This is a genomic window from Nonomuraea sp. LPB2021202275-12-8 (assembly GCF_037044575.1).
Taxonomy (GTDB): domain Bacteria; phylum Actinomycetota; class Actinomycetes; order Streptosporangiales; family Streptosporangiaceae; genus Nonomuraea.
Genome location: NZ_JBAHWD010000007.1, coordinates 115,344 through 171,216, shown reverse-complemented (window position 1 = coordinate 171,216; position 55,873 = coordinate 115,344). Strand labels below are relative to the sequence as shown.

Sequence of the window (55,873 nt, the reverse complement as noted above, 5' to 3'; positions counted from 1 at the left end):
CAGGCAGGCACGGCACTGACCGCACACCGCCCGCCAGTTGAGGATGACGAAGTCACCCGGCTCCAGCCCGGTGACGCCCTCGCCGACCGCCTCGACCACGCCCGCGGCCTCGTGCCCCAGCAGGAACGGGAACTCGTCGTTGATGCCGCCCTCCCGGTAGTGCAGGTCGGTGTGGCAGACCCCGCAGGCCTGCACGTTCACCACCGCCTCGCCGGGACCCGGATCAGGCACGATCACCGTCTCGATGGAAACTTCCTGGCCCTTGCCCCGGGCGATCACGCCCTGCACTTCGTACGGCATGGCAGCCATCTTGTGTCAGAGGGATGATCTCCGCAAGACATAGGGCTGCACCACGCCGAGGCCTCTGGCCGGCCTGCGCCTGAGCTTGTGGGTGACGAAACCGCGCTCGCCGGCCAGCCCCTCGGCCAGCGCGGCGTCGACGACGATCGTGCCGGGCTTGGCGATGGCGGTGAGCCTGGCGGCCAGATTGACGGTGGGGCCGAAGACGTCGCCCATCACGGGCAGCACCGGACCGTAGGCCAGGCCGATGCGCAGCTCCTCCGCCTCGACCAGGTCGAGCGCGATCGCCGCCGCCCGGGCCGGGGTGGGCGCGGTGAACAGCACCTCGTCGCCGAGGGTCTTGACCAGCCGGGCGCCGTGGACGGCGACCACGTCGGAGGCGCGCGCCTCGAACCCCTCCACCAGCGCGGCCAGCTCCCGCTCGTCGAGCTCGCGGGAGCGCCGGGTGAACGACACCAGATCAGCGAAGCCCACCGCCAGCGACACGCGGCTCGGCACGAGCTCGTCGTTCAGGTCCGCGATCGCCAGCAACCGGGTGCCGGCGGCGCCGAGCTGGGCCCGCCAGACGTGGATGAGCAACCGCTCGAAGTCGGGCAGCAGCTTCTGGGCGGTGCGCAGCACCCTGCCGAGGTCCTCGGCCGTCGGCTCGTCGCCCTGCGGGAGCATCCTGCCGATCACGATCTCGGCCTGCCACTGGGCCAGCCTGGACGTGGTCTGGCCGAGCGCGCGGGCCATCCGGATGACGGTCTCCTCGTCGAGCAGCTCGCTGTCGAGCATCTTGCGCACCCGGACCAGCGCGTCCACGTCGGCGTCGGAGAAGGCCACGGCGTCGTCGGCCAGCGTGGCGAAGCCGAGCGCCCGCCAGATCCGCTCGGCCAGCTCGCGGGAGACCCCGGCCCGGGCCGAGACCTCGTGCCTGGCGTAGCGGGCGGGCATGCCGGACAGCAGCTGCTCGATCTCCTCGGCCGTCGGCCTGCGCTCCGCCACGCCCAGCAGGTTACCGACCGTCGAGCTCGCCGTCGGAGGCGTCCTCGACCAGACGGAACAGGTCCATGCGGACGTCCTGGATCTTCGGGATGTCACGCAGCACGATCCGGCCCCTGTCGCCGGCCGACTCCACGACCAGCGTGCCGCAGCCGAGCATGCGCTCGGCGAACGTCTGGTCGGAACTCACCGTGTTGACCTTGGTCATCGGGATCTCGTCCGTCGACTTGTTGAGCACGCCGGTGCTGATCGTGAAGCGGTGGGTGGTGAGCACGTAACCCGTGTTCTTCCACTGCAGGTAGGGGACGAACGACCAGACCGTCAACAGGAGCACCCCGATGACGCCGACCGCGATCCTGGCATAGGAGGAGTATTCCCACTCGCCCGGTATGAAGTAGATCGCCGCGCCGGTGCCCGCGGCGATGAGGACGAGTGCGAGGAACGGGACGATGAGCCGCTTCCAGTGGGGGTGGAAGGACCGCACCCGCCGCTCGCCCTGCGTCAGATGGTGGTCGGGAATGGTCATGCGCAAATGGTGCCACCCTCGCCCCTTCCGGGGCTACGCCGTTGGCCGAACGTGCACGACGTCGCCCGCGCTCAGCGCCAAGGTCTCGCCGCCCGCCGCCACCTGGAGGTGGCCGGCCCGGTCGATGCCGGTGGCCGTGCCGGCGAGCACGGCGCCGCCCGGCAGCTCCACCCTGACCTGGCGGCCGACCGTGGCGGAGGCGGCCAGGTAGGCGGCACGTAGCCCGCAGGCATCGGCGTCGCCGCCCGCGTCGGCCCACTCGCGGTAGTGCGTTTCGACCTCTCTGAGCACCGCCCTGAGCAGCGGATCGCGGTCCAGGCACGCCGCCTGCTCGATGGCCAGCGAGGTCGCCGTCTCGACGGGGAGCTCGCCCGGCTTCAGCAGCACGTTCAGGCCCATGCCGACGACCACGGCGCCCTCGGCCTGCTCAGCGAGGACGCCGGCCAGCTTGCGCTCGCCGACGAGCAGGTCGTTCGGCCACTTGAGGCGCACGTCCACCTCGGCCAGCCTGCGCACCGCCGAGGCCGCGGCCACGCCGAACAGCAGCGGCAGCCAGCCATACGCGGCCACCGGCACGGACGGCCTGAGCAGGACGGAGAACGTCAACCCTGCGCGCGGCGGGGCGGTCCAGGTGCGGCCCAGCCGACCGCGGCCGGCGAGCTGCTCCTCGGCCACCAGCACCGCGCCCTCCCCGGCGCCGCCGCGCGCGTCGAGGGCGAGGTCGGCGTTGGTCGAGCCGGTGCTGTCCACAACGGTGACGCCGGTCCACAGCGAGCCCGGCCGCACGAGGGCGCGGTTGAGGGCCGCCTCGGACAGGGGCGGACGGTCCAGGTCGGAGTATCGCGTCATCCCTCCATCTTCGCGCACGTCACCGGCCCCTTCCCGGCGCGGCAAGCAGTTCAACTGCATGGTCCGCGAGCGCCTCGACGGCTTCGACGGGGCGATGCGCGAAGCTGAGCTGATGAGCGAGTACGACGCGGACCGGCTCGGCCCGCCCGACGGCGTTCCGGTCGAGCTGCGCTCGGGCGAGCGCTCCTATGTCCGGCCACGTTCTCATGGTCAGCGGCAGGGCCAGCTACGAGATCATGCAGAAGGCGCTGACGGCCGGCGTCCCGGCGGTGTGCGCGGTCTCGGCTCCCTCCTCCCTGGCCGTGGAGCTGGCCAGGGAGTTCGGGATGGCCCTGGTGGGGTTCCTGCGCGACGAACGCTGCAACATCTATGCGGGCCAGTATCGCATTGGAGTGGAATGAAGCGTTCCGTTCTGCTACAGTTGGAACAGAACAAGTTGTTCCGCTCTACCTCCGGGAGCATCCATGAGCACCGCGATCCGCCCCTTCCGCGTCGAGATCTCCCAGGCCGACCTCGACGACCTTCAGGCCCGCCTGGCCCTGACCCGCTTCACCGACGAGATCCCCGGCGCCGACCAGGGCGTCTCCGTCGAGCGCGTCAAGCGCCTGATCACCCACTGGCGCGACGGCTTCGACTGGCGCGCGGTCGAAGCCCGGATCAACGGGTTTCCCCAGTTCACCACCGAGATCGACGGCCAGGACATCCACTTCCTGCACGTCCGCTCCGAGAACCCCGACGCGCTGCCCCTCATCCTGACCCACGGCTGGCCCGGCTCGATCGCCGAGTACTTCGACGCCGTCGAGCCCCTGTCGCGCCACTTCCACCTGGTCATCCCGTCGCTGCCCGGCTACGGCTTCTCCGGCCCGACCAAGGAGCTCGGCTGGAACAACCAGCGCATCGCCCGCGCATGGGCCGAGCTGATGTCCCGCCTCGGCTACGAGCGCTACGGCGCCGTCGGCAACGACGCCGGCTCGATGATCTCCCCCGAGATCGGCCGGATCGACCCCGACCACGTCGTCGGCGTGCACGTCACCCAGATCTTCTCCTTCCCGTCGGGCGACCCCGCCGAGTTCGCCGGTCTGACCGAGGAGGACCAGGCGGGCCTGGCCGTGCTCGACTGGTTCTGGAAGGAGAAGGGCGCCTTCAACGTGCTGCACTCGCAGCAGCCGCAGACCCTCGCCCACGCCATCGCCGACTCCCCCGCCGGGCTGGTCGGCTGGCTGGCCCAGCTCCTCGACGAGGACCTGGACGACGACTTCGTCCTGACCAACGCGGCCATCTACTGGTTCACCGGCACGGCCGGCTCCGCGCTGCGCCTCTACTGGGAGAACACGCGGGCCGAGCAGCCCACGGAGCCCACCACCGTGCCGATCGGCCTGGCGATGGGAGACGGCGACTTCAAGTCCATCCGGCCGTTCGCGAACCGCGACCACGCCAACATCGTCTCCTGGAAGACGCTGCCGGCTCCGGCCCGCGGCCACTACACGGCCCACACCGCGACGGACGCCCTCACCTCTGACGTCCGGGCCTTCTTCGACAGCCTCGGCTAGGGAGCGCGTGCCGAAGGTCCGGTCACCTCTCGTGGCCGGACCTTCCCGTCGGCCAGGTGAGCGAGGCTCACGTTAAGGTGATGGCGAACCCGGTGGCCCCGTGCCGGCACCGGCCGATCTGGCGGAGTGTCGGAAATGCTCATTCTGTTCGGCGTACTCGCCGTGGCCAACCTGATCTCCGTGACGCTGGGCGTCGAGGCACTGGAGTGGGCGACCAAGCCGCTGCTCTGCCCGGTGCTGGCCGCGTACGTGCTGCGGACAGTGCCCCGGCACCGGCTGCTGGCCGCCGGGCTGGTGTTCGCCGCGGCCGGGGATGTCGCACTGCTCGTGGAGGGTCAGGTCGCCTTCGTCATCGGGATGACGTCTTTCCTGGTCATGCAGATCTGCTACATCGTCGTCTTCGTCCGGGCAGGCGCCCGGCTGCGCTGGGGCGCGGCCGGGTACCTGCTGGTGTGGGTGGTCGCCGGGGTGATGCTGTGGGGGCCGCTGGGCGGGCTGGCGGTGCCGGTGCTCCTGTACGGCCTGGCCCTGGTGACGATGGCGGCCTTCGCGAGCGGGGTCAACCCGGTCGCCGGGATCGGCGGCGGGCTGTTCGCGTTCTCCGACCTCCTGGTGGGGCTCGGCGTGACGGGGACGGACTTCAGCGGCCGCGGCACCGTGCTGATGACGACCTACATCGCCGCCCAGTTCCTGATCGTCCGGGGCGTCCTGTCAGCCGGTGTTCTGCAGCCCGGCGGCCACCCCGTTGACCGACAGAAGTAGCAGCGTCGACAGCCTCTCGCGCTCCCGCTCCGACGGCTCTCCCGTGCGGAGCGCCGTCAGCGCCCGCAACTGCAGGTGGGACAGGGCGTCCACGTACGGGTCGCGGAGCTGGACGGCGCGGGAGAGGACCTTGCGGTTCTCCAGGAGGCGCCGGTGCCCCGTCACCCGCAGGACGAGCGTCCGGGTGCGGTCGTACTCGGCCAGGACCTGGTCGGCGAAGTCCTGCCTGCCGCCGAGTGCCAGGTAGCGCTCGGCGATCGAGCGGTCGGTCTTGGCCAGCGACATCTCGGCGTTGTCCAGCAGGGCGTTGAACAGCGGCCATTCGGCGTAGGCCGCCTGGAGCTCCTCCAGGGAGGCGGCCGAGGCGAGGCCGGTGCCCAGGCCGTACCAGCCGGGGAGGTTGACGCGGGTCTGGGCCCAGGCGAAGACCCAGGGGATGGCGCGCAGGTCGTCGAGGGAGCGCGGGGCGCCGAGGCCGCGGCGGGCGGGGCGGGAGCCGAGTCGCAGCGAGCCGATCTCCTCCAGGGGGCTGACCAGGGCGAACCATTCGGGGAAGCCGGGGGCCTCCGTCAGGGCGCGGTAGGCCTGCTCGGAGGCGCGGGCGACCTCCTCGGCGATGGGGCGGAAGCGGTCGGCGGCAGCGGCGGTGCGGGAGCCGACTGTGGGCGAGGAGGCTATGAGGACGGCGTTGGCGACCTGCTCCATGTGGCGGCGGGCGATCGCGATGTGGCCGTAGCGGGCGAAGATGACCTCGCCCTGCTCCGTGACCTTGAAGCGACCTGCCACCGAGCCGGGGGCCTGGGCCAGCACGGCGCGGTTGGCGGGGCCGCCGCCCCGGCCGAGCGCGCCGCCGCGGCCGTGGAACATGCGCAGCCTCACGTCGTGCTCGGCGGCCCAGGCGGTGAGCTGCTCCTGGGCCTCGTACAGGCGCAGGGTGGCGGCCGCCGGGCCGAGTTCCTTGGCCGAGTCGGAATAGCCGAGCATGATCTCCAGGCGCCTGCCGGTGGCCGCGAGGCGCTCCTGGACCTGCGGGATCTCCAGCATGCCCGCGAGCACGCGCGGGGAGTTGGCCAGGTCCTCGCCGGACTCGAAGAGCGGCACCACGTCCAGGACCGCGCTGCGGTTGCCGAGGGCGTGCCCGGCGAGCTCGTGGACGGCGGCGATGTCGTCGGCGGAGCGGGTGAAGGAGACGACGTAGCGGGAGCAGGCGGTGACGCCGAACCGCTCCTGGATCCAGGCGATGACCCGGATCGTGGCCAGGACCTCCTCGGTGCGCTCGGAGAGCGCGCCGCCGGCTCGCAGCTCCTCCAGGGCAGCCGCGTGCACCTGGGAGTGCTGACGCACCTCCAGCTCCGCCAGGTGGAAGCCGAACGTCTCCACCTGCCAGATGAGGTGCTGCAGCTCTCCGTACGCCTGCCGTACGGCGTGCTCGGCCAGGGAGTCCTGGGCCAGGCGCAGGTCGGCGAGCAACTCCGCGGGGGCGCGGTAGGCCAGGTCGAGGTCGCGGCGGTGGGTGGCGGCGATGCGGGTGGCCACGAACAGCATCCACTGCCGGTGCGGCTCGTTCGGCGAGCGGGTGGCGAGCTCGGAGACGATCTCGGGCTGGGCGTCGACGGCGGCGTCCAGCGCGGCGCGCAGCTCCGGCGAAGCCTGGGCGAACTGGGCGGAGGCGGTCAGCGTGCGGGCGATGCGCGAGCAGGCCGCCTCCAGGGCGGTGAGCACGTGCTCGGACTGGATCTGGATGGTGTCGCGGGTGACCTTGGAGGTGACGTTGGGGTTGCCGTCGCGGTCGCCGCCGATCCAGCTCCCGTAGCGGATGAACGGCTTGGCCAGCGGGGGCCGGGTGCCGGTGTCGTCGCCGAGCGCGGCGTCGAGCGAGCGGTAGACCTGCGGCACCATCCGGAACAGCGTCTCGTCGAAGGCGGCCATGGCGGTGCGCACCTCGTCGCGCGGGTCGAGCTTGGTGTTGCGGAGCTGCGCCGTGCGCCACAGGAGGTCGATCTCCTCCAGCAGGCGGCGTTCGTCCTCGGCGCGCTCGGAAGCGCCGCGGCCGGGCGTGTTGTAGTCGGTGAGCCGGCCGCTGATGCGCTGGATGGCGGTGACGACGGCGCGCCTGCGGGCCTCGGTCGGGTGCGCGGTCAGGACGGGCTGCAGCTCCAGGTCCTCGACCAGCTCGGCGACCCGCTCGCGGCCGAGGTCGTGGACCGCCTCGGCGAGCGACTCGCGCTGCACCTGGTCGCCGGTGTCGCGTTCGCGCAGGATGCGGATGCGGTAGTGCTCCTCCGCCAGGTTGGCCAGGTGGAAGTAGCAGGTGAAGGCACGGGCGATCTGGACGGCCCGGTCGATTTCCCATCCGGCCGCCATCGCGGCGATCTCGTCGCCCGACACCTCTCCTCTGCGGGCGGCGATGACCGCCTTGCGTAGGCGTTCGACGTCTGCGAGCAGGTCAGCGCCACCCTGCTCGGCGATGACCTGCCCGAGCAGCTTGCCGAGCAACCGCACGTCGCGGCGCAGCTCGTCCGGCATCTCGGTCACGGCAGTGCTGCGATGCTCAAGCCCCTGGTCAATCATGCTTCGAAGGGTACAGAGTCGGTCATGACAGCCGCAGACCGGTCTCAGTTATTGGACTAGACCAATGCTCAGGTGGGCTTCGAGACCGCCGCCAGCAGCTCAGGCATCCGGGCGTAGCCGATCTTCGAGCCGAGCCTGCGGCCGAGCACCTCGGCGAGCAGGCCGTAGAAGGGCGCGAGCGCGCACACCCACAGGGCGCCGAAGGCGATGGCGATCACGAACGGCACCGACAGCAGCGTGATGCCGGCCAGCGCCGCCATGGAGGAGGCGAGCGCCTGGCCGCCCTGGCCGGGGGCGGCGCCGGTGAAGGCGTTGAGCCGCTCCGGCACGGTGTACGGGATGACCACGCTGGTCACCGAGCCGACGCCGAAGCCGACGCCGAGCGCGCCGAGGCCGGCGAACAGGGCCCAGGCGATCGCCCCCGGGTTGCCGGTGAACAGCCCCGCGCCGATGGCGATCGCCAGCAGCAGCGGGGCGGCTACCAGCGCGTTGGCGAGGTGGCGGCCGGCCAGGTCGATGCTGAGGCCGCGTTCGGAGCCGATGGCCACGGCGTTCATCCACAGGGAGCGGCCGTCGATGCCGAACGCGTTGCCGAGCTGGATGGCGATCATCAGCCCGCCCGTCCCGGTGAGGACGATCGGCAGCCCGGGGCCCGCCGGGCCGTCGCTCTGGTTGCCGATCGAGAAGGCCAGCACCGCGGTGACGACGACCGCGCTGAACCAGACGACCCGGTAACGGGGCTCGCGCCGGATGTACTTGAGCTCCTTGGTCACCACGGCCGCCAGCGGTCCGTCAGGCAGGAAGCGGTCGACCAGGCCGCTCTCCTTGCGTACGGAGGCCGCCTGGTTGGAGACGTCGGGCGTGACCAGGGCCCGGCCCAGCGCCTTGATCCACAGCCAGGCGGCGGCGACCACGACGAGCGCCACGATGGCGAGCTCGGCCAGGCCGGTGATCCCGCCGTCGGCGATGGCGTGCGCGGCCAGGCCGGACGGGGTCCAGCGCAGCACGCTCGCGGCGCCGTGCAGCAGCGCCAGGGGGTCGCCGAGGTTGCTGTTCACCAGCAGGTTGGGGAGCTGGAAGACGAGCACGGCGCCGATCGCCGCGACGGCCAGCACGTCGCGGCCGCGCCTGGTGCGCAGCGCGCTGGACAGCGAGGTGGTGACGAGCCTGGAGGCGACCAGGCAGAGCGCGAACTGCAGGAGCACCGCGGGGATCCCGAGCAGGATGCCGCCCGCGCCGGAGGCGAGCCCGGTGAGCGCGCCGACGGTGACGATCAGGGTCACCAGCGGCCACACGCCGGTGGCGGAGGCGGTGAACATGCCGACCGCGAGCCGGCCGGTCGGCAGTGGGAACAGCGACAGCCGCGACGGGTCGAGCGTGTCGTCCAGGCCGAAGGCGAGCAGCGGCACGATCATCCAGCTCACGAGCAGGACGGTGAACACGACGATGACGATGTCGGCCGCGACCTCGGGGGGCGCCAGCCGGACCAGGCTCATGAGGAAGAAGCCGAGCAGGGCCGTCAGCACGGCCATGGCCAGCGTGAAGCCGAAGCCGAGCTTGCGGGCCAGGTCGCCGCGGAGGTTGCCGGCCAGCAGGCGGATCTTGAGTCCGGCGAAGAGCGCGACCGTGCTCATCGCTCGTCCCTGGATCCCAGCCAGGTCAGGCCGGCCTCCCCCTGGTCGGGTGAGCGGCCGACGAGCTCCAGGAAGGCCTGGTTGAGGCTGCGCCCGGCGCGGACCTCGGCCAGCGGCCCCTGGGCCACGATGTGCCCGCGGCTCATCACCGACACCCAGTCGCACAGCCGCTCGACGAGGTCCATGACATGGCTGGAGAAGATCACGGTGGAGCCGGAGGCGGTGAAGCGTCGCAGCACCTCGGTGAGCGTCTCGGCGCTGACGGGGTCGACGCCTTCGAACGGTTCGTCGAGGAAGAGCACCGACGGGTTGTGCAGCAGTGCCGCGGCCAGGCCGATCTTCTTGCGCATGCCGGTGGAGTAGTCGACGACGAGCTTGTCGGCGGCCTCGGCCAGGTCCATCACCTGCAGCAGGTCGGCGGCGCGCCGCTCGACCTCGGCCTTGGGGATGCCGCGCAGCCTGCCGTTGTAGAGCAGCAGCTCGCGGCCGGACAGCCGCTCGAACAGGCGCAGCCCTTCGGGCAGCACACCGATGCGCGCCTTCACTTCAAGGGTGTCGCGCCAAACGTGCAGGCCGTCGATCTCGGCCTGGCCGCCGTCGGGGCGGAGGAGGCCGGTGATCATGCTGAGCGTGGTCGTCTTGCCGGCTCCGTTGGGCCCGACGAGACCGGCGAAGCTTCCTGCCGGAACGACGAGGTCGACGCCCGCGACCGCGACCTGTGCTCCGTATCGTTTGAATAGGGCGGTGGTGCGAACCGCATCCGTCATGGAACCACTGTACGAGCAGGGTTTACCCTTGCGCGCATGAGTGCTGCTGACCCGATGCCGGACTTGCCGGACATTCATACCACCGCAGGAAAGATCGCCGATCTGGAGCGGCGGCTCGACGAGGCCGCCCACGCCGGGTCGGCGGCCGCGGTGGAGAAGCAGCACGCCAAGGGCAAGATGACGGCTCGCGAGCGGGTGCTCGCGCTGCTGGACGAGGGCTCGTTCGTGGAGTTCGACGAGTTCGCCAGGCACCGCTCGACCATGTTCGGCCTGGAGAACCGGCGGCCGTACGGCGACGGCGTGATCACCGGCCACGGCACCGTCGACGGGCGGCAGGTGTGCGTGTTCTCGCAGGACGTCACCGTGTTCGGCGGCTCGCTCGGCGAGGTGTACGGCGAGAAGATCGTCAAGGTGCTGGACCTGGCGCTCAAGACCGGCTGCCCGATCATCGGCATCAACGAGGGCGGCGGCGCGCGCATCCAGGAGGGTGTGGTCGCGCTCGGGCTGTACGCCGAGATCTTCAAGCGCAACGTGCACGCCTCCGGCGTCATCCCGCAGATCTCGCTCATCATGGGCGCGGCGGCCGGCGGGCACGTCTACTCCCCCGCGCTGACCGACTTCGTCGTCATGGTGGACCAGACGTCGCAGATGTTCATCACCGGCCCGGACGTGATCAAGACGGTCACCGGCGAGGAGGTGACGTTCGAGCAGCTCGGCGGCGCCCACACGCACAACACCAAGTCGGGCGTGGCCCACTACCAGGCCTCGGACGAGGACGACGCCCTCGAATACGTCAAGGCGCTGCTGTCCTACCTGCCTTCCAACAACCTGGACGACGCCCCGGAGTTCGGGGCGGCCGAGGACCTGGAGCCCGCCCCCGAGCTGGACGAGGTGATCCCGGACTCGGCCAACCAGCCGTACGACATGCACCGGGTCATCGAGCACGTGCTGGACGAGGGCGAGTTCCTGGAGGTCCACGCGCTGTTCGCGCCGAACATCGTGGTCGGGTACGGGCGCGTCGACGGGCGACCGGTGGGCGTGGTGGCCAACCAGCCCATGCATTTCGCCGGATGCCTGGATATCGACGCATCCGAGAAGGCCGCTCGTTTTATTCGAACATGTGATGCTTTCAATATCCCGATCCTGACTTTTGTTGATGTGCCAGGATTCCTCCCAGGAACGGATCAGGAATGGAACGGAATCATCCGCCGCGGCGCCAAGCTCCTCTACGCCTACGCGGAGGCCACCGTGCCGCTTGTCACGGTGATCACGCGTAAGGCGTACGGCGGGGCCTACGACGTCATGGGCTCCAAGCACCTGGGCGCGGACGTCAACCTGGCCTGGCCCACCGCGCAGATCGCGGTCATGGGCGCGCAGGGCGCCGTCAACATCCTCTACAGGCGCGAGCTTGCCGCCTCAGCCGAGCCCGACTCGGAGCGGGCCAGGCTGGTGACCGAGTACGAGGACACGCTGGCCAATCCGTACATCGCGGCCGAGCGCGGCTACGTGGACGCGGTGATCCGCCCGTCCGAGACCCGGGCCCAGGTCGTCAGAGCGCTGGGGGCTCTGCGCAACAAGCGCGCCTCCCTGCCGCCGAAGAAGCATGGGAACATCCCGCTATGAGCGATCACCTGCGCATCGTCCGCGGCGACGCGACCCCGGAAGAGATCGCCGCCCTGGTCGCCGTCCTCGCCGCCCGGCAGGCCGAGCCGCCGTCACCCGCTCCCCGCAGCCGAACATGGCGAAACCCGGCTAGAAGCATGCGTAAGACACTCGCTCCAGGGAAGTCGGCTTGGCGGATGAGCGCCCAACCCTAGATAGATCCCGGGAATCGGGTGTCAAGTTCCCCGGGAGTTGGGACTATCTAGAGAAAGTAGGCGTATATAGTCGGCCGATCAACTAACGCCGCGGCCTGGAGGACATCATGGCCATCCCAGACCTCATGCCGCATCCTGTGGCAGCGAAGTACGCCATCCTTGTGGATGTCGGTTATCTCTACGCTGCCGCAGGTGAAGTGCTACTCGGTGCCAAGGAACGCAAGGAATATCGTGTGGCCGCCGATGAGCTCATCCAGAGTCTACAGAAACATGCAGAGGAACGTATATCTGGAGAGCTGCTGCGGATCTATTGGTATGACGCAGCCCGTGACCGTGTGCCCACCGTCGATCAGCGGGTCATCGCCCAGCTTCCCTGGGTCAAGGTCCGGCTTGGCAACCTGAACGCCCGCGGCCAGCAGAAAGGCGTGGACGCGCAGATCAGGAGCGATCTGGAGGCGCTGGCGAGGCACCATGCCGTAACGGACACGATCCTGCTCGCCGGTGATGAGGACATGGTTCCGGCGGTGGAGGCGGCGCAGGCCTACGGGGTGCGCATCCACCTGTGGGGTGTCGAGCCGCCATACGGCACCAACCAGGCCGAACGACTGGTCTGGGAGTCCGACACCGTTGAAGTGATCAGCGCTGATTTCCTGAGGTCCTTTTTCAGCCGCGCTCCCCAGCCCGTCCCGGTGGCCCCGCCGGCCGTCGCGCCGTCCCCGGCGCAGGTGTTCGCCGGCCGCGCCCCGGTCAAGCCGCACGTCAAGCCCGGCCAGGTGGCCAAGCTCGGCCCGAGCCGGCCACGCGTGGAGGACGTGGGCGAGCACGTGGCGCAGAAGTGGATCCTGACGCGTGGCCGCGACAACATCCGCGACCTGCTGCCGGGGCCGATCCTGCCGACGGTGATCGACACCGAGCTGCTGATCGAGGCGGAGAAGGAGCTGGGACACTCGCTGCGCCCCTACCCGGAGGCACGGGTGTGGCTGCGCGACGGCTTCTGGGCCCGCGTCTACCGCGAGTTCGACCTGGGAGTCGGCGTCTCGTCCAAGTGACCCGCCGGGAGCGCCGTCCGGGCGTACAGAGGACATCTCGCCCGGAACGGCGCGCGCCGCGGAGGCCGGCCTGCATGGTGCCGTCAGGTCATGAGAAGCAGGGCCGCGTCGATGAGCACGACCACGGCCGTGGCGAAGTGGATGCCGAAGGCGACCGCCTTCGTGCCGCCGTGCCGCAGCACGATGACGGTGTCGCCGAGCGGCACCAGGGCGACGACCAGCATGAACCACCCCGCGGCGGTGCCGCCCGCGAAGGCGAGCAGGGCCAGGCCGAGAATGCCGTAGGCGAGGTCGCGCAGGCCCTTGATGGACAGGTAAGCGGCGTCGCCGCCGGCTTTTCGCGGGGACGCCGTAGCCGGCGGCCGAGGCATGCCACTCCAGGGCACCGGGAGCGCGACGCCGATCGAGCGCTTCTCCTCCCAAGGCCGCCGAAGAGGCCGGAACGCCTGGTCCGATTCCCGCCAGTCACCCCCTCCTGCCTGCTGACCTGCGATTTCACGGTGAGGTCCGATTCCCGCCAGCCGGGGCCCGCGGCCAGCGCCTAGTCTCGGAGGCATGTCACCAACAGAGCTCGACTTCGACTCCTGCTACCGGGCCGTCTCGGCCAGGGACGCCCGGTTCGACGGGCGGTTCTACACGGCGGTGACGACGACCCGGATCTACTGCCGTCCCATCTGCCCGGCGCGCACGCCCGCCTCGCGCAACGTGCGCTTCTACCGGCACGCCGCCTCGGCCGAGGCCGCGGGGTTCCGGCCGTGCAAGCGCTGCCGCCCCGAGCTCTCCCCCGGCGATCCGGGGTGGGATCTCCGCGGCGACCTCGTCGGCCGCGCGCTGCGCCTGATCGACGACGGCGCCGCCGACGAGGACGGCGTGGCGGGCCTGGCCAGGCGGCTGCACATCACCGAACGCCACCTGCACCGGCTGTTCGTCGCCGAGCTCGGCGCCGGGCCGCTGGCCGTCGCCAGGACCAAGCGGCTGCTGCTGGCCAAGCAACTGCTGACGGAGACGGCGCTGCCGGTGACCGACGTGGCGTTCGCGGCGGGCTTCGGCAGCGTCAGGCAGTTCAACGCGACCATGCGGGAGACGTACGGCTTCACGCCGAGCGAGCTGCGCGCCACGGCCGGGGGCCCCGCCTCCCGCGCCGTCGCCGGCCCCGCCAGGGAGGTCACCGGCGGCGACGGCTCCACGGCCGGCGAGCCGGTCCTCACCGCCGCGCCGGCCACGCTCCGGCTGCGCCTGCACGCGCGGGAGCCGTACGACGTCGAAGGCGTTTTCGGCTTCCTCGCCTCCCGCGCCATCCCCGGGCTGGAGGTGGCGGACGCGACCTCCTACAGCCGTGCCGTCCCCGGCGGGACGATCACCCTCACCCCGCAGCGCGGGCACCTGGCACTCGACGTGTCCGTGGACGACACCCGGCAGCTCGCCCGCATCGTCGCGCGCTGCCGCCGGCTGCTGGACCTCGACGCCGACCCGGCCGCCATCGCCGAGGCGCTGGCCCAGACCTCCCTCGCCCCGCTCGTCGCGGCCCGGCCCGGCCTGCGGGTGCCGGGGACGTTCGACGGGTTCGAGCTCGCGGTGCGGGCGGTGGTGGGGCAGCAGATCTCCGTCGCGGGCGCGCGCACCCTGCTCGGCCGGATGGTCGCGCGAGCCGGACGTCCCACGACCGCCGAAGGTCACCTCTTCCCCACCCCCGCCGAGCTGCTCGCGGCCGATCTCGCCGGGCTCGGGCTGACGAACCGGCGGATCGACACGCTCAAGGAGCTGGCCGTCCGCGTCGACGGCGGCCTGATCGACCTGGACGGCGCCCAGGAGCCCGCCGAGGCGGTCAAGGAGCTCCTCTCGATCCCCGGCATCGGGCCGTGGACCGCCAGCTACATCGCCCTGCGCGCGCTGCGCGACCCCGACGCCTGGCCCACCGGGGACCTGGTGCTCGACCGGCGCATGGCCGCCCTGGACATCCCGAAGGAACACCTCGAGCGGTGGCGCCCCTGGCGGGCCTACGCCGCCCTTCACCTCTGGAGTCACTCATGATCAACGCCCAGATCCTGCCCACCCCGATCGGCGTGCTGTCCGTGCTGGTGCGCGACGGGGTGCTCGTCGCCGCCGGCTTCACCGCCGACCCCAAGGAGATGTTCGCGCGGCTCACGCCCGCGCTGCAGGCCGAGGGCCTGGACGGCGTCGACGACCTCGGGCCGGTCGCCCAGGCGGTGCGCGACTACTTCGACGGCGACCTCGAAGCGCTGGACGCCATCCCCGTCGAGCAGCCGGGCTCGCCCACCCGCAGGCGCCTCCACGAGGTCCTGCGCGAGGTCAAGCCGGGCACCACGGTGTCGTACGCGGAGCTGGCCGTGCGGGCGGGCCTGCCGCGGACCGCGGCACGTGTGGCGGGGTCGGCCTGCGCCCAGAACCTGATCGCGCCGTTCGTGCCCTGCCACCGGGTGCTGCCGACCACGGGCGGCTTCGGCGGCTACTACTACGGCGTCCCGGTGAAGGAGTGGCTGCTCGCCCACGAGTCCAGTAAGCACTGATATTTCGTGACAAAGGGCTGGTACGGCTTCCGTACCGGCCCTTCCGTCATGCCGCGCCGGCGCGTTCCACCTGGACCGCCTGTGCGGCGGCGGCGACCGGCCTGCGCGCCTGGAGGCCCGCGAGGCCCGCCACCGCGAGCCCGATCAGCCCGAGGACCGCGGCCGTCCAGGCCGGGGCGGTGTAGCCGAGACCGGCGTCGATCGTGAGGCCGGCCGCGAAGGAGCCGATCGCGTTGCCCAGGTTGAAGGCGCCGATGTTGGCCGCGGAGGCGAGCGTGGGGGCGCCGGCGGCGGTGTCCAGGACGCGGGTCTGCAGCGGCGGCACGGTGGCGAAGGCCGCCACGCCGAACAGGGTGATCGCGATCACGAACCCGACCTGGTTCCCCGCCACCAGCGCGACCACCACGGCCAGCAGCGTGAGCAGCCCCACGGAGCCGTAGATGCTGGGCATGACGGCCCGGTCGGCGAGCCTGCCGCCGATCAGGTTGCCGGCGACCAGGCCGACGCCGAACACGGCCATGACGAGCGGCACCGCCCCCGGCGAGAATCCGCCCACCCCGGTCATGATCGGCGAGATGAAGGTGATCATCGCGAACACGGGAGCGAACCCGAACACGGTCATCGCGAGCGCCAGCCAGACACCGCCGCTGCGGAAGGTGGCGAGCTCGCGCAGCACGCCGCCCTGAGGCCGCGGCTGCCTCGGCACCAGCGCGAGCACGCCGACCAGGCCGGCGACGCCGATCACCACCACGACCCAGAACGTGGACCGCCAGCCGAAGGCCTGGCCGATCCAGGTGCCGGCCGGCACGCCGAGGACGTTCGCGAGCGTGAGGCCGGTGAACATCAGGGCGATCGCACTCGCCCGCTTCTGCGGCGCGACCAGGTCCGCGGCGACCACGGAGCCGACGCCGAAGTAGGCGCCGTGCGAGAAGGCGGCCAGGAACCGGCCCACCATGAGCACGCCGTAGGAGGGGGCGAGAGCGGAGAGCAGGTTGCCCGCGATGAACAGCAGCATCAGCGCGAGCAGCATGGTCTTGCGGGACAGGCGACCGCCGAGCATGGTCAGCGGCGGCCCGCCGACGGCCACGCCCAGGGCGTATCCGGACACCAGCAGCCCCGCGGCCGGGATCGTCACGCCGAAGTCTGTGGCCAGGTCGGGAAGCAGCCCGTTGATGATGAACTCGGTGGTGCCGATACCGAAGGCACTGATCGCGAGAGCGAACAGGGCGAGAGGCATAGAATACTCCTCAGACGACGTTAGTAAGCGTAGACATTATTTGCACACGCCGACTAAGGGACCATACAACGATGCCGAGGAGGTGTCACATGCCGATCGCCGACGACGCCGTCGAGGCGCGCGCCCAGGGCTGGCGCACCCTCGCCGCGCTGCACGGAAAGATCGAGGACCGGCTGGAGAAGGCGCTGCAGAAGGAGCACGGCCTGAGCGTGAGCGAATACACCGTGCTCGACGTGCTCGGCCGCCAGGACGGCTGGCACATGCGCATGCAGCAGCTCTCCCGCGCGGTCGTGCTCAGCCAGAGCGCCACCACGCGGCTGGTGACCCGGCTGGAGAGCCGCGGGCTGCTGTCGCGCTATCTGTGCGAGGACGACCGCAGGGGCATCTACACCGAGGTCACCCCGGCCGGCCGCGAGCTGCTGGCCGCGGCCCGGCCGACACACGACACGGTGCTCAAGGACGTGCTGGCCGAGGCGGCCGAGCTGCCGGAGCTTGCGCCGCTCGCCGCGGTGATCGCCTAGGGCCGGACGTTGCTCTGCACCTCGCCGACCGGCACGTCACGGGTGACCTCCACCTCGACGGGCGCGAACTGGAACGGCACCACCCGCTCGGTCACTTCCACCGGCCAGACGCTCGTCACGGTCAGCTCGTAGACCTGGCGGGGCCGGTCGATGGAGGCGCGCAGATAACGCACCCCGCAGGTGAACTCGGCGCCCTTCACGTACGGCTTGCCGGACGCCCCGCACCCCTGCTCGCGCACCTCGGCCCGGTCCGCGCCGGCGCCCGCGTCGATCTTGATGTCCTCCAGGGTGGCCACCACGGTGGCGCTCATGACGCCGGGCAGCGTGGCCGTGACCGAGCGCCGCGGCTGCCCGATCCCCTCCAGCCACACGAACGTGGGCAGGTTGACGTAGCTCTTGGCGTCGGGGTTGAGCTTGACCGCCCCCTCCGGCACGGTCAGCGCCGCCCTGGCGATCTCGGCGAGCTCCTCGAACGTGATCCCGCTGGGCGGGGTGGTGTTCGGCGGCACGAAGACGAACAGCTCGAGGCCCGCCCAGCAGGCCGCGCCCTTGGGATCGGCCGCGTTGTAGGCCGGAGTCCACCACAGCCCCGGCTGCCCCACCTTGTCCTTGAACCGCTTGACGAAGGCGGCGAAGCCCTCTTCGTCCGCCTGGATCCTGGAGGCGTTGGCCCGCGGGTCCGACATGAACGCGAACATCTTCTCCGCGTCCAGGCCCGGCTCGTACCAGCAGGGGCTCTTGAGCTCGTAGCCGTCGCTCTTTCCGCCCTTGACGCCGTCGCCGCTGATGCGGATCTTGGAGTTCCGCAGGACGACCCCGGCCGTGGTCTCGTCCTGGAAACCCTCCGCCTCCGGACCACGAGGAGGCTCGGCACTGCCCGCGAACAGGAGCGAGCCGGCGACGATCACGGGAAGCAGGCCTTTCATCAGCTGCACCCTTCCTTGCTGTTGCGGAACTGCCTGATGCGCCACACACCGTCGTCGCCACGGTGGGCGAGCACGATCTGGAGATAGGGGGCGCGGCTGGAGGCGGGCTGCGGCGTGACCGCCTCACCGGTGCCGGTGGAGATCACCCGCATCTTCGTCTCGTCCACGCACACGGTGAGCTCGGCGCCCTTGCCCACGACCGCCTTCACGCGCAGGCGGAAGAGCCGCGCGACGCCGCTGACCGACCGCTGCCGGCCGGTGAAGTCGCGCACCCACTCCGCCGCCTCGCCCACCAGCGTGGGCTCGACGTGGCGCAGGTAGCGGTCGCCGCCGGACACGACCGCCTGCCACGACTCGGCGTAGTAGTCAGGGAAGAGCCGCACCAGCGCGTCGTTCCTCGCGGGCCACTCGACCCGGACCTTCAGGTCCCCGCCCACGTCGATCGTGGCGGGCGGCCGGCTGGTGGCCGGCGCGGCCTTCACCTCGCTCGTCGCCGGGACCGGCGCCTCACCCGGCCTGTAGGGCCGCTCGGCCTGCCCGCATCCCGCCACGAGCAGGAGCCCGATCAGGGACACCGGACCGGCCGTCATCCGTCTCATGCTGTCGACTCCCTGACGACGTGGAGGCGCCACGACGGCAGCAGCTCGTCGATCAGCGCCTCGGTTTCCGGGGCCATCCCGCCGCCGTGCGGGTGGGACGTGGATCGCCTGGTCAGCCCCTCGACGACCGCGCGCAACCGGGCCAGGTCGCCGGTGGCGTGGGTGGCCCGCAGCAGGTCGCGCCAGAGGGTCTCGTCGTCGGTGGCGAGCAGCAGCGCGGCCCGCGCGGCTGCGATCGCGGCGTCGGGCTCGCCGTCGGCCAGCCGGATCTCGCAGAGCCGGTGCGCGGTGTCTGCGACCTCCGCCGACACGTCGTACTCGAGCTCGTCGCCCGCCAGCCACGCGTAGCGGCCTGCCGGCCGCCCGCTCAGCAGCGGCCCTCTGACCAGGCCGAGCGCCTTTTCGAGCAGGACGGCGCGAGCCGTCGCATCGCCGTGCGAGCGGCGTACCAGCTCACGGAAGAGCGCCCAGTCGGTGCGCACGTCCGGCCCGAGCGTGAGCCTGCCCGCCTCGTCGGTGCGCAGGTGGCGCGGGCCCAGCCAGTCGGCGACCCGGGCGATCGTGGCGTCCCTGACCATCGCCTGCACCCCGCGCGGCCACAGCACGCCGCCGAGCACCACCGGATGCACCCCTCCCGGATGCGTGGCCAGGTAGACCAGCAGCTCGGTGGCGAGCGCCATCCGGCCCTGCTCCAGCGGGTCCGGCCCGACGACCTCGATCGGGCCGAGCAGCCTGATCTCCACCGCGGGCGGGTGCAGGTCGGCCAGCGGCTCCGCCTCGGGCATCGCCTCGCCGTCGAGCCTGTCGGCCGTGCGGAACAGCTCGATCAACGCGCGGTAGTGGCGGCGCGGCAGGAGCTGCGCGGTCACCTCGAACCCGAGCTCCGGGATCCTGGCCCGGCCGTCCTCGGTGATCTCCCACGTCCAGGTGGCGTGCGGCACCTCGCCGGTCACCACGTAACCGGCCGTGTCGTTGCGGGCGAGCAGGGCCAGCCTGCGGGCCTCGTCGTGAGTGGGCGCCACCGCCGAGAGCAGGTAGTGCGCGTCACGGGGCCGGCCGGTGATCCTGCCGGTCAGCACCTCCTGGCGCGGGGCGGCCGTCGCCTCCAGCTCCGGCAGCACCTCGGCCAGCCCGCCGACGGCCCTGATCCGGTCGGGGGCGATCGCGGTCAGCTCCTCGCCGAAGCCGACGAGCGTGATCCGCATGCGGTCGGACCACCGGTTGGTGGCCAGCTCCACGGCGAGCGCGGCCAGCGCCGCCGTCGTCTGCGGGCCCCGGATGTTGATCAGGCCCTGCGCCGCCTCCAGGTCGATCAGCACCCGGCCGCTCGCGTCCGTCCCGATGGACACCAGCCCCGGGTACGGCGCCCCACCCGCCTGTTCGCCGAGCAGGCGCCCCTCGGCCGCAGCCAGCCGCCACACCTGCCCGCCGTCCTGGGCCGTCCAGGGGGCGGGCGGGTCACCGTCCGGCGGGTGGATCCACAGATCGAGGGTGCGCGGGGACAGGTGCGCGGCGTAGACGGTCGGCGGGGTCCGGCCGGCGGCGGCCAGCTCGGTGCCGAGCAGCCTGAGTCCGAGGTCGAGGATGCGGGCGCCGGGGGTGTCGGCGCCGAGCCTGAGCGCCACCTCCGCCTCGGCCGCGTCACCGCGGGGGCGTACGACGCGGTGACCGGTCAGGCGGTGCCAGAGCTGCTGGCGGCGTCTGCCGCCGAGCACCGCCAGCAGCCCCGCGGCGGCCAGCGACGCGCCGGCCAGGAAGTCGACGAACTCGAGGCCGGAGGCGGCAGGCTCGTCCGCCACGCTCTCCCGCGGTCCGGGGGCCTCCGCCTTCGGCTTGGCGACGCCTTGTCTCTCGGTGACCGTCTGCTCCACGTGCTCCCTGACCGTCTCCCGCTCGCCGCCGCCCGGCTTGGCCGGATGCTCCTTGAGCGTCTGGGCCCTGGCCTGGTTGACGGGGACGAGGTGGGTGTGCCGCGCGTCGTCCGGCATGTCCAGCACCCAGCCGGGCCTGATCAGGTCGGCCATCCGCAGGCGGGTGCCGTCGGGCTGCTCCTTGTGCTGGTTGAGCCGGAAGATCTCCGGATAGCGCCGCCCGTCGCCCAGACACTTCTCGGCGATCTCCCACAGGCTCTCGTGGTGGCGCCCGTGCGGGGGCTGCACGACGTACACCTTCTTGTTCCGCTGCGTCTCCCGCGCCTGCTCCACGACCGGCGCGGTGAACGCGACGGCGGTCATCGGGGGCGCGGCAGGCGGCGGCGTCGCCAGCCTCGCGATCGGCACCACCACGGCGCCCGCGGTGAAGAGCAGCAGCACGGCGGAGACGAGCCGGTTGGCCAGCGCCTGCGTCCCGCCGGACAGCGGCACCCTGGCCGGCATCCCGACCCGGCGCACCCCCGCGTACACCTCGACCACCACGCAGACGGCGAGTTGCAGCCAGGCCAGCCAGACGAACGCCACCAGCACGGCCATGATCGTGCTCGGCCCGACGCGGCTGGTGAGCAGGTCGAGGTCGAGCAGCTCGGGAGCGATCGGCGGCCCGGCGAACCTCAGCAGCGCGTACGGAACACCGCCGACCAGCGCCACCAGCAGCACCAGCGCCCCGAGCCCGGCCAGCACGTCACCCGGGCGGCGCCGGGGCGGGATGCGCGCGGGCGCCTGCCTGAGCGTGCGCGGTCGTCCCTGTGCGGCGGGGCGCGCGGGCTCTCGCGTCGGCATCGCCTCTCCCTTCTCGCTTCCAGCCTCCCGACTCACCGGTCCCCCATCCACCGACCGGCCCGATTCGGTCTGGCTCATCTCGCCTCGGGCGCGGCGCTCGCCTCGCCCTCCATCTCCGAACCGGGGAACCCGATGGCCGCCAGGAAGAAGGCGTCCCAGCGGACCCGCACGGCGACCGTCACCAGGGCCTGCCCCTGCTCGACGGCACAGCTCGCCGGGGTGACGTCGGCGCCGCCCGTCGCGGTGATCACCTCGTCCGCCCTGGCGCAGACCTCCGCCTCGGCCAGCATCCGGACCTCGCCGGTGGCCCGGAGGTGGTCGATGTCGATCTCGTCGGCGCCGGCCCGCGCGGCCTGCTCGGCGACGTCGGCGGCCCGCAGCCGCGCGTTGATCGCCGACCCGCCGTCCACGAGCAGCCCCGCGAGCAGGAAGACCACCACGGAGAACAGCACGGTGAACACCGACATGGATCCGCGCTCCCCCCGCCTCACTCGACCCTCCTGAACTGCTCCAGCGGCACCACGGAGGTGCCGGTCATCTGCTTGGTCGCGCCGAAGCCGAGGAAGGCGAGGTCCAGCTCGCACGTCACCTCCGCCTGCACCTGGCCGCCCTCCTCCCATTCGGAGCCGTCGAGGGAGACGGCCGGGTTCGCGCATCCGTCCTGGAGCGCGTCGGTGGCGACCTTCTCGGCGGCGGCTTCGGCGGTCTCGAACGTGCGCTGGACCGAGGCGGCGCGGGCGGCGTCCCGGGCGGCGCCGTTGACCTCCCCCTGCGCCTCGACGAGCCGTCCCGCGCCCACGAGGAACAGCAGGAACAGCAGGAACACCGGTGCCAGCATCACCGTCTCGACGGCCATGGAGCCCCGCTCGCGCGACTCGGCCGTCATTCGCAGTCCTCGCCGCCGTCGTCCGGGCGGAAGCACTCGATCGGGCCGCCCGAGGTGGCCGTGATCGTGAAGGTGAGCACCGGCAGCAGCGGGACGACCTGGACGGCGCTGCCGGTGACGATGACGTGGCGCTCGTCCGGGGGCTTCTCGGCGGTGGTCACGGACGCGCCGGAGAGCAGGCGCGGGCCGATCGCCGCCACCACGTCCTGCGCCTTGGCCTGCGCCTCCTGCTCCCAGCCGGTGGAATCGGCGGGCGCCGACCTGGCCACGCGGGCTCCCTCCCTGGCCGCCGCCTCCGCCACCTGGCGGCCGTGGAACCAGAGCGCGACCTGCACGACGAGCAGCACGGTGGCGAGGATGACCGGCATGAGCAGGGCCAGCTCGACCACCGTCACGCCGCGTTCGCCGCGCTTCCGGGGTGTCACGTGTCGCCGTCACCGCCCCCGCCGAACGTGCCTTCGATCTCGCTCTGCTTGTCCTCCACGAGCTGTCTGATCAGCGTGGCCAGGCCGAGGGCGACCCCGGCGATGATGGCCGTGATGATGACCCACTCGACGGCGGAGGCGCCGCGGCTCGGCGCGGTACGGGCACGGTGGATGCGCACGCTCAGGAGCGCCACCAGATAGATGATCCACGGATGGTTCATTAGGACCCCAACATCTTCATAGCGGCCGGAAAACTGAGAAAGATCACGAACCCCGCGCAGAGCAGGAGCTGGGCGACGAGCATCGACTGCGAGCGCTCGCCCGCTCGACCCTCGATCTCCGCCAGCTCACGACGGCGCAGCGTGGCGGCCCGCGCGGTCAGGGAGGCGCGCACCTTGGCGCCGTCGTCGGCGACCAGGCCGAGCGCTGCGGACAGGTCTCGCAGCTCGTCGATGTTGATCTCCTCGCCGAGCTGGCCGAGCGCCTGCCAGGGGGTGATGCCAACGATCCTGGCCCCGCTCAGCGCGTCGCGGATGCGGGCCATCGCCCAGTTGGGCTGCTCGCCGCTGACCGAGACCGCCATCATCAGCGCCTCGGGGACGCCGCGCCCGCCGGCCAGGTTCATCGAGACCAGGTCCAGGAAGGCGCCGACGACGTGCCGGAAGTCGCGCCGACGCGCGGCGGCGTCCCGCCTGACCTGTAGGTCGGGCAGGAAGAAGAAGACGAGCGACGCCAGCACGGCCACCCAGAACGGGATGGTCGCGGAGGCGCCCCACCCCATCAGCAGCAGCCAGCCGAACAGCACGGGGAAGGCCAGCAGCCCGCTGGCCGCGAGCAGCGCCTTGGTGGCCAGGAACCCCTCGAACGAGCGTCCCACCAGCGCGAGGTCCGCCTTGACCGAGCGGGCCTGCCAGCCGCGCGCCCCGTAGAGGCGCGCCAGCCGGGCGCCCAGCCCGCGCCGGAAGGCGCTGACCTCCTCATCCGGCAGGACGAGCTGGATACGCGGCGCATCCGTGCTCTCGCGCACCGCGTCCAGCGCGAGCAGCCGGGCCACCAGCCCTGGCCGGGCCGGGAACAGCGCCCGCAGCAGCAGGAACAGGCCGAGGCCCGCCACGCCGCCCGCCAGCACCCCCTCAACCATGGTCGCCTCCGACGAGCAGTCGCGTGGGCTTGTCGAACCTGGCCAGGCGCCGCATCCAGGCGAATCCGGCGCCGAAGAGGCCCGCCACGATGACGAGCACCGCCTGGCCGAGCAGGCTGTCGTACTCGCCCACGTACGAGGGGTTGAACACGACGAGCAGCGCGGCGAAGGCCAGTGCGGTGACCACCACGATCTGGACGCTGCGCCTGGTGGAGCGGCGTTCGGCCTCGACACGGCGACGCATGTCGAGCTCCTCGCGGGCCGACACCGCCAGCGCCCCCAGCACGTCGCGCAGGCCGGGGCCGCGCAGCTTGGAGTTGAGGATGAGCGCCGCCACGACCAGGTCCGCCGAGGGATCGTCGAGATCGTCGGCGAACCTGGCGAGCGCGTCCGGAAGCGCCATCCTGGTGTGCAGCCGGTCGACCAGCGCGCGCAGGTGAGGCCGGAGCCCGGGGGCCGCGGCCCTGATCGAGGACGGGATGGCCTGCTCCAGGCCGGCCGCGCCGGCGATCGTGTCACGCAGCGACTCGGTCCAGGCGGCCAGGCCTTCCAGGCGGTGCATCGCGCCCCGCTCCTCGGCCGCGCCGCCTGACAGGCCGCGCCAGGCGAACACCAGCAGCACCACCCCGACGGCCACGACGGGCCAGCCGGTCACGACCAGGACCAGGGCGGCCGCGACACCGGCGACGGCGGCGCGGGTGGTCAGCATCTGGACCATGTGCCGTTTCGGCTGCGAGGGGCGCGGACGCAGGCCGTACAGGGAGAGGAAGAGCAGGAAGAGGCCGGCGCCGGCGAGGGCGCCGGACAGCAGGGCCAGCGGGTCGAAAGTGAACATCTCACCAGCCCCCTGGGTTGTAGCCGTAGGCGGCCAGCTCTTCGAGGCAGGAGACGGGCGCGTGCGGCAGCCCGGAGCCGTCTGGGCCGGGCACGAACACCTCGCTCGACAGCACGCGGCCGTCGCAGCCGTTGACCTCGCGGATGCTGGAGACGTAGCGGCGCAGGGTGCCGCCGCGGTGATAGTCGTTGCGCTTCTCGATGAAGACCACGAAGTCGATCGCGCCCGCGATGAGCATGTGCGTCGCCTCGATCGGGAGCCGTTCGCGCGCCTGCAGGGCGTAGGTGGCGATGCGGTTGAACACCTCCATGCTGGAGTTCGCGTGGATGGTGGACAGGGAGCCGTCGTTGCCCTGGGTCATCGCGTTGAGCATGGTGACGATCTCGTCGCCGAGCACCTCGCCGACGATCACGCGGCTGGGGTTCATGCGCAGCGACCTGCGTACGAGCTCCGCCATGGTGATCTCGCCCTGGCCCTCGGAGTTGGGCAGGCGCTGCTCGAAGGCGACCACGTTCGGGTGGAGCTCGGGGAACTGGTCGAGGCCGAGCTCCAGGGCTCGTTCGACGGTGATGAGGCGCTCGACCGGCATGATCTCGTTGGCCAGGGCTCTCAGCAGCGTCGTCTTTCCCGCGTTCGTCGAGCCGGCGATCATTATGTTCTTGCGGGCGCCGACCGCCGCAGAGAGAAAACGGCCAATCTCCGGGCTTATCGTGTTATTTCCCACCAAGTCAGAAAGAAAGACTTTGCCGAGGCGGGCACGTCGAATCGAGATGGCGGGTTTCACCGTCACGTCCATGACCGCGCTCAACCGCGAACCGTCGGGCAGGCGCAAGTCGAGCTGCGGATTGGCGGTGTCGAACGGCCTGCTCGACAGCCCCGAGTACGCCGCCAGGATCTGGATGAGCTCGATCAGTTCCTCGTCGGACTCGGCCACCGGATCGTGCATGAGCTCCTGGCCGTCGGCATAGCTCACGAAGACCTTGTCGCAGCCGTTGATGTCGATGTTCTCGACCTCGGGGTCGTCCAGCAGCGGCTGCAGGCGGCCCACGCCGAACAGGGCCGCGTGGATGCCCGCCGCCAGCGCCTCCTCCTCCTCGACCGTCGGCGGGGTGCGGCCGAGTCCGATCTCGTTGCGCGCGTGCTCCTCCAGCACCTGCGAGATCAGCGCCCTGGCGAACTGGCGCTCGTCCTCGCCCGTCATCGCGGGCAGCCCGTTGGCCTGGTCGAGCCGGCGCTGGTGCGCGAGGCGGTCGCCGACCTCCTGCCGGAACCTCTTGACGAGGGAGTGATCGATCATCGGTGCCCCACCAGCCGTCCCGCGAGATCTCGCGCCGTACGCACCAGCAACGAGCGGTCGAGCCTGCCGCCCCACTGACCGCGCAGCAGTTCGGCGCCCTTCGCGTCATGGGCGAGCCCGTGTACGAATCCGACGTACGGCCCGACGATCCGGCGCACGTCGTCGATCGAGGAGCGGTAGTTGCGGGGGTCGGCGATCACGACCACGCCGTGCGCCTTGGTGATGCTCAGGCGCTCACGCAGGTGGGCGACGTGGTCCAGGGTGGGCCTGGTGAGCAGCACCACCTGGTCGGCCTCGGCCAGCAGGTCGCCGAGCTGCGGATGCGCGCCGAGGCGGCCGCAGTCGGCGATCACGTCGGCGTTCGGGATCGCGGCCAGCGATCTGCCCAGCGGGCCCCACAGCCAGGTGAGACCGGCCGCCTGCTCGCCATGGGTGATGCCGACCAGCACGTCCAGGCCGCCCACGATCTTCTGCGTGTGCTGGTGGATCTGCGCGGGCTCAAGGCCACGGCGGGCCGTCGCCCCCAGCGTGAGCAGGCCCTTGCCCGGATTGAGCACGCCGCCGTCGGCCGCGGGCAGGCGGTAGGCGAGGTCCCCGCCGGCGGGGTCGCACTCGGCGAGGAGCACGGGCCTGGGCCATACGGCCGCCAGGGCCGTGGCCGCGGTGGTGACCCCGGGCGCGCCCTTGTCGGCGGCCAGCACGATCAGCGCCACCTCAGCGCGCCCCGGGGAGCTCGGCCACGGCGACCTCGCCGCTGGAGGCGTACTGCAGGATCACCGGCGAGACCTGCGTCTCCACGATCACGGTGATCTGCCCGGTCCCGCCGGTCCTGCCCCGCTCGCCGACGCCGAAGACCAGCGCGCTCTGCGCCAGCACCCGGCTCTCGGTCTGGCTGCTGCGGCCCGGCACGTACACGACCTGCACCCGGTCGCCCGGTTTCAGACCCACGGGCATCTGGCCCGGTTTGAGCGCCAGCCCCACCTTGGCCTTGCCCGGACCGAGCTCGGCGCTGGCCTTGACGCCCATCTCGCTCGTGAGCAGCGTGCCGGGCAGGAGGGTGACGGCCGCGAAGCTGTCGAGCACCTGCTGCCGCTGCGACCAGCTCACGAAGGCGATGCCGGTGTCGGCTATCTGGACCTCTTCTATGGCGTCCGCGGTGAACTGCTGGCCCGCGCCGATCTGCTGGGTGATCCTGATCGCCGAGATCCGGTCACCGCTGCGCAGCACGAGCAGCGTCGTCGCGAGCGCTCCGCCCAGGATGAGCAGCACGGCGAGGGCGGCCAGGGCAGGCTTGCGCTCGCGCGGAGGCACGGGAAGCTTGCGCGAGGCCGGGCCCGACAACCCCGCCGTGTTGACGGCGGGCTTTTCACTGGTCCTCATGGGTGGGGGGCTCCCATTAGTGAATTGCGGAATTCACGCCATTATGTGCACTTGGTCGCTGGGGCGTGGCGCGAATGCGAGGAACCATGCTTGTTTCGCAGGAGGCGGGATGTCAACCAGAAATAATCGATGCCTATTGTTTCTAGCGAGTTGACGAGTATAGATTTTTCTGAGTATGAGTCACAGGAATAACACGCGGCACTTTATTAACGGTGATCAGCGGATTTATCCTGGGGGGTCGGGCTATATGGGCTCGCTGGGACGGTCTTCTCCACAGGCCCCGCCCTACCGTCCGGAGTTGTCCACAGGCCGCGGCTTCCATGCCATTGGCGTCATCCCGCGGGCCTAGCCTCGCTCCGGGCGCTACCTTGGCGCCGAGGTCCGACCGAGGAGACGGCACATGCGGATCATGCTCACCGTGCTCGGCGAGGCGGGCGACCGTCATGTTGTGATCGACGGTGACGACGACGCGACGGTCGCGGCGGTGGGCGAGGCGCTCAGCGGCCACGAGCCGCTCGCCGAGATCGTCCGGCTGCCCAGAGCCCGGGCGCCCTACGGCATGTCCTCCACCGGGTCGCCCGCGCAGGTCACGCGCATCCCCGGCCAGCGCCGCTCCACCCCCGGCGAGGACGGCGCCGCGCCACCGCCCGGGCCGCCCCGGGCACCCGGCCAGAGGCCGGACGTCCTCTGGCGCAACGGCCGCCCTCTCGACCCGCGCGCGCCCGCCAAGGCCGTGCTGCACGACGGGGACAAGGTCACCGTCGACGCCCGCCTCGCCCGCGCCACGATCACCGAAGAGCCCGGCGGCGTGGCCGAGGTGCGGGTCGTCGGCGGTCCGGCCGCCGGCGCGGTCCACCGGCTGGGGCTCGGCGTCCACGTCATCGGCTCCGACCCGATGTGCGCGATCACCGTGGCCGACCCCGCCCTCGCCCCCGAAGCGGTGACCATCCGGGTGACCCCCGACGCGATCACGGTGGAGCGCGCGCTGCGCGCGGCGCCCGAGCAGGCGCCCCGGCTCAAGCTGAAGGGCCGCTGGGCCGACGAGGTCGCCGAGATGACCGAGCGGGTGGCGGAGCGGCAGGCGGCGGAGTTCGCCTCCGAAGCCACGAGGCCCCCGCCCGAACTGGGCTCCCAGCCGCTCGCCGACACCGTCGACTGGCCGGAGGACACGCTGCTGGCGTGCGGTTCCTCACTGTTCACGCTGATGGCCATCGAGCCCCCCGACGCCCACCTGACTCCCACGATCGAGGGCGGCGTCGCCTACAACCGCCCGCCGCGGCTGCGCCGTCCGGAGGGCCGCCGCGCGTTCGTGCGGCCGAAGGAGCCGAGCCGCACCGAGGGACTGCGGCTGCAACTGCTGGCCGCCTTCCTGCCCGCGGTGCTCGGCCTCACGCTGGCCTACGTGCTCGATCAGTGGTATTTCCTGCTCATCGCGCTGATGACCCCGGTCATCATGGTCGGCCAGTGGTGGAGCGACCGCCGCCACGGCAAGAAGCAGCACAGGAAGGCGCTCAAGGATTACCGGGAGCGGCTCGACGCGTATGACGAGGCCGTCGAGCGCGCGCGGGCCGAGGACGAGCTGCTTCGCAGGTCGGACTCGCCCGACCCGGCCCAGGTGCTGCTGACCGCCATCGGCCCGCGCAGGCGGCTGTGGGAGCGCCGGATCCACGACGACGACGCGCTCCGCCTCAGGGTGGGGCTCGCCCCCCTGCCGGCCAACCTGGATCTCAGCGAGGAGCAGGGCGGCCCCATCGAGCCGCCGATCTGCCGCGCCGTGCCGGTGGCCCTGGCCATGCGCCGGCTCGGCGTCGCGGGCGTCACCGGCCCGCGAGACACCGCCACCGGCCTGGCCTGCTGGCTCGCCGGCCAGGCGGCGACCCTGCACAGCCCGCGCGACCTGGCCATCGTGGTCATCTCGGCGCACTCGGACAGCGAGCGCCGCTGGGGCTGGACGCGGTGGCTGCCGCATTGCGCGCCGCGTGGCGGCGAGGAATGCGTGGCACTGGTCGGCGCCGATCCGGAGGCCGCCGCCCGCCGGGTCGGCGAGCTCGCGGCCCTCATCGACGAGCGGCAGAACACCGCGATCCCCGAGCTCGGCAAGATCCCCACCGGCTGGGACGACCTCGGCGGCCCCGAGCCGCCGGCTTTCTCCAACTACGACGCGCGCCCCTATGACGTGCTGGTCGTCCTCGACGGCGCGCAGGCCCTGCGAGGTCTGCCCAGCATGCCCCAGGTCCTGCGCCAAGGCCCGAGAGCGGGCGTCTACACCCTGGCCATCGACGACGACCAGCGGCTGCTGCCGGAGGAGTGCGCGACGGTCGCCGCCTGCGGCCCCGACGGCCAGATCCACCTGCGAGGCGGGGGCCTCGACGTCATCGGCCCGGTCCTGGCGGACCTCGTGTCCCCCTCGTGGTGCGACCGCCTGGCCAGAGCACTCGCCCCCATCCGCGACGTGAGCAGGGAGGACACGGCCGGCCACCTGCCGGAGTCGGTGCGCCTGCTGGAGCTGCTCGGCCTGCGCTCCCTGTCAGGCCAGGAGCTCGCGGCCCGCTGGCGCGACGAGGGCTCCACGCGCGCGCTGATCGGCACCGGCCCCGACGGCCCCTTCTCGATCGACCTGAGCGCGGACGGCCCGCACGGCCTGGTCGCGGGCACCACGGGCGCGGGCAAGTCCGAGCTCCTGCAGACCCTCATCTGCTCGCTGGCGGTGGTCAACCGTCCGGACCAGCTCACCTTCGTGCTGATCGACTACAAGGGCGGCGCCGCGTTCAAGGAGTGCACCCGCCTGCCGCACACCGTCGGCATGGTCAGCGACCTCGACGGCCACCTGACGCAGCGTGCCCTGGACTCGCTCGCCGCCGAGATCCGCCGCCGCGAGCGCCTTCTGCTGGCCGCGGGGGCCAAGGACATCGAGGACTACACCGGCCATCCGCTGCCCAGGCTGGTCCTGATCATCGACGAGTTCGCGGCGCTGGTGGCGGAGCTGCCCGACTTCGTCAGCGGCCTGGTCGACATCGCCCGCCGGGGCCGCTCGCTCGGCATCCACCTCATCCTGGCCACGCAGCGTCCGGCCGGCGTGGTGACGGCCGACATCCAGGCCAACACCTCGCTGCGCATCGCCCTGCGCGTCACCGAGCCCGCCGAGTCCGCCGACGTGATCGACCTCCCGGACGCCGCCCACATCTCCAAGTCCACCCCCGGCCGCTGCTACGTGAAGTCCGGCGCGGGCGCGGCCACAGCCGTCCAGACGGCCAGAGTGGGCGGCCGCAGCCCCATCTCACAGCCCTCAGGCCGGAGCCCTGGGACGGGCGGCCGCCCCGGCCTGGGCGGTCAGACCGGACCGAGCGGCCATCCCGGGGCAGGCGGCCATCCCGGGCTGAACGGTCCCACCTGGTTGGGGGGCCGTGCCGGCGCGAGCGGCGGCGTACGAGTGGTGGACGTGAGCTGGCACTCGATCGGGAGAGCCCTCCCGGCGGCGCCCGAGCCCGCCGAGGAATCCGCCGTCACCGACCTGTCGATCGTCACGGACGCGCTGATCGAGGCCGCACGCCTGGCAGGGGTGCCGGAGCAGCCGCGCCCCTGGCTGGAGCCACTTCCCTCGCAGGTCGTCCTCCCCCTGCCCGCCACCGCCGTTCCGCCGGGGCGCGAAGAGGCGTTCGGCGAAGTGGAGCCGCTGCCGTTCGGGATGACGGACCGGCCGTGGGCGCAGGATCGGCGCCCGCTGGCGCTCGACCTGGTTCACGGCGGCCACCTGCTCGTCGCGGGCGCGCCCCGCACCGGCAGATCCACCGCCCTGCGCACGATCGCGGGCGCCATCGCGGCCCACACCCTGCCTTCCGACGTGCACGTCCACGCGATCGACTGCGGCTCCGGCGCCCTGCTGCCCCTCATGGCGCTGCCACACTGCGGCGCGGTCGTCACCCGAGACCAGCTCGACCGGGTCGAACGCCTCCTCACCCGCCTGCGGGCCGAAGTAGGCCGCCGCCAGCAACTCCTGGCAGAGGCAGGCCACGCCTCCCTGGCCGAATACCGCCAAGCGGGACACCGCCTGCCCTGGCTGGTGCTCATGCTCGACCGCTGGGAAGGCTACGTCGCCGCATTCGAGGGCTACGACTACGGCCGCCTCCTGGAGGCCCTGCTGCAACTGCTGCGCGAAGGCCCGGCGGTGGGCCTGCGCGCCGTGGTCACAGGCGACCGCTCATCCCTCGTCGGCCAGGTCTCCACGGTCTTCGACGACCGCCTGCTCCTTCGGCTCTCCGACCCCACGGACTTCGGCCTGGCCGGCATGCCCATGAAGCAACTGCCGACGTCCATGCCCGCGGGCCGGGCCCTGTCCATGGGCGAGCACGGCATCGTGGAGCACCAGATCGCCCTCCTCTCCCCCGACGCCTCGGGCCCGGCCCAGGTGGCGGCCCTGCAGTCCCTGGCCCGCGCCACCGTCGCGGCGGCCACCCCGCTCCCCTTCCCCACAGCTTCACCTGGGGCGGCGGCGACCTCATCCACCGCGATGTCGCCCGCCGGAGCACCACCTGCGGAAGGGCGGCACGCGCAAGGGGCACCCACGGACGGGACACATACGGACGGGACACATACGGACGGAACAGGCGCGGACGGATCACGCGCGGACGGGACATACGCAGGAGGGGCCCGCGTGCAAGGGGCGGTCGCGGGAGGTGCGGGGCGGCACGCGGCCGGTCAGAATCCGCGTCCCGACGGCCGGGGAGGCGCCCACTCCGGAGGCTCAGGCAGGCAGGCATGGTTGTGGGAGGGCGAGCCGCCGCTGCGGGTCGACGCGTTGCCGATGCGCGTCACCGCCGGTCAGGCCCTCGAACTCCAGCCGGGCTTCAGGCCGCCCTCGCCCCTCTGGGCGCTGGTGGGCGCCGGTGGCGACGCGCTGGCACCGCTCGGTCTGGACCTGCTCGCCCACGGTCCGGGCGCGGTCATCGCCGGCCCTGCCCGTTCCGGACGCTCGTCCGTGCTGCTCACGGCCGCCAGGTCGCTCATCTCCAACGGCACACCGGTCATCGCGGTCGTGCCCCGCCGCAGCCCGTTGCGGGACCTGGACGGGGCACTGGCGGTGCTGGACGGCGAGGGCGCGGGACTGCGAGAGCTGATCTCCGACCGCGAGCGCTACGTGGTGGTGGTCGACGACGCGGAGCTGGTCAATCCGGACGGCCCGCTCGGCGAGGTGCTGAGCGACGTGCTCCGCACAGGCCGAGACGGAGACCACGGCCTGCTCATCGCGGGCGCGACAGGCGACCTGACCACCGCCTACCGCGGTTTCGTGGCGGAGGCGCGCAAGTCCCGCACGGGCGTGCTGCTCTCGGTGCAGAGCGCCGCCGACGGCGACCTCTTCACCGTACGGATCCCCCGCGGCACCGTGGGCGGCCCCCAGGGCCGAGGGCTGCTCGTCACCACGGGCACCATGACGCAGATGCAGGCCGCCGTCCCCGACAGCCCCTGACGCCTCACCACGGAAGGAGCATCAGTGGCGTCTGCTGGACGACCCCTCGCCCAGCAGTCCCCGTCGAGGAAGTGCTCTCCTTGCACGCGCCCGATCAGAGAGAGTGCCGCCGCCAGTTCCTGGTGCGCCGCCATCCTGGCGCGCCGCAGTCCCCTGGCGGCCGCAGCCCCCCGGCGGCCGTAGACCCCGGCGGCCGTAGACCTGGTGCGCCGTAGACCTGGTGCGCCGTAGACCCCTGACGGCCGTAGACCCCTGGGACCCCGGCTGGCTCCTGGTGCCGCCGCCGACGGAGCGTGAGGGGCTGTGTGGCCGGGGCGCCGATGCCGGTCGTGGCCGCCAGGGCGGCACGGGCCACCTCGATCCGGGCCGAGACCGCCGGCGGCGAGGTCAAAGGCCCCGTACAACAACAAGGCGGGCGAGGCGATCGACGGCGGACTTCGTCATCGACGACGCTAATGAATGGCGAGCCTCGAACGAAACTGTAGGAGAAGTCCGGCACCCACCATGGACGGCCGCTCATGCTCAAGATCCACTTCACGGGCGACGACATCGCGCGGACCAGGATCGCCCCTGGGCCAGACCCCCTGTGGGAGCTCGTCCTCAGCCTGCAGATGCTCCGGCCGCAGCGGGGCGACCTGCTGTTCGCCGGGTGGCGTCAGGAGGCACGCGAGGCGGTGCGGGGGGCGAGCCGAGGCGAGATCCTGAGCCTGCTGCTGGCCTTGACGCCGAACGTGGGCTACTTTCCGGACTTCCTCAACCCCATCGAGGCGGTGCGGGGCCTGGAGCACGGCTTGGAGGCGATTCGCTCCACTCCGATCTCCGTGCTGCGCCGTAACGTGTCGCTGCTGGCGGCGCGCCACTCGCTGCCCCGCAGCACGCGCCGCCTCACCGACGGCGAGCCCGCCCTGCTCGCCGAACTGACCGAGACCTTACGCACCTGCTACGACATGACCGTGACGCCGTACCGCCAGAGCATCGACACCGCTGTGGCGCGGGACCGCCGGATTCGCACCACGGCCCTGGCCCATGGCGGCGTGGAAGGACTGCTGGCCAGCCTGCGCCCGACGATGATCTGGTCGGACGGCGGGCTGAGCGTCCCGGGGCACCGTCACCAGGAGTTGCACCTCCACGGGCGCGGCCTCCTGCTCATCCCGTCCTACTTCTGCGTCAGCGGACCGCTGACCCTGTTCGATCCTGAGCTGCCGCCCGTGCTGGTCTATCCCGTCGAGCGCGGCCCCGACACCTTGCCGACCCGGGCCTCGACGGCGCTCACCGCGCTCACAGCGCTGATCGGGCACACACGGGCCACGGTGCTGAACGCGCTCGGCACGCGAGACGGCACGACCACTACGGGACTGGCCAGGCAGCTGGGCGTCTCCGTGGCCTCGGCCAGCGAGCACACCACCGTCCTGCGGCAGGCCGGCCTGGTCTCGAGCCGGCGCGATCGTAACCGGATGCTGCATCAGCTCACCGACCTCGGTCTCGCCCTCCTGGAAACGAACCGGTAGCGCCCGATGGCATCGGCGCGGGCCCCAGGGCCGCACGCGCATGCTCGTGGACGGCGCAGCGGGACGATCGAGGGATCCTGCCACCGCTGGAGCTGGGTGTTTCGACTGAGCCCGAAAGGTCTGGAGGAGATTCACGGCGTCACGGATGATAGGCCGCGATCGGGTTCAGATCTCAAGGGGAATCCATGCGTTCGATCATTCGGCTCGACGATCTCGGCACCGATGGCCAGTACGGGGTGGCCATGCCGACGAGCCTGTTACACCGCGCCGGTTCAGGATGAGACCGTCTTACACCTCGCGGTGCGTCGGTTCGAAAACCGCCCGACCTCTTCAGGCCCGATCTTTTTGACGATCACCATCGCCCAGGGAACGTCCTTGGGTGGAATCCACCATGGCCCACGCCTGTCAGCGAATCCAGGTACGCCAGATGCGCCGAATTCGATGTCGGGGCATGCGAAAGAGGTGTGCCGGGACCGGCGTGGGAACGCCCAAGCCGAGAAGGAGCCTGCGATGGAAGTCCGGCCGTTCACCATCGCCATCCCACAATCCGACGTCGACGACCTGGCAGGTCGGCTGGCGCGGACCCGTTGGCCCGACGAGTTGCCCGGCGTCGGATGGTCCCGGGGTGTGCCGCTGGAGTTCCTGAAGGAGCTCGCCGCGTACTGGGGCGGAGGATACGACTGGCGTGCCGCCGAGGCGGAGCTGAACCGGTTCCCGCAGTTCACCACCGAGATCGAGGGGCAGCGGATCCACTTCCTGCACGTCCGCGCCGACAACCCCGACGCCCTCCCACTGGTTCTCACTCACGGTTACCCCAGCGCGTTCGCCGAGTTCACCAAGCTGATCGGGCACCTGCGGCAGGTCTTCCACCTCGTGGTGCCGTCGCTGCCGGGCTTCGCCTTCTCGACTCCGGTGGGCGAGACCGGCTGGTCGATGGGCCGCACCGCCCGGGCGTGGATCGAGCTGATGCGCCGGCTCGGCTACGACCGGTACGGCGTCCACGGGGCCGACGTCGGCTCCGGCGTCTCGGGATCGGTCGCGGGACTCGACGGCGAGCATGTCGTGGGCCTCCACGTGGTGACGGACCCGTACGGTGCGGCGGCCACGGCGACCTTCCTGCCCGGCGTCGGCGACCGGCTGGACCCGTCGGACCCGGTGGACCAGCTGGCTCTGGAGCGGATCGCCGAGTTCCGCGCCGACGGCAGCGGCTACCTGGCGATCCAGAACACCCGCCCGCAGACCTTGGGCTACCTGCTCAACGACTCGCCGGCGGGGCAGCTCGGCTGGATCGCGGAGAGCTTCGAGAGGTGGACCGACCCCGACCTGCCGTACGACCGGGATCAGCTGCTCACGATCGTGAGCCTCTACTGGTTCACCGGCTGCGGCATCTCCGCCGCGCGTTACCTGTACGAGCAGGCCCACGCCTCCGACTGGGGGGCGCCGCCGGCCGTACCGCAGAGGTTCGCGGTGTTCGGCGCCGACCCCACGGCCCGCAGGCTCATCAACCCACCGGCCGACGTGCAGTGGACGGAGTACGAGCGGGGCAGGCACTTCCCGGCCATGGAGGCGCCGGAGGTGCTGGCCGAGGACATGCGCGACTTCTTCGGCGAGCTGAAGTGACAGTCCCCACCTGACCGATCGCGCCTGCCCTTGCTGAGCAGGCGGCGGCGACACATCGCGGAGGCCCGGCTTCCCTTGCTCGGGGAGGGGAAGCCGGCCCTTGTGCGACCGGTTCGGACGCTCGCCGGCGCCGATCGGTGCGGTCCTCCAGCACAGCGTCGCGGGTCGGCGCGCCGGCCGATCAGCAGGGCAGGGCCGACGCCAGCTCGCGAACGGTCCGCTCGAAACGCCGCGCTTCCTCCAGGTCGACGGCGAGGTCGATCGGCTTGCCCTGCTTCCATGCGGTGAGCGGCTCGCCCGGCGGCCGGTCGACGAGCGCGGCGATCGGCGGCAGTGCCCTGGCCACGGGCTGGGCGAACGCCGCCGACGCCGCTCGTACGACACCGCGCAGCGGCTGCTTGAACGGCTCGTGCAGCCCTGTCGCCACGAACACCGGGTTGTACAGCACGTACTTCGTCCGCTCGGCGGTATAGGCCATCCCCAGCAGTTCGTTGGCCCTGGCTCCTTGCATGGTCGCGGTGACCGCCCGGTATCCGCCCGCCAACTGGAGATCGTCCCAGTGGATCCGGCCCCGCTGTCCGGCGCCGCACAGGTTGACGATCGCCGGCGCCGGCGACCTTTCCAGTCCATCGCGCAGCCCTTCGGCCATGAGCCAGCGGTTGATCACGTAGAGGGCGAAGGTGTGCTCGAAACCCTCCGCGGTCTCGACGCGCGCCGGGTTGAGCCTGAACGCGGCGAGCACCAGCGTGTCGATCACCGGGTACTCGGCGCCGAGCCGTTCGGTCAGATCACGGGTCCGGCGCAGGGAGCTGAGATCCGACCGGATGAAGTGGGCCTGCGGCACCTCCTCCCGCAGGCGCCGCCCGCCCTCCTCACTGCTGCCTACGGCTACGACCCGGTCGCCGAGCCCCGCACGGTGGCGGGCCAGTGCCAGGCCGATGCCGCTCGTGCCCCCCGTGATCACCATGGTGCGACCCATAAGTTGAGACTCTCCTCAATTTGAGACTGGGCTCAACTTAGCTAGGATCTCGGGACATGCGCAAGGACGCCGTGCAGAACCGTGAGCGCCTTCTGCGAGCGGCCCGGCAGCTGTTCGCCGACCAGGGGCTCGACGTGCCGCTCGAAGAGATAGCGCGCACGGCGGGGGTGAGCATCGGGACGCTCTACAACCGGTTCCCTACGCGGGACTCCCTGGTGGCGGAGGTCTTCGCGGATCGCGTGGCGACGGTGGCCGCGCTGGCTGAGCAGGCGCTGGCGATGGCCGATCCCTGGGACGGGTTCGCCGGATTCCTCACCGGGGTGTGCGAGTTGCAGGCAGGCGACCTCGGCTACAACGACTTCGCCGTACGGGGGGCGGCGCTGGAAGGGGATCGCGGATACGGCCTGATGCGGCAAATCCTGGAGCGCGCCCAGGGATCGGGTGATGTGCGGGGTGATGTCACGCTCACGGACATGGCGTTCGTGGTCTGGGGGGTCGCGGCGACCGTCCGGGCCACGTACAAGGTGGCGCCCGGAGCCTGGCGGCGGCACCTGGCCCTGGCCCTGGACGGTCTGCGCGCGGGCGCCGCTCGCACGCTTCCGGGCCCGCCCATGTCCGTCGCCCAGACCCGTGCCGCGATGCGCGAGTGCTGAACGCCCGCCCAGGCCGTCGCGGGGCCACCACCGCTCCCTGCCCGCCCAGCGGGGTGAGGGATGCTTGGGACGAGAGGGGCAAGCATGGAGGTTTGTGGCGTTCTATGCTGATGCGTGCCATGACACGGGAGAGGTGACATGCAGACCCGCAAGGACCTGTACCAGGCCCATCGGCTCATGCAGCAGCGTCTGGGGATGGCCTTGCTGCAAGCGGAGCCGGATGTGGCCGAGTCGCCGATGCGGCGGCACAACGTGGCCACGTTCAGCGGGGTTCTGATCGGGGTGCTGGTCGCCGCCGCGTTCGGGATCTGGGGGCTGTTGAAGCCCGGCGGGGCGACGAACCTGACCGAGGCCGGGCAGGTGCTCGTCGAGGAGGAGACCGGCGCCAAGTACGTCTACAGCCAGGAGATGGGCAAGATGCTGCCCGTCGCCAACTACGCCTCGGCCCGGCTGCTGCTCGATGCGGGCGAGGTGACGACGCGTAACGTGTCGGCCGCCTCGCTGGACGACTACGCGCGCGGGCCGCTGGTGGGGATCGTCGGCGCGCCCGACAGCTTGCCCGCCAAGGACATGCTGGTCAAGGGTCCTTGGTCGGTGTGCGTGGTCGAGGCGCCCAACGCGGCCGGGACCTGGGTGCCGTACGTGAGCCTGGTCGGCGGGAGCGACGTCGGCGGGACACCTGTCGGCGATGGGGCGTTGGTGGTGACCGACGGCCAGCAGCCGTGGGTGATCTGGAACGACCAGCGGATGAAGGTGGACGCCACCGGGGTGCGGGCGCTGAACGCGCAGCCTCGGGCGGTGCCGTCGAGCTGGATCAACGCCATTCCGCCGGGGCCCGACCTGATCGCGCCCGAGGTGCCCGAGCGGGGCAAGCGGGTGCGGGGGCCCGACGGGCGGGCGGCCGCGATCGGCCAGATCTTCAGCGTGCAGGAGATGGCGGGGGCTCCGGCGCGGTCCTACGTGCTGCTCCGCGACGGGCTGGCGTCGATCAACACGACGCAGACCCGGCTGCTGCTGGAGGACTCGCGGAGCAAGGCGGCGTACGGGAACGCGCGCGTGGTGCCGAAGCCGATCGACGCGGCCACGGCCAACGCCCGGCTCTCGAAGCGGAATCTCGCGGTGCCGGGGATGCCCACGTCCCTGCCCAAGGCCATCACGACCTCTCCCTCCGCGCCGCTCTGCTCCGTCTACGCCGACACCCAGAAGGGGTCGACTCGGGCGAAGCTGACGGTCGGCGGGACGATGCGGATCCAGGTGCCGGCCGTACGCGGCGATCAGGAGCATTTCGACCAGGTGCTGATGCCGCCCGGGCGGGCGGCGATGGCCGGGCTGCTGCCCGGCGACGGGCAGCTCGGTTCGGTGCACACCTACTACCTGATCAGCGACCAGGGCAAGCAGCATGAGCTGCAGTCGGCGGACCTGCTCGGGAAGCTCGGGTACGACGCGGAGGACGTGGCCCCGGTGCCGGGGAACCTGATCCACCTCATCCCCGTCGGGCCGAAGCTGGATCCGGCCGCCGCCCGGCAGCCGGTGACCACGGGAGGGTAGGTCGACGCGGGCCCTCCGGGGCCGGCTGCACGAACGCACATCCAGGTCCTGACGTGGCACCTCGGCGCATCATTGACAAAATAGATTTTTATATTCAAGATTGCTTTTGCAATGGGAGACGGACATATCTGCGCGCCCCCCGCCCGCGATCAGGAGAAGAGACCGATGAGCGAACCCCTGACCATGACCGCCCGCGCCGGCATGCCGCTGAAAGCGGTTCACCACGCGCTGACCGACCCTCGGCAGATGCGGCTGTGGCTGGCCGAGCAGGCCGAGTGCGACCTGCCGGCACGCTATGCCTTCTGGGGCCGCCACGTCCCCGAGGGAGACGCGGCCCACCAGCGCCCGCTGCACACCGACGACCGCACGCTGCGCCTTTCCTGGGCACTGGCCGGGCAGGACACCACCGTCGAGATCGCCCTGGCCGAGGAGCGGTCCGGGTCGACCTTGATCACGCTTTCCCAGACAGGCTTCGACTTCGACCATCCCGGCGCACTGGGCATGCTGCAGACCTTCTGGGCGCTGTCGATCGCCAACCTCGTCGACCACGTCGAGGGCCGCCCGCTCACCCCCAGATGCGACTACAGCACCGCCGACCTGCGCGGCGCCGTCGTCGTCGACGCCTCGGCCGCCGAGGTCTACGACTCCCTGATCGACCAGGACAAGGTCAGCCGCTGGTTCGGCTTCCCCATGGAGATCCACCCTCAGGTGGGCGGCCAGTACGGCTTCGGCAAGATCCTGGGCCTGGATCCGGGCCACAGCCTGACCATCGGCTGGGGCGAGACCGGCGTGACCACCTGGGAGCTGGACGGCTCCGGCGGCGGGACCACCATCACGCTGGTCCAGGGCGGCTTCGACGACAAGCAGCCGCCCTACGCCGCCTGGGCGGGCGGGCTGTGCGGGCTGGCCGAGCTGCGCCGCTTCCACGAACTGCCCGACTGGCAGCCGATCTGGCAGCACCAGGAGACCGCCTCGTGACGGCCACCGTTCCGCCGGTCACCTCCTCCACCGCGGCGCTGTCGTGGTGCGGGGTGGCCGCCGGTCCGCTGTTCGTCGCCTCAGTCGTCATCCAGGAAGCCACCCGCGACGGGTTCGACCCGCGACGCCACGCGCTCAGCCAGCTCGCACTCGGCGAACACGGCTGGATCCAGACCGCCACCTTCGCCCTCGCCGGATCACTGGTGCTGGCCTCCGCTCTCGGACTGCGCCGGCTGCTGCGCGACGGCCCCGGACGCACGTGGGGACCGCTCCTGATCGGCCTGTACGGAATCGGCCTCATCTGGGCCGCGGTCTTCCCCACCGACCCCGCCGCCGGATTCCCGCCCGGTGTGCCCACCCCGGCACAGCCGACCCTGCACGGCACTCTCCACAACCAGTCACCGACGATCATCGGCCTGGCTCTGATCGCCGCGTGCTTCGTCTTCGCCAGACGCTTTCTGCGATCCGGGCAGCGCGGATGGGCCGTCTACAGCATGGCGGCTCCCGTCATCTACCTGGGCCTCGGGTTCGCCGCCTTCCCGCTGGCGGACCTGCGCTGGCTGCTCCTCGGTGGAGCGACCATCTGGCTGTGGGCGGCGGCCACCACCTACCTGCTGATCAGGCATCCGCGAACCGCGGGCCGGCCTTAGTCGTCGGTGCTTCGCCCCCGGCTTCACCACAGAGGACCCCGCGCCGGAGGTGCGGGGTCCTCCAGATGTACGGGCTCCGGCGCCGTGGGTTTCGAGTACCTCCCCCTACTGGCGCCGGCATTGCCGGAGGGCGCCCATGATCGCCTGGACCGAGCGGTCGACGTCGTCCTCGGTGGTCGACCAGTTGGACACCGAGATCCGCATGGCGTAGCGGCCACGCCAGACGGTGCCGCCCAGCCAGCAGGTGCCCTCGCGCTGCACCGCCTCCACCACGTTCCGCGTCAGCGTGTCGTGGTCGCCGTCGTCCGCCCGGAAGGCGACCAGCACCTGGTTGAGCAGCACCCGATTGAGCACCTCCACGCCCGGAACCCCGCCCAGCTGGGCCGCGAAGCGCCGGGCGAGCTCGCAGGTGCGCTCGACCAACTCGGCCACCCCGTCCCGGCCGAGGGCACGCAGCGCCGCGTACACCGGAACGGACCTGGCCCGCCGCGACCACTCCGGGTTCCAGTCGATCTGGTCGCGGGTCTGCTCCGACAGCACGACGTACGGCGCGGCCACGGCGGAGATCCCCATCGCGGCGCGGTGACTCGCCGGATGGGCGCAGAGCGCGATGCCGCAGTCGAAGGGCACGTTCAGCCACTTGTGCGCGTCCGTGGACCAGGAGTCGGCCAGCTCCAGCCCGGCGGGACGCAGCCTCCGGCTGGCCGCGGCCCACAGCCCGATCGCGCCGTCCACGTGCACCCACGCTCCTGGTGCGTGCTCGCGGGCCAGCGCACTCGCCTCGGCGATCGGGTCCACCGCACCGGTGTTGATGTTGCCCGCCTGCAGGCAGACGATGGCCGGGCTGCGGGTCCTTTCGAGCTCGCCGCGGAGGGCGGCCGGGTCGACGGCGCCGTCGGCGTCGCAGGCCAGGTCGCGGATGCCGGCCGAGCCGAAGCCGAGGAAGCGCAGCGCCCGGTCCACGCTGGCGTGCCGCTCGGCGGAGGCCAGGACCGTCACCTCCGGGGCTCCGGACAGGCCCCGCTCCGACACGTCCCAGCCGTGCCGGTCGAGAAGGTGGTGCCGGGCCGCCGCGAGTCCCGTGAACGTCGCCATCTGGCCGCCGGTGACGAAGCCCACCGACGTCTCCCGCGGCAGGTCGTACAGCTCGACGAGCCAGCGCGCGCAGACCTCTTCGATCACGGATGCGGCCGGGCCGGGGGTGTAGGCGGCGGCGTTCTGGTCCCAGGCGGAGACCATCCAGTCGGCGGCCAGTGCGACGGGCAGGCTTCCGCCGATGACGAAGCCGAAGTAGCGCGGGCCGGGGCTGGCCACGGTCCCGCGCCTGCCGGCCTCGGCGAGCAGGTCGATCACCTCGGCAGGATCGGTGGGGTGAACCGGTAGCGGAGCGTCCAGCAAGGTGCGGAGCTCCGCGGGGGTGGCTTCGGCTGCCGCGTGGCGGTCTCCGAGCCCGGCAAGGTGTGCGAGCGCGTGGTCGACCGCCCTGTCGAGCAGCCCTTCGGTCGCCTTGCCACGAGTCTGCTCTGCCGCCGAACCTGGCGGCCTCTGGCTTGTCATGTTCAAAGCCTATGAAGCTGAACAGCGCTTCTTGAAGACGATCCAGTCGGGATAACTCCCCTTATGGCGCCGAAATGACGGTAATATCAGCCTGTGACCGTCGAAGTGACATTGGACCTGATCGACTGGCAGATGCTGCGCGAACTGCACGAGGATGCCCGGCTGAGCGTGGCCGAGCTGGCCCGGCGGGTGTCGCTGAGCCGCCCCGCCGTGGCCGAGCGTCTTCGCCGTCTGGAGGACGCGGGCGTGATCACCGGCTACAGGGTCCGCGTCGACGCGGCCAAGCTGGGATTCGAGCTCCAGGCCATCGTCCGCGTCCGCACCCATGACCCGTCGGGGAACGCGCTCGACCGGATGCTCTCCGAGATCCCCGAGGTCGTGGAGTGCCGCCATGTCACCGGCGAGGACTGCTATGTGCTGACCGTCTGGGCCCGGTCGATGACGGACCTGGAACGCGTCTGCACCCACCTGGCCACCGCCGGCCGCACCACCACGTCCTTGGTCTTCTCCACCCGCATCCACGACCGCATCCCGCTGCCGCCGAGCACCTAGAGCAGATCGTCCGTTGCCCGGAAGGCTCCTAGGGCATGCCGCCCAGCGCCGCGTAGCCGTCCTGCTTGTGCCTCGGCTCCAGGTTGTAGACGCCGTCCTTCTCCTCGACCGTCTTGACGTCGGCCGCCTTGAAGTCCGGCTTCGGCTTCTGCCCCTCGAAGAACTCGGCCAGGCCCCACGCCGACGCGGTGACGCCGGCGACGAGGAAGCTGAGCGTCCCGAGGGCCTTGACCTTGTTCGTGAGCACGCCCTTGAGCGCCTTGCCGAGCGTGCCGAGGGCGAGGTTGATGGCGCCCCGGATGGCCAGCTGGCTGGTGACGAAGAGATAGCTGACCACCTGGAGAGCGGCCAGCAGGGTCATCGCCTGTGCCACCCAGAAGCACACCACGGCTGCGAGGTGGTAGAGGCCGGCCATCTGGCCGAGCCCCTGACCGATTCCCAAGTGGTACTCCTTGGCCTTCGTCAGGCCGCTGAGGAAAAGCTCGGAGGCCTGCTCGAACTTTTCGAACACCTCGCCGCCCCAGCCTACGCCCTCGCCCTCCTTCTTCTTGTTGATCTCCTGCACCAGGCGTTTGATCTGGTCGTTGAGCTCGTCGAAACCGCCGGCCGCGCCTTCCGCCGCCGGCAGGACCCACTCCTCGGCGATCCTCTTGATGTCACCCGGGTTCGACATGAGGGTGCCGATCAGCAGCGCGATGCTCCTGGCCAACGGGTACTGGAAGAGGACGACGGCCGCGGCCGCCGACTCGGCGACCGCGGCGTGGAACATCGCCCTGTCACTCTCGTACGCCACGAGGCAGCGCCTTTCTCATTGGCCGATCACCGGCGGTGCGATGTCCACGTCGTCGTCCCAGTCGCCCTCTTCACCGCGCAGGAAGTCCGCCTTGTCCTGGTCGCGGTTCTCGGCCCCCGCGCCGCCGCCCATCCCCGGCATGAACGGCATCATCGGCATGCCGCCGGCGCCGGGGGCGCGCGGGTTCGGGGATGCCCCCGCGGCGCCGGAGGTGCCCGAGGCGCCGCTCGCGCCGTAGCGTCCGGAGGCGCCCGAGGGGTCACCCGCCGAGGTCAACATGTCCGCGTTGGGCATGCGCGGCGTGCTCATGGCGGTGGGGTCGTAGTTGGCCAGGCTCGTCTTCGCGGGGTCGTAGCCGGCCAGATCGGCGTCGGGAAGGTTGGTGTTCGGGAGGCTGGAATCCGGCATGTTCGGATCGGGCATGTTCGGGTCCGGCATGTTCGGATCGGGCATGTTCGGGTCCGGCATGTTCGGGTCCGGCATGTTCGGATCGGGCATGTTCGGGTCCGGCATGTTCGGGTCCGGCATGTTCGGATCGGGCATGTTCGGGTCCGGCATGTTCGGGTCCGGCGCGTTCGGGTCCGGCATGTTCGGGTCCGGCATGTTCGGGTCCGGCATGTTCGGATCGGGCATGTTCGGATCGGGCATGTTGGGATCCGGCAGATCACCCATACCGGTTTTCGGCATGCCGCCCGGAATCTTGGGCCCTCCACCCAGCTCGGGCCCGCCCGGGTCGGGCCCTCCGCCGAGTGCGGCATTCCTCTTCTTGATCTCGTCTTCGTGGTCGGCGTAGTTCTTGTCGACCTTCGCGAGGACCGACTCCCAGTGCTTCAGCACCGCGCTGCCCTCCTCAAGGGCCTTGCGCGCGGCATCCCTGGCGCCGTCGTGCGTATGGGACAGGCCGAGGCCGACGACACCGAACCCCGGCCAGGCGACGGAGAGCCCGCCGACACCCCGTGCGGCGTTGTCCATGGCCGGCGCCTTGTCGCCCAGGTTGGCACCGAGCTTCTTGATCTTGCCCTCGGTGAACTCGATGCCTGGCAGCGGAGCTTCCTGGCCCGGCACCGCGTAGGGATTGGTGTCCACGCCACACCTCTCTCACCGTGAATCGCGAAATGTCCCATGAAAACGCTCGGCGCTAGGCCAGCGTGGACGGCGTGGTTCCCTCCGGCCCGCCCCAGACTTCGTCATCCTCGTACAGGTCGGTGGACCTCTCCTCGCCTTTCCGCTCCTCCGCGCCACCACCACGCATCGGCGCCACCATCGGCATTCCCATGCCGTTGGCCCCGGCCCGCCCCGCCGACGACGCGCCCGCACCGCCCGCGCCCGCCATTCCGGCGCCCACGACACCGGTCCCGCCTGTCCCACCGGCGCCGTGCACGCCCGTCACCGGACCACTCGTCGCCGTGGGGCCGGTGCTGTTCGGGACGCCGTTGGGGTGGCCGGTGTTCAGCGAGGGGTCGAAACTCGCCAGGCTGGTCGAGTCCCGGTCGGACGTGCCGGGGAGGCTGGGCGTGCCAAGGGTGGCCGCCGTCACCGAGCCGGGGTCGGCGCCGCCGTACGGGTCGGGCCCGTTGAGGTCGGAGCCGTCGATCCCGGAGCCGTCGGTCCCGGAGCCGCCGAGCCCGGCGCCGCCGGGAAACTGCTCGCTGTTCGGGTACTGACCGTCGGGGTACTGGCCGCCCGGATACTGGCCGTCGGGCATCGCCCCGCCGGGATAGGCGCCGCTGACGTCGCCCGGCAGGCCGGACATCTTCTTGCCGAGGTCGCCCACGGCGACGACGTTGCCGCCGGCGTCGGGTCCGCCCGGGATGTTGGGGGCGCCGTTCGTGAAGGTGGGCATGTCCGGAATCGTGATGTCCGGGATCGCTTCCTGCACTTCCACGGGGAACTGCTGGTAGTGGCCGACGATGCGCTCGTTGACCGCTTTCAGATGCTCCACGGCGCGCTCGTCGGCGCGGTGCAGGCGGTAGAACGGCACGTACCCCGGCCAGTAGGTGTCGTCGTTGGACCGGGAGTGGGTCGTGAGCGAGTCGACCAGGTTGGCGCGGGCCCAGTGGAGCGTGTCCGCGTAACCCTGCAGCGGCCGGCCCACGGCTCCCAGCTTCTCCGCCAGCTCGCGCACGCTGGCGTGCACCAGGCGCAACTGCTTCTGCGTCTCGACCGCCGCCGGGCCCTGATAGTGGTCGGCCAGCTCGGTGGCCCGCGCCTTGAGGTCCACGGCGAGCTGGTTCAGCAGCTTCTCAGCGGCCGAGTAGTAAGCCCCCGCCCGCCGCACAGTGTCCGGGTCCGTCTCGTCGAGCCACTTCTTGACCTGGCCCATCGTGTCGGTGACCATGCTGCCGAGGAACGAGACCTCGGGGGTGGACGTGTCGAGCGGCTGGCTCGGGTCGCGGAGCGAGGTTGTCTGGATCTTCGGTTCAGCCATGACGATCCCCCGCCTCAGACGTCCTGCCGCGCGGCGGCTTCCTGGTTGGCCTGCTCCGCGACCTGCGACGTCTTGGCGGTCTCGAAGAGCGCCTCGATGATCGGTTCGAGCTTCTCGACCAGCATCGTGTACTTGCCACCCGAGTTGGCCGACGCACCGACCAGCATGTTGTAGGCGTTCTGCACGGTGAAGGAGAGTTGCATGGGCGTGGTCCACTGGCCGAGCTGAACCTCGCTGAGGGCGCCATAAGTCCGCAGGTCGGGCAGGGAGCCGGCGTTCTCGGGCAGACCGGGCAGCGGCGGGTCGTCCTCCGGGCCCGGGGCCGAGAGGACCTGCGTGACGGGAGGCGCCGAGGAGGTCGTCAGCTTCTTGAGCAGCTTGTCGATGTCACCGGCGATGCGGTTGATCTCCGGACGCTTCGCATACGGATCTCCGCTGATGTCGTGATCCTCCGTCAGCCCCGGCCAGTCGGGATCCAACTCGAGTGCCATGCCGCCTCCCTCACGCCTCGATGACCGGCGTGGTGGAGCGCTCCGCCGGGCTCCACAGGTCGCGGTCCTCCGACAGATAGGTCGTACGCTCCAGATCCGCCTGCTGCTCGCCGGCGCCACCGCCGCCCATCATCGGCATCAGCGGCATGCCCATGCCGTTCAGGCCCGCACGCCCTGCCGAGGCGGCGATCGTGCCGGCCTGGCCGAACGTGCTCTGCCCGCCGATCACCGAGGGGACGCCGGTCGTGCCCTGATGGGCCGGGATGATCTGCGGCTGCCCGGTGAGGGGGGTCGCCGTGGTCGGCGGGGCCACCGTGGTAGGCGTGATCGTCTGGGGCGAGTAGTCCGCCGCCTCGGTCTCGTCCGGGTCCTCGCCGGGAGTCCCCATGCTGGTCTCGTCGGAGGTGTCGTCACCGCCGATGACGGCAGGAGAGGTGGCCTCGTCCTGGTCGCCGGGTGAGGCGCCGTCCTGCGGATCGCCGGCGCCCGGGGTGTCCGCACCGGGGGTGTCCGCACCTGGAGTGTCGCTTCCCGGGGTGTCTCCACCCGGGCTGTCCCCACTCGGGCTGTCCCCACTCGGGCTGTCTCCGCCAGGGGTGCCGCCGGTGGGGGGCTGCGAGCCGGAGCGGTCGCCCGGATCCGACGTCCCCGCGTCGCTACCGAGGCCAGAAGGGGCGCCGCCGGGAGTGGACGAGCGGTCGGAACCGTCCGGCCCACCGGGCGAGCCGATGCCGTCGCGGTAGTCGCCCTGGTTGTAGGTCGTGGGGGTGTTGATGCCGAGCTGCCGGCCGGTGTCCGGGCCAGGCAGGGAGATCTCCGGCAGGTCGATGGAGACGGTCGCCGGGATGACGCCGAAGTAGAGGTCGGAGATCTGCTCGTTGAGCGTCTGGAGGATCCCCCTGGCCTTGAAGTCGTCGAGGGGAGAGTTCGGCTCCAGGTTGGAGGTCGAGGCGGGAAGCTCGGACGAGGGGATCGACACCTCGCCGTCGGACAACCGGTTGAGTGCCTGGATCTTCTCCCGCGCCGCGGGCAGGTAGTCCCTGCCGTACGCCGTGAGCGCCTCGCCCATCTTGCCGGTCGCGTCGGCCAGGCTCGCGCCGCTCGCGTTGAGCCGCTGCAGGGCCTTCTGCGCCTTCGCCGAGGACTCGCTCGACCAGCAATCGTCGAGCTTGGACGCGATCCCGGGCAACGCGTCGGCGACCGCCTTGATCTTCGCGGAGACCTCGGCGTACGTCAGTCCGGCGCCGTGCACCTCGATCGGCGAGGTCGCGAGCAGCCACTGCTCGATCTGCTGCTTGAACGCGAAGACCTCGCCCTTCTCCGGGGCGACACTGTTGTCACGGATGACCACCGTCCGCTCTGCCACTGTGCCCCCTCTTTCAGGCTCGGTTGGGTGTGGGGTTGGTGCGCTCGTAGGTGTCGGCACACTCCCTGAGCGCCTTGACCAGGGTCTCCAGGCAGTCGTAGTACTCCTTGTAGAGCAGGCCCAGCCGCTCTCCCCGGCCTTCCAGGTCGGCCATGCCGCTGGGCGTCTCCCCCGGGCTCCCGACGCTCTGGGCCAGCGCGCTCGCGGCCTGCCAGGTGCCGATGTGCGAGGCGTCCAGGGTGAAGTATCTGGTCAGAGCCTCCACGGAGCCGGTGCCGCCGTCCTTGGTGGCGCCGGGACCGGCCATGGTGGCGAGCTGGTTCTCCAGCTCGTTGGCCACCGCGCGCATCTTGCCCACGTCGTAGTAGAGGTCGGCGTCGGTCGCACCGAGCCCCGGCCAGTTCTTCTCCAGCTTCAGCCCGTGGTCGGCACCGCCGTGCATGGCGTCGTGGCTGGTCATGGTCCTCCCCTGACGAGCTCGGCCACCGCGCGCGGTGGCCGAGGGAAGATCTTGTTCGTACGGATCAGCCGTTGTACCACATGGCCTTGTTGCGGTTTTCGGCGGCGCGGTAGTTCTCGTTGGCGATCAGTACCGCCTTCTGGAGCTCGTCGAGCTGCGACCGCATCTTCGCGGCCTCCGCGTTCCAGCGCCTCTCGTGATCCTCGAAGGTGGCCTTGGCGACACCCGACCAGGCGGTGCCGAGGTCCGTCTTCAGCTGCGTCATCAGCCAGTCGATCTTCGTCTCGAAGGCAGCGATTATCTTGACGAAGTCCTGCTGCGCCAGGTCCATCTGCCCGAAGTTGACCCGGGTGAAGTCGAGCTCAGCTGACATGGCTAGTTGCCTCCGCTCTTGTAGTCGCCACCGGCGAACTCCACGTTGATCAGATCATTGACCCGGTTCATACCGGCCTGCACGTCCGCGTCGTTCGCCTCGTAGACCACGGCGTTGCCGCTCATCGTCTCGGAGATCTGCTCCAGGTCCGTCCGGACGTTCCGCATGGAGTTGTCCCAGGTGGTCATGGCCCTCCTGAAGATCTGCGCCGCCGGGCCCATCCAGCCCGAAGCCAGCAGACCGTTGGCCGTGGTCTCCACGGAGACCCGCAGACCTTCGACGTACTGCGCGGTGTCGGCGATGTGCCCCGAAGCCTTCTTCAGCTGGCTGGGGGTGGCCTCGACTTGATCCATCATCTGGGAGATGTCGGACACTTGTCACCTCCGTGACTCATGGCCTGCTTCTATGTGGGAAGGCCAGGTAATCACCAACTACCTCCCCTTTCACAGGCGTCTCTGTGACCAGGACGTAACAACTTCCGGACACTGCGGCAAACATGCTGGTCAAGCTGTTTCCACAACTTCTCGCATCCGCGTTGCTGCCGTGACGGATGTTACTCCTGCTCGGGAAGATAACACTTTCTGCCGTTCTATACGCTCTTGTTCCGGCGAAAATCCGGGCATACGAGGACATCGCCGGTCGGCGTCTTCCGTTTCGGGCTTGACCGCCAGGCGGTTACGGCCCGCCTGGGAGCTACAGGTCAAGTCGCCTGCGGATGCGTTCGAGCTCGCCCATGACGTCCTCGTAGGTCCGCTCGTAGGCGGCCTCGGCCTGCTTGACCTGATGCAGCGCGCCGTCGGGGTCGTTCATGAAGCGCATCGGATTGCCCTCCTCGCCGAACACGTCGACCATGGCGTCGTTGATCTGCCTGTTCAGGTCCGCGACGGCGTCCTGCATGGTGGCCTTGATCCGGTCGGACAGCTCGCCGGCGGCCAGCCGCATCGCCTTGGGATGGATCTCGAGCTCGCGCAGCCCCTCCTGGCCGTACTCGATCTTGATGAGCCCGTCCCGGTCCTCGGCTCGGCCCACCAGGTCGGCCATCGTCTGCTGGAGCTGCTCCGCCTTGGCGAACTGCTCGTCGGCCCCGCGCAGGAGCTTGTCGATGTCGATGTTGGCGAAGTCCCCGAACTCCGTCACAGGCCCATCCCCTCTCACCAGCCACTAATGCCTAGCGAGTTAACCGCACCCCCACAATCCACGCAATCATCCCGAATCACTTGCTCGCCGGGGCAACCCAGTCGAAGTCCTGGTAGCCGTCCGGCAGCCGTCCCTTGCCGGACGGCTCCCGGTAGGACGGGTAGTCCTTCGAGCTGATGGTGGCCTGGGTGAAGTCCACCGCCGCGGCGTCGCTCGGCAGCACGTAGCCGAACTGGTGATCCTTCTTGATCAGCGTGGACATGACCTGACCCGCGGCACGCAGCATCGAGGCCAGGCTCAGGGTGAGCGTCGCCACGATGCCGGTCATCGCGGCGCCGATGGACTGCTCCATCATGAGTCCGGCGAGCCTGAAGAGCGGATGCGGCAGGACCTGCATCTTCTTGGCGATGCCCAGCGCCGCGACGGTGACCGCCACGGCCTGCCCGAGGTGCAGCCAGTAGCTGCGGTAGCCGGCGGCGACCTCGTCGAGCATGCCGCCGATGTCGCCGAGGACGTTGCGCAGGGCGCCGATCTCCCGGTGGAACACCCAGACGACGCGCTCGAACTCCTCCTGGTCGAGGGCGATCCAGCCCTCCCTTGAGGTGGCGACGATCTGTGGGAGGAGCTGCTTGATGCCGTCGTCGAGCCGGGCGGCGATGCCGTACTTCCAGTTGCTCGCCGCCTGCGCCATGCCCGGCTCGTTCGCGATCGCGGTGCCCGCCACCACGATCGCGGGGACGACGTACATCGAGAACCTGCCGGCCTTCTTCAGCGCCTCCAGCACCTTCGGCCCGATCGGCTCCGGCGGCGCCGCCATGGGCGGTGGCGTCATCGACGGCGGCGGGCCGAACCCCCGCACGTGGTAGCCCGTGGCGGCGGACGGCGTGGCATGCGCCGGGGGCCACGAGGCGGGCTGCGGATAGCCGTAGCTCGGGAACGGGCTGCTCACGACTGCTCTCTGATGATGCTGTGCGCCTCGGCCGCCTGCCAGTTGCGCTGCGCGACGCCGAGCGCGGCCGTCCAGCCGTCGACGGCCTCCTCGGCATCGCCCAGAAGCCTGTGCGCGTGGTCCTGGATGGCTTCGTAGGCGCTGCCGACGATCAGGTCGCCGATCACCCCGAATCCGGGCGCCGCCACGTCCACGGTGCGGACGAGGAGCTTGAGGTGGGAGATCGCGCCTTTCAGCTCGCCGTCGACCCGCCTGCGGGTGCGGGCGACGGTGGCCGCCGTGACGTGGATCCCCGTGCCTGCCGCCACGGGCGCGGCCGCCGGGAACGCCGTCGACATCTCCGCGTCGAGCCTGGTCATTGGGTCGTCGAATCTCTGCACAGTCGTCGATTCTCGCGGCGTTCTGCCCTGTTTGCCCTTCTATAGAGGGATTTTCGTGATCACTTAACCGCCTGGACAGCCTGCGCTGGTCACTCGTTAACCGGCGAGCGGTGGCGTGCGGGAATGCACTCCGGCGATTTCCATCCCGACGACCTAGACCGCATGGTGCACGAGAGCGAGAGCTCGATGCGCGAGCTCTCGGCCGCCCTGGAAGGGCTGGGCTCCGTCACGGGCGAGGGTGAGAGCCGCAGCGGCGCGATCGCCGCCACGATCGGCCCCGACGGTCGCCTCGACAGGATCAGGCTCACTCCCAAGGCGTCCCGCATGGATCTGGACGAGCTGGAGACGGAGATCGTCGAGGCCGTCCGCGCCGCCCAGGACGACCAGGACGGCAAGGCCGGGGCCATGCTGGGACCGCGACCCGACCCCGGGCTCTCGATGGACCGGGTCCGGAGCCAGTTCGAGCAGGTCCAGGACTCCTTCTCCAGGGAGATGGGCGAGCGGCTGGCCAGGCTGGAGGCGATGCGCCGGCGCGACGACTGACGCCTCCTCAGCCGGACAGCCCGCGCACCCAGGCGTACACGTTCAGCACCCCGAGCGCCAGCGGCATCATCGCGGCGATCAGCACCCACTCCAGGATGTCGGAGGCCCGCCCCCAGAACGGCGACGGCTTGCCCGTCGGCAGCCACGCGCCCATGCCGACCACCACCATCGCGGTCCACAGCAGCGCGAGCACGGCGGCCACGGCCGTGATCCCGCCGACCCCCACGCCGAGCGCGACGGCGAGCGCGCCCAGGCCGCACAGGCCGGTCAGCAGCAGCCAGAGCCGCTGCCCCACACCCTGGAAGACCCGGGCCCGCATGAGCTGGGTGAACGCGAGCACGGCCGCCATGATCACCGCGATCAGCCTGCCGTCCCCGATGAGCAGCGCGTGGGCGCCGATGCCCACCAGCGCGATCGCCACGGTCATGCCCGTGGCGTAGCGGCGGGCGGCGAGCGTGCGCTCCAGCACGGAGCCGCTGTCGAGCTGCTGGTTGTCGCTGCGCAGCTCCTCGGCGTTGGTCGGCATGGAGGGCAGCGGCACCCTCGCCAGCCGGAAGGAGATCACCGGAATCAGCGGGGCGAGCGCCATCACCACCGACACGGCGACCGCCGCCACCCCGGCGGCCGGCGCGCCCGTCAGCATCACCACGGCCGCGGCCACCGCGCCCACGCTCGAGGCGATGGCCGTACCGAGGAAACCCGGCACGCCGTCGGCGATGATCGTGCCGGCGATGGTCGCCACCAGCGCGGTGCACGCGAGCCCGCCCAGCAGGTGCGGCGCGCCGAACCCCGACAGCGCGCCACCCGCCGCGGGCGCGAGCAGCCCCGCCAGGAACGCGTACGGCAGCGCGGCGTAGCCGACCAGCGCGCCCGAGCCCGAGTCGCCGACCGCCCTGGACATCGCCATGCCGACCCCGACGATCAGCAGCGCGAGCGCGGCGGCGACGATGGTCGTGACCAGGGGGGCGAGCCCGCCCAGCGCGAGCGCCACGGCTCCGGCGACGAGCAGCCCCGCGGCCGCCCCGCCGCCGAGCGCGCGGGTGTGCTTGCCGTCCCACTTGCCGCCGCCCTCGCGCACGCCCGTGGCCACCACGTCGGCGACGTCGTCGAACCTGGCGGGCGGCAGCACCGCCTCGCGTGGCCGCAGGTAGAGGATCTCGCCGTCGAGCACGCCCAGCCCGCCCAGGCTCTGTCCCAGGTCGAAGGCCGCCCCGCCGAGCCGCTGCAGGGTCCAGCCGGGCGCGGCGGCCGACTCCCCGCCGACCTCGCCCATCGCGCGGAGCAGGCCGGGCAGCACGTGTGGCAGCGGGATGTCGGCCGGCAGCGCCAGGTCGGCCTTTCGGTGCGGCCCCACCACCGTGACATGGCACAACGGAGGGAGCGGCGCCGGTATCTGGAGCAGCGCGCTCTGCTGCATGGGGCCGTGCGGCTGCTGCATGGGGCCGTGCGGCTGCGGAATCTCGGCCAGCGAAGTCACAAACACAACATAGCGAGCAAGAGTTAACAAACAGCTCAACTTGCCGGTTAGGCGTATCTGGTAAGAAAGGTGTCCCAAGGAATCAGGAGGGTCTGGAAGGGTGAGCATCGTCGTCGTCCGGCGTCCCGAGCGCCGGGCCAGCCCCAAACCACCACGTGGCGAGATCCTCCTGGAATCCCCTCCGGAGGTGCCCGAGCTCCAGTCCCAGGGCATGATGGCGGTCCTCACCTACCTGCCGATGGTGGCGGGCGCCGCCGCGATGGGCCTGATGTTCTCGGCCGGAGGGACGAACAGCAACCCGATCATGTACGTGGCGAGCGGCCTGTTCGCCTTCTCCATGGTCGGCATGACGATCGGGCAGATGGGCCGCCAGTCGGGCGAGCGCAAGTCGCGCCTCAACGGCGCCCGCCGCGACTACTTCCGCTACCTCGCCCAGATCCGCAAGCGGGTGCGCCGCGCGGCGGTCCAGCAGCGCGAGGCCCTGGAGTGGAGCGGCCCCGCCCCCGACACGCTCTGGTGGACGGCCATGGGCCCCCGCCTGTGGGAGCGCCGGCCGCGCGACGACGACTTCAGCACCGTACGGCTCGGCACCGGCGTGCAGAAGCTGGCCGTCCAGCTCATCCCGCCGGACTCCAAGCCGGTGGAGGACCTCGACGCGCTGTCGGCCGGCGCGCTGCGCAGGTTCGTCCGCACCCACTCGACCGTCTCCCACCTCCCGGTCGCGGTCGCCCTGCACTCCTTCGCCCGGATCAAGCTCAGCGGCGACCAGGCCGCGATGCGCAGCCTGGTCAGGGCCATGGTGGCGCAGATGGTCGTCTTCCACTCCCCCGACGACATGCGGATCATGGTGTGCGCGGGCAAGGAGTGGATGAGCCACTGGGAGTGGGTCAAGTGGCTGCCGCACGCCCTGCACCCCGAGGAGACCGACGGCGCCGGCCAGGTGCGGCTGATGGCCGAGAACCTGGGCGACCTCGACCAGCTCCTCGGCGACGAGCTCAAGGAGCGGGCGCGGTTCAAGCCCGGCGCCTCCACCGACGCGCTGCCGTACCACGTGCTCATCCTGGACGGCGGGCACGTGCCGCACGACTCCCAGCTCGGCGCGGACGCCATCCAGGGCGTGACCGTGATCGACCTGTCGAACTCGGCCGGAGTGGTCGAGGAGCGCAGCACGCTGCGCCTGCAGATCCAGCCGGACGGCTTCCACATGGTCAAGGTCGACCACGCGGGCAAGGAGACCACCAACAGGCTCGGCGACCCCGACGTGCTCGACTATCTCAGGGCCGAAGGCCTGGCCAGGCAGCTCGCCCCGCTGCGCGCGTCCACGCTGAAGGGCGGCGAGGCACAGGACGTGCTGGCGGTGAACACCACGCTGACCGACCTGCTCGGCGTCGGCGACCCGGCCCGGCTGGACACGGCCCAGACGTGGCGGCCCCGAGCGGGCCGCAACCGGCTGCGCGTGCCGATCGGCCTCGGCGCCGACGGGCGGCTGGTCGAGCTCGACATCAAGGAGTCGGCGCAGGGCGGGATGGGGCCGCACGGCCTGGTCATCGGCGCCACCGGCTCCGGCAAGAGCGAGCTGCTGCGGACGCTGGTCCTGGGGCTGGCGGTCACGCACTCCTCGGAGATCCTCAACTTCGTGCTCGTCGACTTCAAGGGCGGCGCCACCTTCCTCGGCCTCGACGGGCTCTCCCACGTCTCAGCCGTCATCACCAACCTGGAGGACGAGCTGCCGCTGGTCGACCGCATGCACGACGCGCTGCACGGCGAGATGGTGCGCCGCCAGGAGCTGCTGCGGGCCGCGGGCAACTACGCCTCGCTGCGCGACTACGAGCGGGCCCGCGAGGAGGGCGCGGACCTGCGGCCGATGCCCACGCTGTTCGTGGTGCTGGACGAGTTCAGCGAGCTGCTGTCGGCCAAGCCGGAGTTCATCGACCTGTTCGTGATGATCGGGCGGCTGGGCCGCTCGCTCGGCGTGCACCTGCTGCTCGCCTCGCAGCGGCTGGAGGAGGGGCGGCTGCGCGGCCTGGACACCCACCTGTCCTACCGGATCGGCCTGCGTACGTTCTCCGCCATGGAGAGCCGGGTCGTGCTCGGCGTCGCCGACGCCTACGAGCTGCCCTCCTCGCCCGGCAACGGCTTCCTCAAGTTCGACACGACCGGGATGACGCGCTTCAAGGCCGCGTACGTCTCCGGCCCCTACCAGGCGGACCCCCGGCACACGCTGGTGGCCGACGGGACGGCGCCGATCCGGGAGGTCGTCGAGTACGGCACCGAGTTCGTGCCGGTCCCGCTCGTCGAGGAGACGCCCGCCGAGCAGGCCGAGCGGGAGGAGCAGGAGCAGGAGAGCCGCTCCCAGCAGAGCCTGCTCGACATCGTGGTCGGCCGCCTGGCCCAGCAGGGCCCCGCCGCCCACCGCATCTGGCTGCCGCCGCTCGGCGAGCCGCCCACGCTGGCGCACCTGCTGCCGCCGCTGACGGTCACGCCCGAGCTCGGCCTGTCGACCACCGGCTGGCCCGGCGCCGGACGCCTGCAGGCGGTCGTGGGGATCATCGACAAGCCCTTCGAGCAGCGCCGTGACCCCTACTGGCTGGACCTGTCGGGCGCGGCGGGACACGTGGGCATCGCCGGCGGCCCGCAGAGCGGCAAGAGCACCATGCTGCGCACGCTGG

At 71.2% G+C, this 55,873-nt stretch carries 53 protein-coding genes and 1 pseudogene (2 of these 54 only partly in view); 19 read left to right on the top strand and 35 right to left on the bottom strand.

What is annotated here, in order from left to right; all coding sequences use genetic code 11:
• The 4 genes in view from V5E28_RS16090 to V5E28_RS16075 are tightly spaced (at most 33 nt apart) and all read right to left on the bottom strand, a layout consistent with a single transcriptional unit that may run on beyond the window.
• On the bottom strand, positions 1-300 hold the 5' portion of the coding sequence (locus tag V5E28_RS16090; RefSeq protein WP_336207695.1) for an S-(hydroxymethyl)mycothiol dehydrogenase. The gene continues 786 nt to the left of window position 1, outside the view; the window shows 300 of its 1,086 coding nt (coding positions 1-300); the start codon lies at positions 298-300; its stop codon lies off the left edge, out of view.
• Positions 301-315: 15 nt separating this feature from the next.
• Positions 316-1,287, bottom strand: coding sequence for an adenylate/guanylate cyclase domain-containing protein (locus V5E28_RS16085; protein WP_336207694.1), 972 nt, complete (start codon positions 1,285-1,287; stop codon positions 316-318).
• Positions 1,288-1,297: 10 nt separating this feature from the next.
• Positions 1,298-1,810 (bottom strand): PH domain-containing protein, encoded by a 513-nt coding sequence (locus V5E28_RS16080; protein ID WP_336207693.1) that lies wholly within the window; start codon positions 1,808-1,810, stop codon positions 1,298-1,300.
• Between the two features lie 33 nt (positions 1,811-1,843).
• Positions 1,844-2,659 carry a biotin--[acetyl-CoA-carboxylase] ligase gene (locus tag V5E28_RS16075; RefSeq protein ID WP_336207692.1) on the bottom strand — a complete coding sequence of 272 codons (816 nt, stop codon included), beginning with the start codon at positions 2,657-2,659 and terminating at the stop codon, positions 1,844-1,846.
• Positions 2,660-2,844: 185 nt separating this feature from the next.
• Here V5E28_RS16075 and V5E28_RS16070 point away from each other — a divergent pair.
• From V5E28_RS16070 to V5E28_RS16060, 3 genes and pseudogenes are all read left to right on the top strand, one after another.
• Positions 2,845-3,060: pseudogene (locus tag V5E28_RS16070) on the top strand (formate dehydrogenase accessory sulfurtransferase FdhD); the annotation flags it as partial.
• A gap of 63 nt (positions 3,061-3,123) precedes the next feature.
• A complete protein-coding gene (locus V5E28_RS16065) occupies positions 3,124-4,209 on the top strand; it encodes an epoxide hydrolase family protein (RefSeq protein ID WP_336207691.1) in 1,086 nt (361 codons plus the stop codon).
• Between the two features lie 135 nt (positions 4,210-4,344).
• Complete coding sequence (locus V5E28_RS16060) at positions 4,345-4,971, top strand: lysoplasmalogenase (protein ID WP_336207690.1); 627 nt, start codon at positions 4,345-4,347, stop codon at positions 4,969-4,971.
• Here the strand turns inward: V5E28_RS16060 and V5E28_RS16055 are convergent.
• The 3 genes from V5E28_RS16055 to V5E28_RS16045 all read right to left on the bottom strand — a co-directional run bounded on the left by V5E28_RS16055 (position 4,921) and on the right by V5E28_RS16045 (position 9,943).
• Positions 4,921-7,542 (bottom strand): phosphoenolpyruvate carboxylase, encoded by a 2,622-nt coding sequence (locus V5E28_RS16055; RefSeq protein WP_336207689.1) that lies wholly within the window; start codon positions 7,540-7,542, stop codon positions 4,921-4,923. The genes V5E28_RS16060 and V5E28_RS16055 overlap by 51 nt on opposite strands.
• A 68-nt stretch (positions 7,543-7,610) precedes the next feature.
• Positions 7,611-9,176, bottom strand: coding sequence for a hypothetical protein (locus V5E28_RS16050; protein ID WP_336207688.1), 1,566 nt, complete (start codon positions 9,174-9,176; stop codon positions 7,611-7,613).
• The gene (locus V5E28_RS16045) at positions 9,173-9,943 is read right to left on the bottom strand and encodes an ABC transporter ATP-binding protein (protein ID WP_336207687.1); all 771 of its coding nucleotides are present in this window, start codon (positions 9,941-9,943) and stop codon (positions 9,173-9,175) included. Before V5E28_RS16045 ends, V5E28_RS16050 begins: the two co-directional genes overlap by 4 nt.
• A gap of 36 nt (positions 9,944-9,979) precedes the next feature.
• Between V5E28_RS16045 and V5E28_RS16040 the strand changes: the two genes are divergently transcribed.
• The 3 genes from V5E28_RS16040 (at position 9,980) to V5E28_RS16030 (ending at position 12,809) form a co-directional block, all read left to right on the top strand.
• A complete protein-coding gene (locus tag V5E28_RS16040) occupies positions 9,980-11,566 on the top strand; it encodes an acyl-CoA carboxylase subunit beta (RefSeq protein ID WP_336207686.1) in 1,587 nt (528 codons plus the stop codon).
• On the top strand, positions 11,563-11,760 hold the full coding sequence (locus V5E28_RS16035; protein WP_336207685.1) for an acyl-CoA carboxylase subunit epsilon: 198 nt from the start codon (positions 11,563-11,565) through the stop codon (positions 11,758-11,760). The genes V5E28_RS16040 and V5E28_RS16035 overlap by 4 nt, the downstream gene beginning before the upstream one ends.
• Positions 11,761-11,867: 107 nt before the next feature.
• Positions 11,868-12,809: an NYN domain-containing protein gene (locus tag V5E28_RS16030; protein ID WP_336207684.1), complete on the top strand. Its 942-nt coding sequence runs from the start codon at positions 11,868-11,870 to the stop codon at positions 12,807-12,809.
• 83 nt (positions 12,810-12,892) lie between these two features.
• On the opposite strand, the gene V5E28_RS16025 is transcribed toward V5E28_RS16030, so the two are convergent.
• Positions 12,893-13,366: a DUF4267 domain-containing protein gene (locus V5E28_RS16025; protein WP_336207683.1), complete on the bottom strand. Its 474-nt coding sequence runs from the start codon at positions 13,364-13,366 to the stop codon at positions 12,893-12,895.
• Between V5E28_RS16025 and V5E28_RS16020 the strand changes: the two genes are divergently transcribed.
• Positions 13,365-14,840, top strand: a complete 1,476-nt coding sequence (locus tag V5E28_RS16020; protein ID WP_336207682.1) for a DNA-3-methyladenine glycosylase 2 family protein — start codon at positions 13,365-13,367, stop codon at positions 14,838-14,840. The genes V5E28_RS16025 and V5E28_RS16020 overlap by 2 nt on opposite strands.
• Positions 14,837-15,337 (top strand): methylated-DNA--[protein]-cysteine S-methyltransferase, encoded by a 501-nt coding sequence (locus tag V5E28_RS16015; RefSeq protein WP_336207681.1) that lies wholly within the window; start codon positions 14,837-14,839, stop codon positions 15,335-15,337. The genes V5E28_RS16020 and V5E28_RS16015 overlap by 4 nt, the downstream gene beginning before the upstream one ends.
• 46 nt (positions 15,338-15,383) lie before the next feature.
• Here the strand turns inward: V5E28_RS16015 and V5E28_RS16010 are convergent, their stop codons facing one another.
• On the bottom strand, positions 15,384-16,574 hold the full coding sequence (locus V5E28_RS16010) for an MFS transporter (protein ID WP_336207680.1): 1,191 nt from the start codon (positions 16,572-16,574) through the stop codon (positions 15,384-15,386).
• Between the two features lie 89 nt (positions 16,575-16,663).
• Between V5E28_RS16010 and V5E28_RS16005 the strand changes: the two genes are divergently transcribed.
• Positions 16,664-17,095, top strand: a complete 432-nt coding sequence (locus V5E28_RS16005) for a MarR family winged helix-turn-helix transcriptional regulator (RefSeq protein ID WP_336207679.1) — start codon at positions 16,664-16,666, stop codon at positions 17,093-17,095.
• Here V5E28_RS16005 and V5E28_RS16000 read toward each other — a convergent pair.
• The 12 genes from V5E28_RS16000 to V5E28_RS15945 all read right to left on the bottom strand — a co-directional run bounded on the left by V5E28_RS16000 (position 17,092) and on the right by V5E28_RS15945 (position 27,298).
• Positions 17,092-18,021 carry a hypothetical protein gene (locus V5E28_RS16000; RefSeq protein ID WP_336207678.1) on the bottom strand — a complete coding sequence of 310 codons (930 nt, stop codon included), beginning with the start codon at positions 18,019-18,021 and terminating at the stop codon, positions 17,092-17,094. The genes V5E28_RS16005 and V5E28_RS16000 overlap by 4 nt on opposite strands.
• Entirely contained in the window at positions 18,021-18,620 is a 600-nt protein-coding gene (locus V5E28_RS15995) for a hypothetical protein (RefSeq protein WP_336207677.1), read from the bottom strand. Before V5E28_RS15995 ends, V5E28_RS16000 begins: the two co-directional genes overlap by 1 nt.
• Positions 18,617-21,334, bottom strand: coding sequence for a BTAD domain-containing putative transcriptional regulator (locus tag V5E28_RS15990; protein WP_336207676.1), 2,718 nt, complete (start codon positions 21,332-21,334; stop codon positions 18,617-18,619). The genes V5E28_RS15995 and V5E28_RS15990 overlap by 4 nt, the downstream gene beginning before the upstream one ends.
• A gap of 74 nt (positions 21,335-21,408) precedes the next feature.
• Positions 21,409-21,801: a pilus assembly protein TadG-related protein gene (locus V5E28_RS15985; RefSeq protein ID WP_336207675.1), complete on the bottom strand. Its 393-nt coding sequence runs from the start codon at positions 21,799-21,801 to the stop codon at positions 21,409-21,411.
• Positions 21,802-21,821: 20 nt separating this feature from the next.
• Complete coding sequence (locus tag V5E28_RS15980; RefSeq protein ID WP_336207674.1) at positions 21,822-22,220, bottom strand: TadE/TadG family type IV pilus assembly protein; 399 nt, start codon at positions 22,218-22,220, stop codon at positions 21,822-21,824.
• Positions 22,217-22,645 carry a TadE family protein gene (locus V5E28_RS15975; protein ID WP_336207673.1) on the bottom strand — a complete coding sequence of 143 codons (429 nt, stop codon included), beginning with the start codon at positions 22,643-22,645 and terminating at the stop codon, positions 22,217-22,219. Before V5E28_RS15975 ends, V5E28_RS15980 begins: the two co-directional genes overlap by 4 nt.
• Complete coding sequence (locus tag V5E28_RS15970; protein ID WP_336207672.1) at positions 22,642-22,866, bottom strand: hypothetical protein; 225 nt, start codon at positions 22,864-22,866, stop codon at positions 22,642-22,644. The genes V5E28_RS15975 and V5E28_RS15970 overlap by 4 nt, the downstream gene beginning before the upstream one ends.
• Positions 22,866-23,786 carry a type II secretion system F family protein gene (locus tag V5E28_RS15965; RefSeq protein WP_336207671.1) on the bottom strand — a complete coding sequence of 307 codons (921 nt, stop codon included), beginning with the start codon at positions 23,784-23,786 and terminating at the stop codon, positions 22,866-22,868. The genes V5E28_RS15970 and V5E28_RS15965 overlap by 1 nt, the downstream gene beginning before the upstream one ends.
• Positions 23,779-24,621, bottom strand: coding sequence for a type II secretion system F family protein (locus V5E28_RS15960; protein WP_336207670.1), 843 nt, complete (start codon positions 24,619-24,621; stop codon positions 23,779-23,781). Before V5E28_RS15960 ends, V5E28_RS15965 begins: the two co-directional genes overlap by 8 nt.
• Before the next feature lies 1 nt (position 24,622).
• Positions 24,623-25,918, bottom strand: a complete 1,296-nt coding sequence (locus V5E28_RS15955) for a CpaF family protein (protein ID WP_336207669.1) — start codon at positions 25,916-25,918, stop codon at positions 24,623-24,625.
• A complete protein-coding gene (locus tag V5E28_RS15950; RefSeq protein WP_336207668.1) occupies positions 25,915-26,631 on the bottom strand; it encodes a hypothetical protein in 717 nt (238 codons plus the stop codon). The genes V5E28_RS15955 and V5E28_RS15950 overlap by 4 nt, the downstream gene beginning before the upstream one ends.
• A 1-nt stretch (position 26,632) precedes the next feature.
• Entirely contained in the window at positions 26,633-27,298 is a 666-nt protein-coding gene (locus tag V5E28_RS15945) for a hypothetical protein (protein WP_336207667.1), read from the bottom strand.
• Positions 27,299-27,698: 400 nt separating this feature from the next.
• Here V5E28_RS15945 and V5E28_RS15940 point away from each other — a divergent pair, with 400 nt between their 5' ends.
• The 3 genes from V5E28_RS15940 (at position 27,699) to V5E28_RS15930 (ending at position 35,890) form a co-directional block, all read left to right on the top strand.
• Positions 27,699-32,762 (top strand): FtsK/SpoIIIE domain-containing protein, encoded by a 5,064-nt coding sequence (locus V5E28_RS15940; RefSeq protein WP_336207666.1) that lies wholly within the window; start codon positions 27,699-27,701, stop codon positions 32,760-32,762.
• 518 nt (positions 32,763-33,280) lie between these two features.
• Positions 33,281-34,270: an ArsR family transcriptional regulator gene (locus tag V5E28_RS15935; RefSeq protein WP_336207665.1), complete on the top strand. Its 990-nt coding sequence runs from the start codon at positions 33,281-33,283 to the stop codon at positions 34,268-34,270.
• A 510-nt stretch (positions 34,271-34,780) separates the two neighbouring features.
• Positions 34,781-35,890 carry an epoxide hydrolase family protein gene (locus V5E28_RS15930; RefSeq protein WP_336207664.1) on the top strand — a complete coding sequence of 370 codons (1,110 nt, stop codon included), beginning with the start codon at positions 34,781-34,783 and terminating at the stop codon, positions 35,888-35,890.
• A gap of 181 nt (positions 35,891-36,071) precedes the next feature.
• Here the strand turns inward: V5E28_RS15930 and V5E28_RS15925 are convergent, their stop codons facing one another.
• On the bottom strand, positions 36,072-36,857 hold the full coding sequence (locus V5E28_RS15925; RefSeq protein ID WP_336207663.1) for an SDR family NAD(P)-dependent oxidoreductase: 786 nt from the start codon (positions 36,855-36,857) through the stop codon (positions 36,072-36,074).
• Between the two features lie 68 nt (positions 36,858-36,925).
• Here V5E28_RS15925 and V5E28_RS15920 point away from each other — a divergent pair, with 68 nt between their 5' ends.
• The 4 genes from V5E28_RS15920 (at position 36,926) to V5E28_RS15905 (ending at position 40,698) form a co-directional block, all read left to right on the top strand.
• Positions 36,926-37,522 carry a TetR/AcrR family transcriptional regulator gene (locus V5E28_RS15920; protein ID WP_336207661.1) on the top strand — a complete coding sequence of 199 codons (597 nt, stop codon included), beginning with the start codon at positions 36,926-36,928 and terminating at the stop codon, positions 37,520-37,522.
• A 138-nt stretch (positions 37,523-37,660) separates the two neighbouring features.
• Entirely contained in the window at positions 37,661-39,070 is a 1,410-nt protein-coding gene (gene eccB / locus V5E28_RS15915; RefSeq protein ID WP_336207660.1) for a type VII secretion protein EccB, read from the top strand.
• A 165-nt stretch (positions 39,071-39,235) separates the two neighbouring features.
• Complete coding sequence (locus tag V5E28_RS15910; protein WP_336207659.1) at positions 39,236-40,048, top strand: SRPBCC family protein; 813 nt, start codon at positions 39,236-39,238, stop codon at positions 40,046-40,048.
• Entirely contained in the window at positions 40,045-40,698 is a 654-nt protein-coding gene (locus V5E28_RS15905; protein ID WP_336207658.1) for a DUF998 domain-containing protein, read from the top strand. Before V5E28_RS15910 ends, V5E28_RS15905 begins: the two co-directional genes overlap by 4 nt.
• A gap of 105 nt (positions 40,699-40,803) precedes the next feature.
• On the opposite strand, the gene V5E28_RS15900 is transcribed toward V5E28_RS15905, so the two are convergent.
• Positions 40,804-42,255, bottom strand: a complete 1,452-nt coding sequence (locus V5E28_RS15900; protein WP_336207657.1) for a pyridoxal phosphate-dependent decarboxylase family protein — start codon at positions 42,253-42,255, stop codon at positions 40,804-40,806.
• Between the two features lie 93 nt (positions 42,256-42,348).
• Here V5E28_RS15900 and V5E28_RS15895 point away from each other — a divergent pair, with 93 nt between their 5' ends.
• Positions 42,349-42,807 carry an Lrp/AsnC family transcriptional regulator gene (locus tag V5E28_RS15895; RefSeq protein ID WP_336207656.1) on the top strand — a complete coding sequence of 153 codons (459 nt, stop codon included), beginning with the start codon at positions 42,349-42,351 and terminating at the stop codon, positions 42,805-42,807.
• Between the two features lie 28 nt (positions 42,808-42,835).
• Here the strand turns inward: V5E28_RS15895 and V5E28_RS15890 are convergent, their stop codons facing one another.
• From V5E28_RS15890 to V5E28_RS15840, 11 genes are all read right to left on the bottom strand, one after another.
• Positions 42,836-43,600 (bottom strand): hypothetical protein, encoded by a 765-nt coding sequence (locus tag V5E28_RS15890; RefSeq protein WP_336207655.1) that lies wholly within the window; start codon positions 43,598-43,600, stop codon positions 42,836-42,838.
• A gap of 305 nt (positions 43,601-43,905) precedes the next feature.
• A complete protein-coding gene (locus V5E28_RS49545) occupies positions 43,906-44,358 on the bottom strand; it encodes a Cys-every-fifth RiPP peptide CefA (RefSeq protein ID WP_442945825.1) in 453 nt (150 codons plus the stop codon).
• 380 nt (positions 44,359-44,738) lie between these two features.
• Positions 44,739-46,028: a WXG100 family type VII secretion target gene (locus V5E28_RS15880; RefSeq protein ID WP_336207653.1), complete on the bottom strand. Its 1,290-nt coding sequence runs from the start codon at positions 46,026-46,028 to the stop codon at positions 44,739-44,741.
• A gap of 14 nt (positions 46,029-46,042) precedes the next feature.
• Entirely contained in the window at positions 46,043-46,519 is a 477-nt protein-coding gene (locus V5E28_RS15875; protein ID WP_336207652.1) for a hypothetical protein, read from the bottom strand.
• A 10-nt stretch (positions 46,520-46,529) separates the two neighbouring features.
• Positions 46,530-47,885, bottom strand: coding sequence for a hypothetical protein (locus V5E28_RS15870; protein WP_336207651.1), 1,356 nt, complete (start codon positions 47,883-47,885; stop codon positions 46,530-46,532).
• A gap of 13 nt (positions 47,886-47,898) precedes the next feature.
• Positions 47,899-48,345 carry a hypothetical protein gene (locus V5E28_RS15865; RefSeq protein ID WP_336207650.1) on the bottom strand — a complete coding sequence of 149 codons (447 nt, stop codon included), beginning with the start codon at positions 48,343-48,345 and terminating at the stop codon, positions 47,899-47,901.
• Positions 48,346-48,409: 64 nt separating this feature from the next.
• Positions 48,410-48,718, bottom strand: a complete 309-nt coding sequence (locus V5E28_RS15860) for a WXG100 family type VII secretion target (RefSeq protein ID WP_336207649.1) — start codon at positions 48,716-48,718, stop codon at positions 48,410-48,412.
• A gap of 2 nt (positions 48,719-48,720) precedes the next feature.
• Positions 48,721-49,092, bottom strand: coding sequence for a WXG100 family type VII secretion target (locus tag V5E28_RS15855; RefSeq protein ID WP_336207648.1), 372 nt, complete (start codon positions 49,090-49,092; stop codon positions 48,721-48,723).
• A gap of 319 nt (positions 49,093-49,411) precedes the next feature.
• Entirely contained in the window at positions 49,412-49,855 is a 444-nt protein-coding gene (locus V5E28_RS15850) for a YbaB/EbfC family nucleoid-associated protein (RefSeq protein ID WP_336207647.1), read from the bottom strand.
• A gap of 76 nt (positions 49,856-49,931) precedes the next feature.
• Positions 49,932-50,804: a hypothetical protein gene (locus V5E28_RS15845; protein ID WP_336207646.1), complete on the bottom strand. Its 873-nt coding sequence runs from the start codon at positions 50,802-50,804 to the stop codon at positions 49,932-49,934.
• The gene (locus tag V5E28_RS15840; protein ID WP_336207645.1) at positions 50,801-51,184 is read right to left on the bottom strand and encodes a hypothetical protein; all 384 of its coding nucleotides are present in this window, start codon (positions 51,182-51,184) and stop codon (positions 50,801-50,803) included. Before V5E28_RS15840 ends, V5E28_RS15845 begins: the two co-directional genes overlap by 4 nt.
• Before the next feature lie 123 nt (positions 51,185-51,307).
• Here V5E28_RS15840 and V5E28_RS15835 point away from each other — a divergent pair, with 123 nt between their 5' ends.
• A complete protein-coding gene (locus V5E28_RS15835; protein WP_336207644.1) occupies positions 51,308-51,727 on the top strand; it encodes a YbaB/EbfC family nucleoid-associated protein in 420 nt (139 codons plus the stop codon).
• 7 nt (positions 51,728-51,734) lie between these two features.
• Here the strand turns inward: V5E28_RS15835 and eccD are convergent, their stop codons facing one another.
• Positions 51,735-53,204, bottom strand: coding sequence for a type VII secretion integral membrane protein EccD (gene eccD / locus V5E28_RS15830; protein WP_336207643.1), 1,470 nt, complete (start codon positions 53,202-53,204; stop codon positions 51,735-51,737).
• A gap of 100 nt (positions 53,205-53,304) precedes the next feature.
• On the opposite strand from eccD, the gene eccCa reads away from it, so the two are divergent.
• On the top strand, positions 53,305-55,873 hold the 5' portion of the coding sequence (gene eccCa / locus V5E28_RS15825; protein WP_336207642.1) for a type VII secretion protein EccCa. The gene runs 1,439 nt beyond the window's last position; only the first 2,569 of its 4,008 coding nucleotides appear in the window; it begins with the start codon at positions 53,305-53,307; its stop codon lies beyond the right edge, outside the window.

Bases quoted from the DNA above. Each gene is read 5' to 3' on its own strand.
- V5E28_RS16080 (WP_336207693.1), bottom strand. From the start codon at position 1,810: ATGACCATTCCCGACCACCATCTGACGCAGGGCGAGCGGCGGGTGCGG.
- V5E28_RS16075 (WP_336207692.1), bottom strand. From the start codon at position 2,659: ATGACGCGATACTCCGACCTGGACCGTCCGCCCCTGTCCGAGGCGGCC.
- V5E28_RS16065 (WP_336207691.1), top strand. From the start codon at position 3,124: ATGAGCACCGCGATCCGCCCCTTCCGCGTCGAGATCTCCCAGGCCGAC.
- V5E28_RS16060 (WP_336207690.1), top strand. From the start codon at position 4,345: ATGCTCATTCTGTTCGGCGTACTCGCCGTGGCCAACCTGATCTCCGTG.
- V5E28_RS16055 (WP_336207689.1), bottom strand. From the start codon at position 7,542: ATGATTGACCAGGGGCTTGAGCATCGCAGCACTGCCGTGACCGAGATG.
- V5E28_RS16050 (WP_336207688.1), bottom strand. From the start codon at position 9,176: ATGAGCACGGTCGCGCTCTTCGCCGGACTCAAGATCCGCCTGCTGGCC.
- V5E28_RS16045 (WP_336207687.1), bottom strand. From the start codon at position 9,943: ATGACGGATGCGGTTCGCACCACCGCCCTATTCAAACGATACGGAGCA.
- V5E28_RS16040 (WP_336207686.1), top strand. From the start codon at position 9,980: ATGAGTGCTGCTGACCCGATGCCGGACTTGCCGGACATTCATACCACC.
- V5E28_RS16035 (WP_336207685.1), top strand. From the start codon at position 11,563: ATGAGCGATCACCTGCGCATCGTCCGCGGCGACGCGACCCCGGAAGAG.
- V5E28_RS16030 (WP_336207684.1), top strand. From the start codon at position 11,868: ATGGCCATCCCAGACCTCATGCCGCATCCTGTGGCAGCGAAGTACGCC.
- V5E28_RS16020 (WP_336207682.1), top strand. From the start codon at position 13,365: ATGTCACCAACAGAGCTCGACTTCGACTCCTGCTACCGGGCCGTCTCG.
- V5E28_RS16025 (WP_336207683.1), bottom strand. From the start codon at position 13,366: ATGCCTCCGAGACTAGGCGCTGGCCGCGGGCCCCGGCTGGCGGGAATC.
- V5E28_RS16015 (WP_336207681.1), top strand. From the start codon at position 14,837: ATGATCAACGCCCAGATCCTGCCCACCCCGATCGGCGTGCTGTCCGTG.
- V5E28_RS16010 (WP_336207680.1), bottom strand. From the start codon at position 16,574: ATGCCTCTCGCCCTGTTCGCTCTCGCGATCAGTGCCTTCGGTATCGGC.
- V5E28_RS16005 (WP_336207679.1), top strand. From the start codon at position 16,664: ATGCCGATCGCCGACGACGCCGTCGAGGCGCGCGCCCAGGGCTGGCGC.
- V5E28_RS16000 (WP_336207678.1), bottom strand. From the start codon at position 18,021: ATGAAAGGCCTGCTTCCCGTGATCGTCGCCGGCTCGCTCCTGTTCGCG.
- V5E28_RS15995 (WP_336207677.1), bottom strand. From the start codon at position 18,620: ATGAGACGGATGACGGCCGGTCCGGTGTCCCTGATCGGGCTCCTGCTC.
- V5E28_RS15990 (WP_336207676.1), bottom strand. From the start codon at position 21,334: ATGCCGACGCGAGAGCCCGCGCGCCCCGCCGCACAGGGACGACCGCGC.
- V5E28_RS15985 (WP_336207675.1), bottom strand. From the start codon at position 21,801: ATGTCGGTGTTCACCGTGCTGTTCTCCGTGGTGGTCTTCCTGCTCGCG.
- V5E28_RS15980 (WP_336207674.1), bottom strand. From the start codon at position 22,220: ATGACGGCCGAGTCGCGCGAGCGGGGCTCCATGGCCGTCGAGACGGTG.
- V5E28_RS15970 (WP_336207672.1), bottom strand. From the start codon at position 22,866: ATGAACCATCCGTGGATCATCTATCTGGTGGCGCTCCTGAGCGTGCGC.
- V5E28_RS15965 (WP_336207671.1), bottom strand. From the start codon at position 23,786: ATGGTTGAGGGGGTGCTGGCGGGCGGCGTGGCGGGCCTCGGCCTGTTC.
- V5E28_RS15960 (WP_336207670.1), bottom strand. From the start codon at position 24,621: ATGTTCACTTTCGACCCGCTGGCCCTGCTGTCCGGCGCCCTCGCCGGC.
- V5E28_RS15955 (WP_336207669.1), bottom strand. From the start codon at position 25,918: ATGATCGATCACTCCCTCGTCAAGAGGTTCCGGCAGGAGGTCGGCGAC.
- V5E28_RS15945 (WP_336207667.1), bottom strand. From the start codon at position 27,298: ATGAGGACCAGTGAAAAGCCCGCCGTCAACACGGCGGGGTTGTCGGGC.
- V5E28_RS15940 (WP_336207666.1), top strand. From the start codon at position 27,699: ATGCGGATCATGCTCACCGTGCTCGGCGAGGCGGGCGACCGTCATGTT.
- V5E28_RS15935 (WP_336207665.1), top strand. From the start codon at position 33,281: ATGCTCAAGATCCACTTCACGGGCGACGACATCGCGCGGACCAGGATC.
- V5E28_RS15930 (WP_336207664.1), top strand. From the start codon at position 34,781: ATGGAAGTCCGGCCGTTCACCATCGCCATCCCACAATCCGACGTCGAC.
- V5E28_RS15925 (WP_336207663.1), bottom strand. From the start codon at position 36,857: ATGGTGATCACGGGGGGCACGAGCGGCATCGGCCTGGCACTGGCCCGC.
- V5E28_RS15920 (WP_336207661.1), top strand. From the start codon at position 36,926: ATGCGCAAGGACGCCGTGCAGAACCGTGAGCGCCTTCTGCGAGCGGCC.
- eccB (WP_336207660.1), top strand. From the start codon at position 37,661: ATGCAGACCCGCAAGGACCTGTACCAGGCCCATCGGCTCATGCAGCAG.
- V5E28_RS15910 (WP_336207659.1), top strand. From the start codon at position 39,236: ATGAGCGAACCCCTGACCATGACCGCCCGCGCCGGCATGCCGCTGAAA.
- V5E28_RS15900 (WP_336207657.1), bottom strand. From the start codon at position 42,255: ATGACAAGCCAGAGGCCGCCAGGTTCGGCGGCAGAGCAGACTCGTGGC.
- V5E28_RS49545 (WP_442945825.1), bottom strand. From the start codon at position 44,358: ATGCCGCACTCGGCGGAGGGCCCGACCCGGGCGGGCCCGAGCTGGGTG.
- V5E28_RS15880 (WP_336207653.1), bottom strand. From the start codon at position 46,028: ATGGCTGAACCGAAGATCCAGACAACCTCGCTCCGCGACCCGAGCCAG.
- V5E28_RS15875 (WP_336207652.1), bottom strand. From the start codon at position 46,519: ATGGCACTCGAGTTGGATCCCGACTGGCCGGGGCTGACGGAGGATCAC.
- V5E28_RS15865 (WP_336207650.1), bottom strand. From the start codon at position 48,345: ATGACCAGCCACGACGCCATGCACGGCGGTGCCGACCACGGGCTGAAG.
- V5E28_RS15860 (WP_336207649.1), bottom strand. From the start codon at position 48,718: ATGTCAGCTGAGCTCGACTTCACCCGGGTCAACTTCGGGCAGATGGAC.
- V5E28_RS15835 (WP_336207644.1), top strand. From the start codon at position 51,308: ATGCACTCCGGCGATTTCCATCCCGACGACCTAGACCGCATGGTGCAC.